The following is a 57671-nucleotide window of genomic DNA, read 5'->3' as shown; positions in this document are numbered from 1 at the left end:
AAGTCCGCCGCCAGGCCAGTCAACTGATTGAACTATTCGTCGCCTACCACCTGGGCCTGTCCTGGGAGGGCGGCATGTATAAAAAGGTATGAGTTGGAGCAGATCATGAATTTTCAAGATGTCATACTGAAATTGCAGGGCTTTTGGGCGAATTACGGCTGCGCCGTGGTCCAGGCCATGGACATCGAGTGCGGTGCCGGGACGTTCAATCCCTCCACGTTTTTCCGGGTCATCGGCCCCGAGCCGTGGAAGACCGCCTACGTCGAGCCTTCCCGCCGTCCCACCGACGGCCGCTACGGCGAGAACCCCAACCGGTTGCAGCATTATTACCAGTTCCAGGTCGTCCTGAAGCCGTCCCCGGACAATGTCCAGGATCTTTACCTGCAGTCCCTGTCGGCCATCGGCATCGACGCGGCGGCCCACGACATCCGTTTTGTGGAGGACGATTGGGAATCACCCACCCTGGGCGCCTGGGGCCTGGGCTGGGAAGTGTGGCTCAACGGCATGGAGGTCACCCAGTTCACCTACTTCCAGCAGGTGGGCGGTATCGACCTCAAACCCGTCAGCGTGGAGATCACCTACGGGCTGGAGCGCCTCTGCATGTATCTCCAGGAGAAGGAGTCGGTCTACGACCTCAAGTGGAACGACACGGTCACCTACGGCAACGTCTACCACCAGAATGAGGTGGAGATGTCCAAGTACAACTTTGAGTTGTCCAACGCGGATATGCTTTTCGACCTCTTCAACAAGTTCGAGGGCGAATGCCTGAAGCTGTGCGAGGCGGGGCTGCCCTGGCCCGCCTATGACTACTGCCTGAAGTGCTCCCATTCCTTCAACCTGTTGGACGCCCGGGGGGCCATCTCCATCACCGAACGCGCCACCTACATCGGCCGCGTGCGCAATCTGGCCTCCAAGATCGCGAGGCTCTACGCCGACCAGCGGGAAGAAATGGGCTATCCCCTGCTCAAGAAATAAACGATGCCCACGTCACGCATCAGACTATAGAAGAGAAGAACAATGGCCGAATTCATTCTGGAAATCGGAACCGAGGAAATGCCCGCCCGCTTCGTCCCCAAGCTGGCGGCCGAGCTCGAAGAGGCCTTTGCCAAGGGGCTGACCGAGTCCATGGTCGAGAACGGGGGGGTCAAATGCTACGCCACCCCGCGCCGTATCACCGCTCACGTGCCGTCCCTGGCCCTGACCCAATTGCAGGAGGAGGAGACCGTCACCGGGCCTCCGGTGCGCATCGCCTATGACGACGCGGGCAACCTGACCAAGGCGGGGCTGGGCTTCGCCAAGACCCAGGGAGTTCCCGAGAGCGCGTTGTTCAAGATGGAGACCGGCAAGGGCGAATACTTGGCGGCCAAGAAATTGGTCGGCGGCGGTAAAACCGTTGATATCCTGCCCGCCATCTGCATCAAGAGCATCGAGTCCCTGTCCTTCCCCAAGAAGATGCATTGGGGCGATTACGACTTCACCTTCGGCCGCCCCGTGCGTTGGCTCCTGGCCCTGCTCGATACGGACGTCGTCGAATTTCCCCTGGAGAATCTGACGTCGGGCCGCGAGACGCGCGGGCATCGCGTCATGGGTCCCGGACCGTTCAGCGTGGCCTCCACGGCCGACTATTTTTCCGTGGTCCGCGACCAGTGCAAGGTGGTCATTGACCCGGCCGAGCGCCGCGAGACCATTGTGAAAGAGGGCAACAGGCTGGCCGAAGCCCTCGGCGGCCGGATCGTCTGGAACGATGGGCTGCTGGACGAGGTGGCCAACCTGGTGGAATACCCCAGGCCGCTTATTGGCGACATCGACCCGCGCTACCTGGAATTGCCGCGCGAGGTCCTGTTGACCTCCATGCAGTCCCACCAGAAGTCTTTCGGCGTGGAGGATGCGGACGGCAAGCTGCTGCCGCATTTCCTGACCACCCTGAATCTGGAGCCCCTGGACGTGAGCCTGGTCAAGAAGGGGTGGGAGCGGGTGCTTAAGGCCCGCCTTGAGGACGCCCGCTTCTTCTGGGAGGCGGATTGCAAGGTGGAGTTCGACACCTGGCTTGAAAAGCTGGAGCATGTGGTCTTTCTTGGGCCGCTTGGCACCGTTGGCGACAAGTCCCGGCGTATAGAGACCCTGTGCGCCAAGCTGGCCGAGACCCTGGATGCGTCTCAGAACATCCTGCCCGGCGAGATTGAAAAGTACGCCCAGGCCGGTCGCCTGGCCAAGGCGGATCTGGTGTCCGAAATGGTCATCGAGTTCGATTCCCTGCAAGGCAAGATGGGCGGCATTTACGCCGAACGCGCCGGGTTGGGCGAGATCGTTTCCAAGGGCATCTACGAGCAGTATCTGCCCGCCGGGCCCGACACCCCGGTGCCGTCCTCCCTGTCCGGCGCTCTGGTCTCCATGGCCGACAAGGCCGACACCATGGCGGGCTGCTTCGGCCTGGGCAAGGTGCCCACCGGGGCCAACGACCCGTATGCTCTGCGTCGCTGCGCCCTGGGCATTGCCAGGATCATCATGGAGCACGATCTCTCCCTGGATCTGGAAGCTATGCTTCGGGCCGCCCAGGAGGCGTATTCCGGAGTGAAGTGGAAAGTGGAGCAGGGCGAGGCTTTGGGCAAGCTCATGGACTTCTTCGGCCAGCGGCTGCGCGCCCTGTTCACCGGCCAGGGTTTCGACACCCGCGTGGTGGACGCTGCCCTGGGGGCCGGGTTCAACGACATCCGCACGTTCAAGGCGCGGCTCACCGCCCTGGCCGAGTTCAGCCGGGGGGCCGACTTCGAGCGGAGCGTGCTGACCTTCAAGCGGGCCGCCAACATTATCCGCAAGCAGGGAGACGAGGCGGGTGAGCCGTTGACCGGCAACTATGACGCCGATTTGTTCGAGGATGAACATGAGACCGCTTTCGGGAACAAGCTCGGTGAAGTGGCCCCGCGTTTCGACGATCTCTGGGAGAACGGTGACTTCAAGGGCCTGTTTGGTCTACTCGGGGAACTGCGCCCGGCCGTGGACGGCTTTTTCGACAACGTCATGGTCATGTGCGACGCCCCGGACGTCCGGCTGAACCGGCTGAACCTGCTCAAGGGGCTGGTGGACCGGCTGGGTCGGCTGGCCGACTTTAACGCCTTGCAGGTATAGCCTGGGGCAGAAAAGTCTTGACATCAGGCGGGGAGTCCATATAAAAGGCACTCCCTTTGGGATGAATTGCAAAACAAACGCTTTTTAATGCGATAATAAATCGATCAGGAGAAATTACCTTGGCCAATCACAAGTCCGCCTTGAAGAGGCACCGTCAGAGCTTGAAGCGTCGCGCCCGCAACCGTGTTTCCAAGACCCGCATCAAGAACACCGTCAAGGCCGTTCGTCTCGCCCTCGAGGAAAACGACATCGCCAAGGCCCAGGAGGCCCTGAAGGAAGCCAGCTCCGTGCTGGACCGCGCCGCCCGCAAAAAGGTGATCCACGCGCGTCAGGCCCAGCGCCGCATTGCTCGGCTCCAGGCCGCGGTCAACAAGACTGCCTAAGGGCGCTTTGTTCTTACGCTGATTTCTTCAGCCCGCCGCACTTTGTGCGGCGGGCTTTTTGCGTTGTGCTTCGGTCCGCCTGTGGCTGGATCAGTGTACGTAATGCCGAGCAGCGTCTTGATGTACATAATCAATAATGGTAACGTCGCTCATATTTTACCCTATTCAAGGAGTTGATTATGAAGCGATTGTTCCTCTCGGTATTGATGGTCTTGCTGATTCTCGGCAGCGCCTTTGCAGGCGACGCCCCCTGCAAGCAGACCTATGGAGACGGCGGCACGGTCTACAAGCTGGCCACGGGATCGCCGGGTGAGTTGGGATTGCTCAAGGCCTTGGCCGACACTTTCAACGCCAAACACGGCACGACTATGTGCTGGGTCAAGGCGGGATCCGGCAAGTCCCTGAGCCTGCTCAAAAGCGGCGATGTGGATGCCTGCATGGTTCATGCGCCCGCCGCCGAGAAGCAGGCCGTGGCCGATGGATGGGCCGTGGATCGCACCCTGATCGGTTCCAACGAATTCTATATCGTCGGTCCCGCGAGCGACCCGGCGGGTATTTTCGGTGCCAGGGACGCGGCGGACGCCTATGGGCGCATTGCCAAGGCTGAGGCGCTTTTCCTGTCGCGCGGCGACAATTCCGGTACGCACAAGAAGGAACTGGCCATCTGGAAGAAGGCTGGTATCCGGCCCGAAGGCAAGTGGTACGTGACCACCAAGGACTTCATGATGGCCACCCTGAAGCGGGCCAACGCCGAGGGCGGGTACTTCATGACCGACAGCTCCACTTGGATCATGGGCAAAAAGGACGTACCCGGCCTGAAGGTCCTGTTCCGGGGGGACCCCATGCTGATCAACACCTACCACGCTTTGGCTTCGTCCCCCGGCGCGCCCAACCACGAGTTGGCCGTGGCGTTCATCAAGTTCCTGGCCTCGCCCGAAGGACAAGGGCTCATCGCGGACTATGGACGCAAGATCTATGGCGAGGGCATGTACAACGACGCGGCATACGCCCGACAATACGATCACTAGGACCGTCGAATGGGATGGAAACGGGGAGCCGGAAGGCTCCCCTTTCTTTTGGAATCGACTTTGACTCCCTAAAGAAGAAAATCAGTCGAAAGCCGCTTAGCGGCGCGATTCAGGTGAGTTCGCCTTCGCCGTGCAGGAACGTGGACTCTTGCGTCCTTTTTCCGCTGCGCAGCCTAGCGGCCCTCGTCGGCCAGCTCGCGCAGCCGGTCCGGGGCGAGGAGGGTGATTTCCCGGCCTCGGATTTCGATTAGTCCGTCGTCGGTGAACCGTTTGAATATACGCGACAAGGTTTCCTGAATGGTTCCGAGGTACAGGGCGATCTGTCCTTTCGGCAGGTCGAGCCGGAAGGTGTCCGAGTCCGTGGACGAGCGCAGGAGCAGGAGATAGGCGGCCACCCGGGCCGGGGTCTCCTTGAGGCTCAGGTCGTCGATCTTGTTGACCAGAATGCGCAGCCGTTGGGAAAGCATGGCCATCATCCGCATGGCCAGGTCCGGGTCGTCGCGCAGGATGTTGCGAAAGGCGTTGCGCGGGAAGAACAGGACTTCGCAGGGTTCCACGGCCTCGCACTGGGCCGGGAAGGTCGTGCCTTCGAAGACCGGCACCTCGCCCACGGCTTCGCCCGGACCGAATATATGCAGGATCTGCTCTTTGCCTGCCGGGGAAGTGCGGAAGACCTTGACCCGCCCTGTGACCGGCGAATAAAAGCCGTCGGCCGGGACGTCGGCCAGGAACAGGAGCTCGCCTTTGTCGTATCGCTTGACCACGGCGATGTCGGCCAGTTTGGCCAATTGGTCGTCGGGCAGCCCCTGGAAAAAGGTCACGCCGCGCACGGCGGCCGATTTATCCATCAAGGTGTTTTCTCCCTCTCTTTTTGTTGAATGAAGAATTTGACCTAAGTCATGGCTGAGGTCAAAAAAAATGTCCATGATGGTCCCATGGAAAACGGCATCATGAAATCATACCGCTTGATCCCGCCCGTGGCGACTCTTTTCCTGCTCGGAGCGCACGGCCTGCGTCAGGGCGATTTCGGCCTGCTCGCCTCCCTGGCGGTTCTGGCCGGGTTGCTCCTGGCTCGGCGCGCCTGGGCGCGCCCTGTGGCTGTGGCTGCGTTCCTTTGGGGCGGCATTATCTGGACGCAGACCGCGGTGGATCTCGTTCGTTTTCGCATGGCCTTGGATCTGCCCTGGGAGCGGCTGGCCTGGATCATGGGCGGGGGAATTCTTTTGGACGGTCTGGCCCTGGTGCTTCTGCTCGGCCGGGGGCTCGACGACTGGTTCGACCGCGAACGGACCTGGGCCCGGCCTCGCGCAGCCATGTTCCTGCTTACCGTTATCGGTCTGGCCGTGGCCCGGAGCAAGGTGGATTTCCCCATCTTGCTGGCGGACCGCTACCTGCCGGGCTGGGGCTGGCTCGAAATTTTCCTGCTTGGCTGCTACGCCCAGTGGATCGGCGTGCGCATGCGCACACCCAAGGGACACCGGACAGTTCGGCCGCGCATCTGGGCGCTGTTTTCGGCCGTGTTTTTTCTGCAACTGGGCCTGGGGATTCTGGGCATGGACCGTATGCTCATGACCGGCACCCTGCATCTGCCGGTCCCGGCCCTGATCGTCGCCGGTCCGGTCTTTCGCGGCGGCGGTTACTTCATGTTAGTCCTGTTCGGCGCCACTTTGCTTTTGGTCGGCCCGGCCTGGTGCAGCCATTTGTGCTACGTCGGGGCCTGGGACGATGTCCTGAGCCGGTCGGGCGGCCGTCCGGCACCGTCCAATACCCTGCGCGCCTTGAGCCTGTGGGGGAGGGGCGCGACCCTGCTTTTGGTTGTGGGCGTGGCCTGGGTCTTGCGTGTTGCGGGCATGCCGGGCGTGAGCGCGGTGTTCCTGGGGGCCGCCTTCGGGCTGGCCGGAGTGGGCGTTATGGTTTTTATCTCCCGCAGGCTGGGGAAGATGGTCCATTGCACCGCGTTTTGCCCCATGGGGCTGATCGGCAACTTTTTCGGACGCATCGCTCCCTGGCGCGTACGCATCGATACGGACTGCACCCGCTGCGGGGCATGCCTGACCGTGTGCCGATATAATGCCCTGGACGGGGACAGCCTGGCTCAGGGACGTCCCGCGTTATCCTGCACCTTGTGCGGCGACTGCGTGTCGGCCTGCGCGCACGGTCACATAGGTTATGTTTTTCCCGGCCTTTCCGGTGAGGCCGCCCGGACTGCGTTTATCGTCCTGGCGGTCAGCCTCCACGCCCTGTTTCTCGGTGTGGCCAGAATGTAGAACGACAATGAAAAAAAAGAGAGGATAGAGAAATGATACACGAGCGCAAGATGATCACCATCGACGAAGATTTGTGCAACGGCTGCGGCCAGTGCGTGCCTGCCTGCGCCGAAGGGGCGCTGGCCATCGTTGACGGCAAGGCCCGGCTGGTCAAGGAAATCTACTGCGACGGGTTGGGCGCATGCTTGGGCGACTGCCCCACGGGCGCGCTCAAGGTGGAAGTTCGCAAGGCCGCCGACTTCGACCCCGAGGCTGTGGTCGAACACCTCAAGGCCCAGGGCCGCGAGGTCCCGGACCACATGCCCGAGCCGGAATCCCTGCGCTTGGGCGCGGCCGGGCCGTCCTCCGAAGGGCCCAAGACGGGCGGCTGTCCCGGCGCGGCGCTCCAGGCCCTGACACCGTGCGGCCAGGCCAACGTGCCCACGGCCCAAGGTGTGGGCTCGGCACTGTCACACTGGCCCGTGCAACTCCGCCTGGTGCCGCCGAATGCGCCGTTTCTCAAGAATGCCGACTTGCTTTTGACCGCCGACTGCGTGCCCGTGGCCATGCCTGCCTACCATGGCGAATATGTCCCGGACCGGGTGGTCCTTATGGGCTGCCCAAAGTTCGATAATCAGATGGAATACGTGGAGAAGCTGGCTGCGATCATCGCGGAAAACGATCTTCGGTCCATCACGGTCATGGAGATGGAAGTGCCGTGCTGTTCCTCCATGAGCGCCATTCTGAACGAGGCGGTCAAGCGCGCGGGCGTGTCCGTGCCCACCGAGCGGGTAACCGTGAGCCGCACCGGCGCCGTGCTGCGGACCACCCAGCTTCATTTCGAAATATAAGGAGAAATACCATGAAGAAGATCGAACTGTTTGAGATTCACGGTTTCAAGGATTTGACCTTTTCCAATTATTTGGCCCACGAATCCGAGTTCATGAAGGTCATCAACTTCAACTTCAGGGCCGGGCAGGAACTGCCCATCCACTCCCATGACCTGGAAGGGGAGCTGACCTTGACCATACTGGAGGGCGAGGGGGAGTTTCTGGGCGCGGACGGCGCGACCATGCCGGCCCGTCCCGGCGACGTGCTTGTTTCGCAGATCGCCGAGCCCCACGGAGTGCGGGCCGTCACCGACATGCGCGTGCTGGTGCACATCGCCCCGCCCATCTGATTCCGAACCGCCATTCAAGGAAAAAGCAACGTATCATGAACATGGAAGAATACATCAAGGGTTTGCCTAAGGGGGCGGTCCGGGCGCGCAGGGACGGCACGTATACCGTGGTCCCGCGCATGCGCCTCGGGCAGATGGACGCGGAGTTGCTTGAGGCCGTCAGCCGCGCCGTGCGGGAAAACGGGCTGGCCGGAGTGCGGCTGGCCGCCAGCCAGCGGCTGATGATCGACAATGTGCCCGCGTCCGCGCTCCGGGCCGTAGTCACGGCCGTGGGGCTGGTGGGCGACGCCTATGCCCATAAGGTCCAGGGGTGTCAGGGGGCGGCCGGGTGCAAGCTCGGCCAACAGGATTCCCTGGCTGCGGCCGATCGGCTGGAGCGGATGCTGGTGGATTTCTCCCTGCCCGCCAAGCTCAAGACCGGCGTGTCCGGCTGCCCCATGTGCTGCGCCGAGTCCTTGGTCCGCGACGTCGGGCTGTTCGGCAGGAAGCACGGCTGGACCGTGTCTTTCGGCGGCAACGGCGGCAAGCGCGTGCGCGGGGGAGACATTCTGGCCGAGAACGTCTCCGAGGAAGAGGCCTTTTATATTATTCGCCGCGCCCTTGTCTTTTACGCCGAGCATGGCAAAGTGAAAGAGCGGACCGCCCGGTTCGTGGAACGTGTCGGGCTCGATGCGGTCAGGCTGGCCGTGTTCAGCGAGCCTCAAGCATAGGGCAAGGAGGTTTGCCATGGCGGATGAAACTCCCAAGGGGGCGATCCTGCAACGTGACAAGAAAACCTACGCCATCGTGCCGAGAACGCCGGTAGGGCTGGTCACGCCCGATGTGCTCGAAGCCATCGCCAGAGTGGGGCGCAAGTTCGAGATTCCGATCATCAAGATTACCTCGGGCCAGCGCATCGCTTTGGTCGGCTTGGAAAGGGAACAGGTGGATCAGGTCTGGGACGATCTCAAGATGGACATCGGACCGGCCGTGGGGCTGTGCGTGCACTACGTGCAGGCCTGTCCCGGCACTTCGGTGTGCAAATTCGGCGTACGCGACTCCCTCGGCCTCGGCTTGGCTTTGGAGGAGATGTTCGTGGGCGCGGAGCTGCCCGCCAAGCTCAAGGTCGGAGTCTCCGGCTGTCCCATGTGCTGCGCCGAGAGCTACGTGCGCGATGTGGGCCTCATCGGCAAGCCCAAGGGGTGGACCATGGTGGTCGGCGGCAACGCTTCGGGCAAGCCCCGCATCGCCGACGAGGTTGCCGAAAACCTGAGCCGCGAGGAGGCCGTTGAATTGGTCCGGCGGTTCCTGGAGTATTATCGCGAAAACGGCGGCAAGCGCATGCGATCCGCCAGGATGCTGCAAAAGGTCGGCATCGAGGCCGTCAAGGCCAGCATTCTTCCTTGACGCGGGGCAAGGGGCGGGCGGCTGCGGCATTTCGCAGCCGCCATTTTTGTTAACGGCCGAATATCATTGAATTGCGCTGGGTTCCGTACTGTTGCACTGGTGGGAAAACATGGGTAGAGATAGGGTGTTTTCACTCAATGAAGGAGCATCATTTGCGGGTCATCATCATAGGCGCCGGCGAGGTCGGCTATCATCTCGCGCAGCGGCTGGCGGTGGAGAACAAGGAAGTCGTGGTCGTGGACACCAGCGACGAAGCCCTGCGCAAGATCGCGGAGAGTTCTGACGTCCAGACCATCAAAGGCTCGGGCTCCAGCCCCAAGATCCTGGAGGAGGCGGGCATTACCGAGGCCGACATCTTCCTGGCCGTGACCGATTCCGACGAGATCAATCTCATCAGTTGCTACTATGCCAACCTGCTCAGCGACGGGGTGACCAAACTCGCCCGCATTCGCAGCGAGATGTATACGGATTACAAGCACCTGCTTACCGAGCGCGGAGCGAACATCACCAAGATCATCAATCCCGACGAAGAGGTGGTTAATTCGGTGCTTCGCCTCATGAGCGTGCCCGGCGCGGTGGAGATCAACGAGTTCGCGGGCGGCAAGATCCGGCTCATCGGCGTTCATCTGCCGGACCGCAGCCCGATCATGGGGAGCCCGCTCATCCGGCTGCGCGACAAGATCGGCGAGGACCTGGGGCTGGTCATCGCGGCCATCATGCGCAACGACAAACTGATCATCCCCAGTGGCCTGGACGTGCTCAAGCAGGGCGATCTGGTTTATTTCGTTTGCGACATCCGCGACCAGGAGGAAATTCTGGCGAGGCTCGGCATCGTCGATGACCCGGTCCGCAAGGTCCTGATCATCGGCGGCGGCAATATCGGCTTCCGCCTGGCCAAGGCCCTGGACAACAAATATTACCACACCCGGCTGCTCGAAAAACGTCAGAAGCGGTGCGAGTATCTGTCCGAGCACCTGGACCGGCCCATCGTGCTCATGGGCGACTCCACGGATCAGGAGATCCTGCGCGAGGAGAACATTCAGGACATGGACATGGTCATCGCCGTGACCGGCGACGAGGAAACCAACATCCTGTCCTGTTTGCTGGCCAAGTCCCTCGGAGCCCGGCGCACGGTAACGCGGGTCAACAATTTCGGCTATATGCCCCTCATCGAGCCCATCGGCATCGACTACGTGGTCTGCCCCCGGCTGTCCGCCATCAACTCCCTGCTGCACTACATCCGTCGGGGCAAGATTCTCTCCTCGGTGTCCATCAAGGGCGAAGAGGCCGAGGCGCTGGAGGCCGTGGCCCAGGAGGATTCCCCCATCGTGGGCAAGGCGGTCAAGGACCTTGGGTTTCCCAGGGGGAGCCTGGTTCTTTGCTTTCAGCGCGGCGACGAAGTCATCATTCCTCGGGGAGATTCCGTGGTTCGGCCCAACGACCGGCTCATCATCATTTCCACCCGCCAGAATATCCCCAAGGTGGAGCGTGTCCTGACCACCAAGGTGGAGCTTTTCTAAATGCGTTGGCGCTACGTCCTGCACGTCATCGGTGCACTGGTGGCTTGCGTGGGCCTGACCATGCTTTTCCCTCTGGCCTGGGGGCTGTATTACCACGACGGCACGGCCGCGCCCCTGGTCCTGTCCATGGGCATTACCGTGGCCGTGGGCGGAGCGGCCTTTCTGATCTTCCGCGACCGTTCACACAAGGCGTCCATCATGACCCACCGCGAGGGCATGGCCATCGTGGCATTGGGGTGGTTTGCGGCCGGAGCCTTCGGCGGCCTGCCGTTTCTGCTCGGCGGGACCTTCGAATCCGTGGTGGACTGCGTGTTCGAGTCGCTGTCCGGTTTCAGCACCACAGGCTCGTCCGTATTGGTCGATATCGAAGCCGTGCCGCGCGGGTTGCTCTTCTGGCGCAGCCTGACCCATTGGCTCGGCGGCATGGGCATTATCGTCCTGTCCCTGGCCATCCTGCCGTTTTTGGGCGTGGGCGGCATGCAGCTCTACAAGGCCGAGGTGCCGGGACCATCTCCGGACAAGCTCAAGCCGCGCATCAAGGATACGGCCATGACCCTGTGGAAGGTCTACCTCCTGTTCAGCGCGCTGGAAACCGTGCTGCTCATGTTCGGGGGAATGGACCTGTTCGACGCCCTGTGCCACACCTTCGGGACCATGGCCACGGGCGGCTTTTCCACGAGGAACGCCTCGGTGGCCGGGTTTGATTCCGCCTACATCGACTACGTCATCACCGTGTTCATGCTCATCGCGGGCGTGAATTTTTCCCTGCACTACCTGGTCCTCAAGTGGAAGCCGTCGGCCATGTTCAAGGATCCGGAATTTCGGGTTTTCGCAGGGATGGTCCTGGCCTTCGTGATTGTCCTGACCATCACCGTTTACGTGGCCGGGAATTATGACAATCTGGCCGACTCGGTGCGGTACACCTCGTTCCAGGTGGCCTCCATTCTGACCACCACCGGATTCGCCACGGCGGACTATGAATTGTGGCCGGGGCTGGCTCAGGCCATCCTGCTGTTCTGCATGTTCGTGGGCGGGTGCGCCGGGTCCACGGGCGGCGGCATGAAGGTCATGCGCATCATGCTGCTCTTCAAACAGTCGTATCAGGAACTTTTTCGGCTGATCCACCCGCGCTCCGTGTCCCATGTGAAGATGGGCCGTACCGTGGTCAAGGACGACGTCATCAGCGGCGTCTGGGGTTTCACCTTCCTGTGGGTGGGGCTGCTTGTCCTGGCCGCCTTTGTGGTTGCCTCGACGGGCGTGGACGTGGTCACATCCTTTGCCGCTTCACTGGCCTGCATCGGCAACATCGGTCCGGGTATTGGCGGGGTAGGGCCCACGAACAATTTCGCCTGGATGCCGGATACGGCCAAGTGGGTCCTGACCTTCTGCATGGTTTTGGGACGGCTGGAAATCTACACTGTCATCATCCTCTTCGTGCCGGAATTTTGGCGCAAGTAGCCCGCGACAGGACGCCCCGCACCGCGTATCCCGCATAACACGCCGTCCCTTCGATCGGCCACCGAACCGTTCGACGTTTATGCGCCGCAGACGGTCCGGCTCAGACTGAGTAGGGGCGGATGCCCTCGCCCACATCGTCGGTGCCGTCCCCGGAGAAGGCGGCTTCGAGCGTGGCAAAGCGATGCGATTTCGGGGCTCCCATGAGTGTCGGGAGGGGGGTGCCGAGTGCGGGGTGCCCTCATCCCGGTTCATTGTCCCGCCCCCAGAAATCGAATTGGCCGGACCGTTCGCGACATCCTACGAAGCGTGGGACAGTCCGGGCGTCTAGACTCTCTTCGCCATTCCAAAAAACAGGGCCGCTTGCAGAGGGCAAAACCGCACCAACGCCGTTTTCCGAAGGCCGTCGGTTCCCTCGCACACCGGCAAGGGGACATCTTTGCCGCAACGGGCCGGGAAAACGGCATGGTTGCGGGTCTGAGGGTGCCCCTTAAAAATCTAGAAATTATCTAGATTTTCTCAAGATTCGTTGCCCGGCAACGCTTCCAGAGCGGTTTTGGCATGGATAGAAGCAACGCCCGGCGAGTCTGTCCGTTGGCGGGAGCGGGCCATGGCAAGTAAGACGAGGGTGGCGAAAACAAGCAGAAATGGGCGGAAAAAGAGGGGGGAGCGGCGCATTTGGCTGACTGCGGCGAAGAGCTCCCGAGCCTACACCAAGAAAACGGGCCCGCGCCATTCAGGATGGCGCGGGCCCGTTTCTTGTCTTATGCGGCGTGTGTGCGGCCTAGTCGATGCGGTAGTGGCATCCCTTGGTCTCCTTGTTGCGCAGGGCGGCCAGGGTGATGATGTAGGCTGTCTGGGAGCCGTGGAAGAGGTCGATGATGGACTTGCTCAACTCGGTTTCACGGTAGAAGTCCTGAAGGTTCTTGGTCAGCTTGCGCAGGTCCACGAAGGCGCGGTTGAGGCGGTTGCTGGAACGGGCCACGCCCACGTAGTTCCACATGGTGTTGCGGATATTGGCCCAGTCCTGGGAGATCAGGGCCGGGTCCTCGTCGCGGATGCCGTGGGGCACCCAATCCGGGATGGAGTCCAGGAGCTTGCGGGACAGGCTCGAGCTTCGATGCAGACGCATGGCCATGTCGTGCCCCGCCGAGTGGCCCCAAAGCATGCCTTCGAGCAGTGATGTGCTGGCCAGCCGGTTGGCTCCGTGTACGCCTGTGCAACTGCATTCCCCGGCCGCGTACAGCTGTTCCAGGGTTGTCCGGCCCCGGGTGTCCACCAGGATGCCGCCGCAGAAATAGTGCGCGGTCGGGACCACAGGGACCGGGTCGGTGGCCATGCTCAGGCCCATCTTGCGGCATCGATCGGAAATGGTCGGGAAACGCGTGTCCACATCCTGCTTGATGTCGGAACAATCCAGGTACACGCAGTCGTCGTCCGTGTTGAGCATCTCGTCCATGATCGCCCGGGTGACGATGTCTCGGGGCGCCAGGTCGGCGCGCGGGTCGTAGCGGGGCATGAATCGTTCGCCGCGAGAATTGATCAGGACCGCGCCCTCGCCGCGCACGGCCTCGGATACCAGGAAACGGCGCTCGCCACGCTTGGTCCCGCCAAACAGGGCCGTGGGGTGGAATTGCACGTACTCGCAGTTCATCAGCCGGGCGCCCGCGCGGTGGGCCATGGCCAGCCCCGAGCCGATGGAGCCGGGGGTATTGGTCGTGTGCAGGTAGATTTGCCCGATGCCGCCGGTGGCCAGCATGGTATACTTGGACAGGATGGTCTCGACCTTGCCCACTTGGTCGTTGAAGACGTAGGCCCCCACGCACTGGTTGGAGAGGTTGTACTTGAAGTCCAGGTGCCGGGCGTGGTGCTGGGTGGTCAAAAGGTCGATGGCCGTGCGCTGGGTCAGCACGCGGATATTGGGGTGGGCGAGCACGGCGTCGGACAGCACGTCCATGATGTTCTTGCCCGTATGGTCATCGCAATAGAGGATGCGGGGCATGGAGTGCCCACCCTCTCGGGTCAGGTACCAGTCGCCGGGTTTGCGCTGATTGAAGGGAATCTTGTATCTTTCGAGAAAGAGTTCCTTCAGCACCTGCGGGCCCTTGGTGGCGATGAATCGCACGGCGCGGGCGTAGTTGTGCTTCCAGCCCGCGGTCAGGATATCCTTTTCCAGGATCTTGGGGTCGTCGTGTTCGTTGCGATAGACGATGCCCCCCTGGGCAAGGGATGTGTTGCCGGTTTTCAGGTCGGCCCCGGCAGTCAGGAGAATGACGTCGCGCCCCTGGTCGGCCAGGGTGAGGGCGGCTACGGAACCGGCGATGCCGGATCCAATGATCAACGCGTCGGATTGCAGGCGAAAGTGGTTCATGGGCAAAGGTGTAGCACCATGTCCGCTTAGGAGCAAACGGCAAGCATGCGGTCCAGAGCCTGCTTGGCGGGTTCCTTTACGGCATTGCTTACGGTGACGGGCACGGCTGTGTCGAGGGTTTGCAGGGTATGCGCCAGATTGTCGAGCGTGGTCTTGCCCATGTCTTCACATAGGGCGGTATGCAGCGGCCGGATGGTCTTGCAGCCCGCGTACTTGGCGGCCAGGCGCCTGACCAGATTTTCCTCGGTCCCGATGTACACCGTGGACCCCTCGGGAGCCTCTTCGGCGTATTTGATCAGGAAAGTGGTGGATCCATTGCCGTCCACGGCCCGGACGATGGCCGGATCGCACTCGGGATGGACCACGATCCTGGCCTCGGGTTCCGTTTCGCGGATTTTTCGCACGGCATCCAGGGGGAATTGCGCGTGGACCGGACAGTAGCCGGGCCAGAGAATGAGTTTCTTGCCTTCGGTGTCCTCGGAGGCGACGGCCAGGGCGGGATCGCCGTGGATGACGTCCCTGGGCAGGAGGAGGCGCTGCTCCTCGGAAATGCCGAGTACGTCGCCGGTGTTGTTGCCCAGGTGCTGGTCGGGCAGGAACAATACGGCATCGCCCTGGTTCAGGGCCCATTCGAGCATGATCTTGGCGTTGGCCGAAGTGCAGACGGAGCCGCCGTGGCCGCCGACCACGCCCTTCACGGCCGCCGAGGAATTGACGTAGGTCAGGGGCACGATTTTGCGCCCGCTTTCTTCGAGGATGGCCAGGGTCCTGCGCACGCGGTCCGCTTCGGCCATGTCGGCCATGGGGCAGGTGGCGGTGCTGTCCGGAATGTGGATCTTCTGGCCGGGACGGGCGAGGATGGCTGCGGATTCGGCCATGAAGAAGACGCCGCAGAAGACCACGTGTTCGGCGCTCAGACCGTTGATCTTGCGGGCCAGCTCCAGGGAGTCGCCACGGATATCCGTGCAGGCGATGACCTCGTCGGACTGGTAGTGGTGGCCGAGAATGGCCAGGGAGTCGCCTCGTTCGTCTTTGATGCGGGAAATGATTTCCTTGGCGTTTTCCACAGTGTTCCTCTTTAGCGCAACGGCATGAATTGCATGCTGAAGTCGGAGCTGGGCGCGGAGTGGGTCAGTTTGCCCACGGAGATGAAGTCCGGTCCGAGTTCGGCGATGTCGCGGATGGTTTCCAGGGAGACGTTGCCGCTGATTTCCGTCTCGATGGCGTCGGGGATCATGGCCAGCGCGCGTTTGGCGGTCTCGGCGTCCATATTGTCGAGCATGATCCGTTTGACGTTCAGTTTACTGGTCTCTTCCACGTCCTCCAGCGTCCTGCATTCCACCTCTATGGGCGGGCAGGGCGAGTGGACGGTCTGAAGCTGGCGCACGGCCTCGGTGATGGATCCGGCCCGGTCGATGTGGTTGTCCTTGAGCATGAGCATTTCGGACAGGGTCAGACGATGATTCTTGCCGCCTCCGGCCAGAACCGCATATTTCTCTGGAAAACGCAGTCCGGGCAGTGTCTTGCGCGTGTCGAGCAGGGTCGTCTTGGTGCCCTTGAGGGCGGCCGCGTACTGCGCGGTCAGATTGGCGATGCCGGACAGGTGGCAGAGGAAGTTCAGCATGACCCGTTCGGCCTTGAGGAGTTGGATGGCCGGACCCTGGATGGCCGCGACCATGGTCCCCTCGGACACGGTTTCGCCGTCGTCCACGTTGAGGTGCACCTGGCATTCCTGGCCGCCGAATTCAAGCACGAGCGGGATGATCGGCAGTCCGGCGACCACGGTTTGCTGTTTGGCCACGATCATGGCCTGGGCCATGTCGGATTCGGTGAACAGTCCCTGGCTGGTCAGGTCCGAGCCGTCCTCGGCCAGGGCTATGCGGATGGTGGCCAGGAGGAACATCCTGGCTTCGGCCTGGAAAAAATCGTCGAAAAGGTTGGTAGGCATGGTTTCTTCCATAATAGTTGCAGGGTGATCTTGGCAAGTAAGGCGCGCGGGTTCTTTCGTCAAGAGGGGCACTGGTTGATGAAATATTTCACATTAATATCACGGTGTCGAAGTCCGATTTCTTTGACCTGAGGCTCGATTTGAGCTAGGTATCCAGCGCATGAGCGTGAAAGAGGAATACACCCCTCGGACCGAGGAGGAACTGGACGGCGTGGCGGCCGTGGACTTCGAATCGCAGCATCCTGCGGATGCCGCCGAGACGATCGAAGGGCTGGATATTGCCGATCAGGTCAAGTTCATCAAGCAACTGCCCATCAAGGATGCGGCCGAATCCATCGCGGAGATGGATGACCTCGACCAGAAAGCGCTCATCAGCAGCCTGAACCGCGGCCTGGCCGCCCGCATCGTCGAGGAGATGGCTCCGGACGATGCCACCGACCTTCTGGACGGCTTGAGCGATGATCTGCAGAACGCCCTGCTCAGCCGCGTCCCCGCCGAGGATCGCGCGGAACTCAAGACCCTGCTGACCTTCGATCCGGATACCGCAGGCGGTGTCATGAACACCGAGGTGGTCATTCTCGACCAGGATCTGAATGCCGACGAAGCCGTGGTCAAAATCCGCGAGGAGGTCGAGGATAAGGAGATCCCGTACTACGCCTACCTGGTGGACAAGAAGGACCGCCTGGTGGGCGTTCTTTCTTTGCGCGACCTGCTGTTGGCCAAGCGCGGCGTCCCGCTGAAGGATCTGGTCAAGACCCAGAACCTCATCACCGTGGGCTATAATGTGGACAAGGAAGAGGTGGCCCACCTCATCGCCCACTACAATTTTCTGGCCCTGCCCGTGGTCGATTTCGGCAACCGGCTGCTCGGCGTGGTCACGGTCGATGACGTCATCGACATCATTCACGAAGAAGCCAGCGAGGACATGCAGGCCATGGTCGGCGCGGGTGCGGACGAGACCACGGACTCCCCGTGGCTATATTCCGTGCGCATGCGTCTGCCCTGGCTGATTCTCAACGTCATTTTTTCGGCCATCTCGGCCTGGGTGGTTCATCTTTTCGAAGGCAATATCACCCAGATGGCGGTGCTGGCCGTGCTTATGCCCGTGGTCGCCAATCAGGCGGGCAATACCGGTCAGCAGGCCCTGGCGGTCATGATCCGTCAATTGGCCATGGAGCGTTTCGACCGCAAGCGCGCCTGGCTGGCCGTGCTTCGCGAGCTGCGCATCGGATTCATGAACGGGATGATCATCTCGATCCTGGTCTTCTGCGTGGTTTTGCTGACCACACACAAGTTTTTGCTGGCCTCGGTCATGGGCGCCGCTTTGTGGGTGGACATGCTCCTTGGAGCATTGGCCGGCGGGTCCATCCCGTTGGTGCTCAAGGAGATGGGGCGCGATCCGGCCCAGGCGTCGAGCATCTTCCTGACGACCATCACGGACTCCATGGGCTTCCTGGTCCTCCTCGGCTTGGCCGGGCTAGTCTTGCTTCACTGACAACAAACCCCGTACCGGCAAGCCGGTGCGGGGTATTTTTTTCGTTCGCTTCATCCCGGGAGGTTGGCGTGCACAGGCTCGTCTGGATTTTGGTCATCCCCTTGTTCTTCGTCGGCGTGGCACAGGCCCAGGAAACCGGGCCTGAGTATTCCGTCGGGGTGAGCCGGTTCTCGGTGCCCTACGCTCCAACGGACAGTGATATTCTCGGGCTGATCTGGTATCCGACCGACGAAAAGGCCTCCGAAATCATGTTAGGACCTTTCCGGCTGCGAGTGGCCAAGGACTCCCGGATTATTCCGGGCAAACATCTCCTGGTTGTCATCTCCCACGGTTTCGGCGGCAGCCACATGGCCCATCGGGATACGGCAATGTACCTGGCCGAACGCGGATGTGTGGTCGTCTCTCTCTTGCATCCGAGGAACAACTACAAGGATGATGCGGATGGGCGGAGCCGGGCCAATTGGATCAATCGGCCGCATCATGTTTCCGCCGTGCTGGACTGGCTGCTGAATCAGTCGGAGTATGCCGCTTTCATCGATGCAAACCGGATCGGGGTCATCGGCCATTCCGCCGGCGGGTATACGGCCCTGGCGTTGGCCGGAGGCATCCCCGACCTCGGAGCCATCGGGCGGTACTGTGCGGAGCACAGCGAGGATGTGGCCTTCTGCGGCCCTGGAGAGGGTGCCCCGTCACAGCTGCGGGGCGGGCAGGGCGGCGCAGAAATTGACAACCTGCGGGATACCAGAGTGCGAGCCGTGGTCCTGTTGGCCCCCCAGGGGGTGATCTTTAACGGCGCGGGCTCGCTTTCCGGAGTCTCGGTGCCGGTGTTGCTCTTTCAGGCCGGGAAGGACGATGTCCTGCGGCATCCATATAATGCTGAGTTCATCAGGGAGAACCTGCCGTCCCCCCCACAGTTCGTCGTCGTCCCGGACGCAGGGCATTTTTCCTTTATCGCCCCGTTCCCCGAGGACCGGAAGGCGGCGGTTGGCGCACCAGCCAGTGATCCCGAAGGCTTTGATCGGGCTCGGTTTCACGAGCGGATGAACAAGGCCATTGCGGTGTTTCTCGACAGGTCCTTGCCTTCGGCCAGATAGCGGCAGGGCAGGCTGAAACGCGAAAAAGGCCGCTCCGGATATCCGGAGCGGCCTTTTCTGTTGACGATTCGGCGGGCCTAATCCAGGCCGAGAGAGGCGAGCAGGTCGTCCACGTCGTTCTGATTGGTCCCCTCGGAAGGTCCCTGGAGCTTGGACGTGGCCTGGGTGCGGGCCTCTTTGGACAGGGCCTCGAAATCTTTTTCCGGTTCGGCCTCGCGCTGGCGGATCATCAGGCCGGTGGAAAGCATGACCTCGCGGACGATTTGCTCGATCTGGCGGATGGAGTTGATGATCCGCTTTATGCGCTGTCCGGTCAAATCCTGGAAGCTCAGGGAAACCATGATGTTGGACAGGTCCGTGCCGAGCGTGTTGTTGATCTCCTTGAGCTTTTCACGATCCGTGCGGGTCACGCCGCCGGATTCGAATCCTTTGACGATGGTGGCCACGGACCCCTGGAGGTCCTGGAGTTTTTCGACGATGTCGATGATCTCCACGGCGGCTTTTTCCGTGGTCTTGAGCACGGCGTCCAGTTGGTCCGAAGTTTCGGAGAAAAGCTCCTCGGGGTCGATGTCGGAGGTGATGCACTTGATCTCGGTTCCGCCACGAGCCAATTTGACTTCCTGGTAGATCTTCTTGAGACCTCCCTGGAGATCTTCGTTGACCCTGCGGTAGAATTCGCCTTCCAGCAACGCCTTGGACAGGTTCCTGGCGATCTCCTTTTCTACGGCGGCCGCGATGGTGCCCTTGAGGGTGCCCACGAGCTCGTCGGAGACCTTGTCCATCAGTTCCCTAACCAATTCTTCATTGCTGGTCATGCACATACTCCGGGAAGACTACATTTTTGAATTGCGAATTTGTTCGCGCTGTTCCTTGAAAACGAACTGTACGATGGCCTCCATGTCCGATCCGCGCAGATCCACGAATTCGAAACGGTACAGGCCGGTGTCGGGTTCCTGATCCAGGATGCGTCCCTTGCTGCCGGCCAGGCGCAGGGGGGCTTGGCTGAGATAGATGATCAGCTCAAGCGGGTCGCCCGGTTGGAAATGATCCGAGGAACGGAATTTTACGCCGGCGGCGGAGATCTCCATGACCTCCACGGGGATGGAAAAATCTGTCCGGACCGAGTCCTGCCCGAGCATGGAGATGATCTGATCGAGTTTGCGGTCCATTTCCGCCAGAAAACCGGTCACTTCCTCGGGGAGCTTGCTCTTATTGAGGAAGTCCTCGCGGGTGACCGGCTGAGGCATGGCGTCGCCGGTGAAAAGCTGAGGCGAGTCCAGGGAATGCATGACGCGGGCCTGGGCCTTGAGCCGGACCTGTATGCGCGAGAAGGAGCGTTTCTCTTCACTCATGGGACCCCCTTGGGGTTTTTAGGGCCTGCCGTTTTCGTCCAGGTCGAGCGTCATACACTTGACCGGACAGACGCGGGTGCACATGCCGCAGGCCGAACATCTGTCCACGTCGAAAACGATTTTGAGGGTCTCGCGGTTCAGGGTCAGGGCGTCGGTGGGACACATGGCCGTGCAGACTCCGCAGTGGATGCAGGTGTCCTCGTCGCGGAATATCTTGTGCGCCACAGGGGTGATGCGCACGCCGTTTTCCTTGAGGTAGCCGATGCCCTTGTGAAACTCGCCCTCCCGGCCCGAGACTTCGAGGGTCATGGTTCCTTCGTGACGCGGGGAGATGTCCGCCTTGAGGATGTTGAAGCTCAGGTCGAACTTGCGCAGCAGGTTGCAGACCACGGGCCTGCCGGAGACCTCCGGGGGGAAGGAGAGATAGACGATTTTCCTGAGACCATTTTTGACTTCTTGCATGGGACTGTCCTGAGTGCCCTTTGTATGGCACGTTCGGCGCGACGGCCGCAATTATTTCATTTTATCCAGAGACCGTTTGGCCTGGGTAGCCTCTACGGACTTGGGGAATTTCTTGATGATTTCCGTAAAACGCATCTTGGCCAGCTCGGGTTTGCCCAGATGTTCCCAGGAATAGCCGGAGCGCAGCAGGGCGGCCTTGTACTTTGAGCTCTTCTGGTACTTTTCGATGACGTCCTCATAGAGGATGACGGCCCGGGCGTAGTCTTTGAGCATGTAATAGCACTGGCCCTGCCAGAAGACCGCGCTGGGCGTGAAGGCGTGGCCCTTGAACGTGTCGGTGAACTCGGCCCAGTAGGAGCGGGCGCGTTCAAAGTTGCCTTCCTTGTACAACGCGTAGGCCTTGTCGTAGAGAGCCTTGGCCGGATCGGTGTCCGCCTGCGCCTGGGGCGCGGCCTGGGTGGTCCCGGCGGTCTGGGCGGCGGCCGCATCTTCCGGCGCATCGGCCGGGGCCGTGGCCGACGCCGTTGCGGTTGCCGAGGTTGCGGCGGCCGTGGCGGCGTCGCGCTCCGTGCGGATTTTGGGCAGATCCACTTGAAGTTCATTTTCCATGGCGAACTCCACTTCGGACAACCGTTTGGCCAGGGCGTCCACGGTCACGGCGGAGTCGGTTCCGCCCACCTGGCGGTCCATGCGGATGTTCAGATTGTCCACCTCGCCGCGCATTTTGGCGAGTTCGGTGCGCAGGGACTGGATTTCGGCCCACATGTCAGCGGATTTTTCACGCAGAGGATCGTTGGATTTTTCGATCTCCGCCTTGAGCTGTTGCTTGGATTCGGCCAGTTCGGCCTCAAGCTGACGAATGCGGTTGAGGTCCTGCTGCCGGTCGGACTGCATGGCCTCCACATCGGTCCGGCTGGCGCAACCGGCCAGGGCGGACAGGCTTAGGAGAATCAGAAGAATTGTGAAAATACTGGCTTTTTTTATCTTCATTGCAAGCTCCCTCTTTTTCTGCCGAGGAAAAGATACGTCAGAGCGCCGAGAATGGGAATAAAAATGCAGATCTGCATCCACAGGCTTTTTTCCGTCGGGGATTCGAAGCTTCGCTTCCAGACGTCCAGGATGGACCAGGCGCTGAAGGCGAAACAGGCGCCGACGGCGATCAGCACGATGGCCCACTGGGTCGGGGTCAGGGCCGAGAAGTCTGCGAACATGGTGCGTTCTCCTTAGGAAAGGCGGGATGTCTTCCGGGCATTCCCGCGGTTGAGCAGCGTGGATACGATGATGCAGCCCGCGCCCACGGTCAGGGCGCTGTCGGCTACGTTGAAGGCGGGCCAGTGGTAGCTGCCCGCGTAAAAGTCCAGGAAGTCGATGACCGAGCCGAGCCAGATCCGGTCGATGGCATTGCCAACGGCTCCCCCCGCGATCATGCCCAGGCCGGAGAGCATCCAGCGGTCCCCGTCCCTGGTCAGTCTGACCATATAGGCGATGATCAGCACGGCGGCCACGGAGATGAGGATGAACAAGGGACGCTGCCAATCGATGTTCTCGTCGTCCAGAAAGCCCCAGGCCGCGCCCTTGTTCAGGACGTGAACCAGATTGAACAGGCCGGGGATGATCTCCCGGCCGGTCCACGGCTGCATCAGGTTGTGCACCAGGAGCTTCGTGATTTGATCGAGCGCCACGGTGCCCGCCGCCCAGGCTCCTGCCAACTTGTATCGGTTCATGGGCCTCTAACCCAGTTTCTTCAGGACCGCCGTGCAGCGCGGGCAGGCGTCGGGATAGGCCGGGTCTGTGCCCAGGTCCTCGGCGATGCGCCAGCACCGTTCGCACTTTTCGCCCGGTGCGGCGGCCACGGCCACCTTGAGATTCTCGATATCCTCGGCCACATAGGCGTCGGCCGGGGCATTCTCCGGCTTGTCCAGGACCAGCTTGGAGATGATGAAGAACTCGCGCGGGTCGATGGCTTCGGTGGAGACCAACTGGCGGATCTCGTCATCGGCGTAGAGAGTCACCTGGGCGTCCAGGGACTTGCCAATGACGCGGTCTTTGCGCTTGGGCTCGATGGCCTTGTTGACCTCGGACCGGATCAGGGCCAGCTTTTCCCATCGGGCGCGCTTGTCGGCGGAGAGTCCTGGCCGCTCGGGCTGGAATCGCAGGGCGAAGACCGTTTTGCTCTGGGGCAGGGCGTTTTTGATGGCCTCGGGCAGGTCTTGGAAGGCCTCCTCGGCGGTGAAGGACAGGACTGGGGCCATATCCTCAAGAAGCATCAGCAGAACCTGCCAGAGCACGGTTTGGGCCGAACGGCGCTTGAGGCCGTCCCGCTCCTCCACGTAAAGGCGGTCCTTGATGATGTCGAGGTAGAAGGCGGACAGATCGACCACGCAGAGATTGTGCAGGGTGTGGTAGACCTTGTGGAATTCGAACCGGCGGTATGCCGTGCGGATGGTATCGTGCTGGCGCACGACCATGTCGAGCGCGTAACGGTCCAGGAGGAGCATGTCGGCGGGATCCACCTTGTGGGCCGGGTCGAAGTCGCTCAGGTTGGACAGCAGATAGCGGCAAGTGTTGCGGATGCGGCGGTAAGCGTCCACCAGGCGGTTCAGGGTCTCGTCCGAGATGCGGATATCTTCCTGATAGTTGGAGGCCGAGACCCACATGCGCAGGATTTCCGCGCCGAATTTGTCGATGATTTCCTGGGGCGCGAGGACGTTGCCGATGGATTTGGACATCTTGCGGCCCTCGGCGTCAACCACGTAGCCGTGGGTCAGCACGGCCTTGTAGGGCGGCACGTCACGGGTGCCCACCGAGGCCAGCAGGGAGGAATGGAACCAGCCGCGATGCTGGTCCGAACCCTCCAGGTACAGGTCGGCCGGGAAGCGGGTTTCCTTGCGTTGCTCGACCACGGCGGCGTAGCTGGTGCCGGAGTCGAACCACACGTCCAGGATGTCGGTCTCGCGCCGCCAGTGGGTCCCGCCGCATTTGGGGCAGGTCAGTCCCTTGGGCACGATCTCTTCAAGCGGGGCCTCGAACCAGTAGTCGCAGCCGGTCTCGTGCTTGGCGTACTTGTCGCAGAGGTCGTAGACCCACTGGGCGTCGAACCAGGTTTCGTCGCAATCCTCGCAGATCAGCGCGGAGATGGGCACGCCCCAGTTGCGTTGGCGGGAGATGCACCAGTCGGGCCGATTCTCGACCATGCTGTAGATGCGTTCTTCGCCCCAGGAGGGGATCCACTCCACGTCATTGCGGATGGCTTTGAGCGCGCGCTTGCGCAGGTCGTTCTCGTCCATGCCGATGAACCATTGGGTGGTGGCCCGGAAGATGACCGGCTCCTTGCAGCGCCAACAGTGCGGGTAGGAGTGGGTGATTTTTTCCGAGGCCATCAGGTTGCCCAACTCGGTCAGTTTCTCGATGACCTTGGGGTTGGCCTCCCAAACGTTCAACCCGGCGAAAAATTCGACTTCCTTCAGAAATTCACCGCGATTGTTCATGGGCGAATAGATTTCCAGGCCGTACCGCAGGCCGGTCTCGAAGTCCTCGCGGCCGTGCCCCGGTGCGGTGTGGACGCAGCCGGTGCCGGTGTCCAGGGTGACGTAGTCCGCCAGGACCACCGCGGATTCGCGGTCGTAGATGGGGTGCTTGGCCTTCATGCCCTCGATATCGGCACCGCGGAAATTGGCCAGGGTCTCATAGGTTTCCCAGCCGAATTTGGCTGCGCAGGATTCGAGCAGGGCCTCGGCCAAGACATAGTAGTCGCCGCCCGTTTCGACCAGCACGTAGTCGAAGTCCGGGTGTACGGCCACGGCCATGTTGTCCGGGATGGTCCACGGGGTGGTGGTCCAGATGAGGATGTACAGCCGGGTGACGTCGATGTCGGCGACCTTCTTGAAATTCTCGTCGGCCATGGGGAAGCGGACGTAGATGGACGGGGAGGTGTGGTCCTCGTATTCCACCTCGGCCTCGGCCAGGGCGGTATGACAGTCGCAGCACCAGTAGATGGGCTTCTTGCCCCGGACCACGCCGCCGCGCTCCATGAACCGGCCCAGTTCCCGGGCGGTGGCCGCCTCGTATTCGGGCTTCATGGTCATGTACGGATCGTCCCAGACGCCGAACACGCCCAACCGTTTGAATTCCTTGCGCTGGGTGTCCAGCCACTTGGAGGCGTAGGAGCGGCAGATCTTGCGAATGGTCAGGGTGTCGAGTTCTTTGTTCTTCTTCTTCAGTTCCTGCTCGACCTTGTGTTCGATGGGCAGGCCGTGGCAATCCCAGCCGGGCACGTATTCGGATTTCTGGCCCTGGATGTTCCGGGACTTGACGATAATGTCCTTGAGGACCTTGTTCAGGGCCGTGCCCATGTGAATATGGCCGTTGGCATAGGGGGGGCCGTCGTGCAACACGTAACGGTCGTCGGCGTCTCCGGCGGCGACCATTTCATCGTAGGCCTTGATTTCCTCCCAGAACTTGAGCATTTCAGGCTCGCGCTGCTTGAGGTTTGCCTTCATGGGGAAGGTGGTCTGGGGCAGGAGCAAAGTTTTCTTGTAGTCGCTCATGGGTTTCAAGTCCTCCGGGAACCGTATATTTCTTTAGAGCATAGTGGCCGTTTTGGTGAGACGGCGTAGATTGGTATAAGCCGGACCGGAAGTCAAGCATTGCACGGGCCGGGCGGGGACTTGCACAATGTTTACACGGCTTGCGAAACGTGTTTTTGTTACAAGTGGACGACAAGGTCCGCCACGAGAAAAAAAGACTCAGGAGATATGATGGGAGTGAACAAACGAGAAGGCGATGCCGCCGAATCCCGGGACGGGTATGTCAAAAGGAGTTCGGCGATCATGCTGGTGATCCTGGGCGTACTGCTCGGGGCCTTCATCGGCAATGCCGTGACCATGCTCTATGTCGGGCAGCGGGAGCAGCGGATGAACGTGTCCGCTCAGGCCGTGCCCACCGAGTCGCCCGTGCCGCATACGGCCGATCCCGAAGCACTGGCCAGTTTGGAGAACGGGGCCGCCGCTGATCCGACCAATGCGGATCTGTGGATTCAACTGGGCAATTTTTGTTTTGACCACAACCTGCCCGCACGGGCGGTCAATGCCTATGAACGCGCCCTGGAACTGCGGCCCACCGAGGTCAACGTCTGGTCCGACCTGGGGGTCATGTACCGGCGGACCAAACAATTCCGGAAGGCGGTGGATGCATTGGGCCATGCCGCTGCCTTGGACCCGAAGCACATCACTTCGCGGTTCAACATGGGCATCGTCTACCTCCACGATCTGAACGATCCGGTTTCGGCCGCGAAGGTCTGGAAAGAGGTTCTGGCCATTAATCCGGAAGCCAAATCACCCACCGGGCAGAGTGTGGCGGTCATGGTCGGGGAACTAGAGAAATAGTTAAAGTCAAACATTAATAAAAAGGAGGCGTGGATGTCCATGCCTCCTTTTTTATTTGTTTTTTTCTATTTAAATTAGATACCGGAACCGTGCTCAAAGGATTGTTCCAGGGCCCGGGTCTGGACGATTCGCGCCCCGGCCGGGACGTCGCGGACGATCCAGACGTTGCCGCCGACGACCGCTTCCCGGCCGATGGTGATGCGTCCGAGGATGGTCGCCCCGGCGTAGATGATCACGTCGTCCTCCACGATGGGATGACGAGGCAGGCCCTTGATGAGCATTTCGTCATCGCCCTTGGGGAAGCTCTTGGCCCCCAGGGTCACGCCTTGGTACACGCGTACGTTGTCGCCGATGATACAGGTCTCGCCAATGACCGTGCCGGTGCCGTGGTCGATGAAGAAGGACTTGCCGATGGTCGCGCCCGGGTGGATGTCGATGCCCGTGTCCGAGTGGGCCATCTCGCCGATGATCCGGGGGATGATGTCCACGCCGAGCTTGTACAGCTCGTGGGCGATACGGTGGTTGGTCAGGGCCCGAATGGAGGGGTAGCAGAAGATGGTCTCCCCGTGGGTCTTGGCCGCGGGATCGCCCACGTAGGCCGCTTCCACGTCGGACAGGAGGTATTCCCGGATTTTGGGCAACTTGGTGATGAATCGCTTGGCGATGCCCTTGGCCCGTTTCTCGCAGTCGCTGCACCGATCCGTGGTGGTGGCGTCGCAGACGAAGCAATAGCCCCGGTTGATCTGGTCCGCGAGCTTGCGTTCCAGTTGGTCCAGGGTGGAGCCTATGTAATAGGGCATGGTGTCCGGGGTGATCTCGGACGGGCCGAAATAGCCGGGGAAGAGGACGCAACGCAGGTCCTCGACGATCCCGCGCAGGATTTCCACCGAGGGCATGGGCGCCTCGCTGGCCTTGCGGTGCGAACGAGGGCCTTTGTCTCCGGACTCCACGAGGAGCGCGACCACATCCGCCAACGTGTAGTCTTCACTGGTCATGGAATCTCCTTTAGCTGAAGAGTGGAGTGCTCAGGTACCGTTCACCGGTGTCGCAGACGATGAACACGATCATCTTGCCCGCGTTTTCCTTGCGGCGGGCCAGTTTGAGAGCCGCCGCGCAGTTGGCCCCGGACGAGATGCCGCAGAGGATGCCTTCCTCGCGCATGAGCCGCTTGGCGGTCTCCACGGCGTCGTCGTTGGTGATGCGGACGACCTCGTCGATGATCTCCGTGTTCAGAGCTTTGGGCACGAAGCCCGCGCCAATGCCCTGAATGGCGTGGGGACCGGGCTGGCCACCGGACAGGACCGGGGAAGCGTCGGGTTCCACGGCCACGGCCTTGACCCCGGGCTTCCTGTCCTTGAGGACTTCGGCCACGCCGGTCAAGGTGCCGCCGGTGCCCACACCGGCCACGAACAGGTCCACTTCGCCGTCGGTGTCCTCCCAGATTTCCAGCCCCGTGGTCCGGCGGTGGGCCTCGGGATTGGCCGGGTTGTCGAACTGCATGGGCATGAAGGCGTTGTCCGTCTCCTCGACGATCCGCCGCGCCCGCTCGATGGCCCCCTTCATGCCTTCGTCGGCCGGGGTCAGGATCAGTTCCGCGCCCAGGCCGCCGAGCAGTTTGCGCCGCTCCATGGACATGGATTCGGGCATGGTCAGGATGAGCTTGAGCCCCTTGACGGCGCAGACGAAGGCCAGGCCGATGCCGGTATTGCCGGAGGTGGGCTCCACCAGGACCGTGTTTTCGTCGATGGTCCCGTCCCTGAGGGCGGTCTCGACCATGTTCCAGGCGATGCGGTCCTTGACCGAGCCGCACGGGTTGTTGAATTCCAGTTTGGCGACCACCTCGGCTTTGAGCCCGGCGGTCAGCCGGTTCAGGCGGACCAAGGGGGTGCGCCCGATGAGGTCCGTCATGTTGTCGGCGATCTTCATGGCTACTCCGTAAAGCTTTTGGTGCAGGCCGGGGCCTGCTTTTCCGCCGAAAACGGCGAGAGCTTGCGCAGGTTTTCGATGATGGGCGGCAGGGTCTCAAGCACGAAGTCGATCTCCTCCTCGGTGTTGAACCGGCTCAGGGAGAATCGGATGGATCCGTGGGCAAAGGTGAAGGGTACGCCCATGGACAGGAGCACGTGGGACGGCTCAAGGCTGCCCGAAGTGCAGGCCGAGCCGGAGCTGGCCGCGATGCCCACCTGATCTATCATCAGCAGGATGGCTTCGCCCTCGACGTAGCCGAAGGAGATGTTCGTGGTGTTGGGCAGGCGGTGTTCCGGATCGCCGTTGAGCTTGGTGTCCGGCACGGACGCGAGCAGGCCGTTTTCCAACTTGTCGCGCAGCCGCTTCACTTCGGTGTTTTCCTCGGTCATGTGTTCACGGGCCAGCTCGCAGGCCTTGCCCAGGGCGATGATGCCCGTGGTGTTCTCGGTGCCCGCGCGGCGGCTGCGCTCCTGGTGCCCGCCGATGAGGAACGGGCGGAAGGGCAGGCGCTTGCGCACGAACAGGGCGCCCACGCCCTTGGGCGCGTGCAGCTTATGGCCGGACAGGGAGAGCATATCCACCGGAATCTTCGACAGGTCGATGTCCACCTTGCCCACGGCCTGAACCGCGTCGGTGTGGAAGATGACGTCGTGTTCCTTGGCGATCTTCGCCATTTCCTCGATGGGGTAGATGTTGCCGGTCTCGTTGTTGGCCCACATGACCGAAATGATGGCCGTGTCCGGGCGGATGGCCGCCTTGTATTCTTCGAGATCGAGACGACCGTATTCATCGGTGGAAAGGTAGGTGACTTCGTAACCGTCCTTTTTCTCCAGGTATTTGCACAGGCTCAGGATGGCCGGGTGCTCCACGGCGGTGGTGATGATGTGTCGCCGGTCGGGCCGGGCGTTCAGGGCCGATCGGATGGCCGTGTTGTCGGATTCGGACCCGCAGGAGGTGAAGATGATCTCCTCGGGCTCGCAGCCGAGCAGGGAGGCCACCGAGGCGCGGGCTTCCTTCAACGTCACCCCCACTTGGCCGCCGAAGCGGTGCATGGAGGAGGGGTTGCCGTACAATTCGGTGAAATAAGGCCGCATGGCCTCGAACACTGCCGGATCCACCTGGGTGGTGGCGTTGTTGTCGAGATAGATGGTTTTCATGTCTTACCCCTCCCGTACCTTCAGGCCGGGATCGACCTTTTCCCTGAGGGCGGTTTCCACCAGTCCTTCGAGGGTCGCCCGGCTGGACGGGCAGCCCGAGCACATGCCCAGGAAGCGGATCACCACGATGTCGCGGTCGATGTCCACCAGTTCGATGTTGCCGCCGTCCGCCTTGAGCTTGGGCCGGACATCCTCGTCGATGACCCGCTCGATGAGGTGCATGCGCTGGATGTTGGTCATGCCCTGGGCCGGGAAGGCGGGCTCCGCCGACGGCGCGGGGCAAACGCCCTCGCCGCGGGCCTCGGCCAGAAGCCGTTCGATGTCCGGGATGCATTTGCCGCAGCCCCCGCCGGCCTTGGTGAAGTTGGTCACGTCCTCCACGGTCTTGAGATCGTTTTCCTTGATGGCCTGGAGAATCTCCTCATCGAAGACGCCGAAGCATTCGCAGATGAGTTCGCCTTCATGGGAATGCTCCGCCTTGGACGGGGCTTCGCCGCGCATATTCTTGATGGCCTGTTCCAGGGCCTCCTGGCCCATGACGGAGCAGTGCATCTTCTCGCGCGGCAGGCCGCCCAGATATTGAGCGATGTCCTTGTTGGTAATTTTTTCCGCTTCCTCCACGGTCTTGCCGATGATCAGCTCGGTCAGGGCGGAACTGGACGCAATGGCGCTGGCGCAGCCGAAGGTCTGGAATTTGGCGTCGGTGATCCTGCCGTCGTCGCCGACCTTGATGTATAGGGTCAGGGCGTCGCCGCAGGCCAGGGAGCCCACTTCGCCGATCCCGTCCGCGTCCTCAATGGTGCCCGCGTTGCGGGGATTCAGGAAATGATCCTTAACTTTGTCGGTGTATTCCCACATATTATCTCCGGAAATAGCTGAGTTTATATGAACAGGTGTAACAAGTGTGATACGATAACATTTGTGTACAGTAAGTCTCTGCGTCGCGGCTGTAAAGGTTTGAGAGTCAATTAAAGGGACATGACTCCCGGGACTTGGGCCGCCTTTTCATAAACGGCCATGACCTCGTCGGCGGAACACATTGTCGAAGTTATTGTCACACTGGTATATTTCCCGGTCCTGGATTGCCGGTATTCCAGTTTTTCCGCAGCGAACACCTGCTTGAATCGGTCGAGGCTTTCGGCCGGGACGATGAACTTGTAGACATAGGGACATGGCCACTGGTGGTGTTCGTCAAGGGTTTGCTTGAATTGTTTCAATTTGTCGGACATAAGATTCTCCTATCTGTGTAGCGGAAAACAATCTGTGCAAGTGCTGTTTCCGGCATGTCGAACCGCGCCGAAGTATAACGCAAAGAGCCAACGATTCCAATAAAATGGTTTTTCAATCACACATTTTATAACATCATTTCGGAGAAGTCCGGGATATGATTCCCTCGGAAGAAGGGTGTATAAGCCGCTTCGTGTTGAATAAGGAATTGAAATGAATGAGAGAGTAGATGTTCTCGTGGTGGACGATGAACGGATCAACCTCAAATTGGTGGAGGGCATTCTGCGTGGGCAGGACCTCAATCTGTTGATGGCCACATCCGGGGCGGAGGCGCTCAAGATGCTCCCGGACCACGATTTCGCCGTGGCCTTGCTGGATGTGATGATGCCCGGCATGGACGGCTTTGAACTGGCTGAAAGACTGCGGAGTTCAGAAGCCTCCCGGAACATCCCGATCATCTTCATCACTGCCATCAGCAAGGAGCAGCGACACGTCTTCCGCGGCTACGAATTGGGCGCGGTGGACTATCTGTTCAAGCCGGTGGAGCCGGAGATCCTGCGCGGCAAGACCAACATATTCGCCGAAATGCACCGGAACAAGCGCTCCCTCATGGAGACCTCCCGGCGGCTTGAGACCACGGTGGCGGAACTCGAAGCCTCCCGCGCGGCCCTGGCCCAGTCCGAGCAGCGCTACCGGCTGGTCGCGGACTACAATTACGACTGGGAGAGCTGGATCGGCCCGGACGGTAGGCTTCGCTACATCTCGCCGTCCTGTGAACGGATCAGCGGGTATCCGCCCCAGCGGTTTCTCGACGATCCGGATCTGATGCAGCGCATCGTGCATCGCGAGGATCTGAATAAGTGGATCCAGTTCATGCGCGACGACACCGTGGGCGACGAGGAGAGCCTCGACTTCCGCATCAGCGATGTCAACGCCAAGACCAAATGGCTGAGTCTGGTCCGGCATTCCATTTTTTCCGACAATGGCGAGCCCCTGGGCCTTCGGCTGAGTATGCGCGACATTACCGGCCGCAAGCTTATTGAGAGCAAACTCAAGCACAGCGCCATCCATGATCCCCTGACCGGCCTGCCCAACCGGGCGCTCTTTCTGGAGCGGCTTAATCGGGCGGCCGAGCGGTGCTCGCGTACCGGCGAACATTTCGCGGTCCTCTTCATCAACATGGACCGTTTCCAGGCGGTCAACGACCACTACGGGCACAGCGTCGGCGACAAGCTCATGATCCGCCTCGGGGTCAAGCTTCAGCAAACGGTCCGCTCCATCGACACCGTGGCCCGGTTCGGCAGCGACGAATTCGGCGTGCTCCTTGAGGATATCCCCAGGCGGAGCGAGGTCCGAACCGTCATCCGCAAGGTCTTCGATTCCTTCAAGCAACCGGTGGACGTGGAGGGCATTCCCTTCTCCCTGTCCGCCAGCATCGGCTACGACATCGGATCCGACGCGGCTCTCGACGCCGAAGAGATCGTGCACAATGCCCAGGTGGCCATGAATGCGGCCAAGGAGGAGGGCAAGAATCGGATTACCGCCTATGATAAACGCATGCGCGAGGGGTTGATTAACGTCCTGGCCATGGAGAACGCCCTTAACCGCGCCCTGGAGGCCCGAGAGTTCTCGGCCCATTACCAGCCCATCGTCAACCTGGCCTACGGCAGCCTGTACGGGTTCGAGGCCCTGGCTCGCTGGAACCACCCCGAGCGAGGGGTGGTCGGTCCCGGAGAATTCATCCCCGTGGCCGAGGAGACCGGGCAGATCGTGGTCCTCGGTTCCCAGATCCTGGAAGAGGCATGCACGGCCATGCAGTCGTGGACCGTCAAGTATCCGGCGACGGAAAGTTTGACCATTGCCGTGAACATCTCGGCCAAGCAGTTCGCCGAGAGCACGTTGTCGGACGACGTGGAGCGCATCTTGAAACGGTCCGGGCTGCGGCCCGACAGGCTTAAGCTCGAAATCACCGAGACCGTGGTCATGCTTGATGCGATGAAGTCGGTCAATCAACTCAAGTCATTGAAGAGCCTCGGCATCCTGCTGTCCATCGACGACTTTGGCACCGGGTATTCATCCATGAGTTATTTGCAGCGGTTCCCGACGGACCAGCTCAAGATTGACCTGAGCTTCGTCCAGCGCATGGAATCCACCCCGGAGAACATCGAGATCATCCGGGCCATCGTGAATATGGCCCACTCCCTGCGGCTGCGGGTCGTGGCCGAGGGCATCGAGACGGAGCGGCAAAGGGACTTGCTTTATTCACTGCAATGCGATTACGGTCAGGGCTATCTGTATTCACGGCCGCTTCCTTTTGAAGAAGCTGAATATTTCGTCAATGATTTCAAATAATTTAACCTCATCTTCTTGTTTCAATCACTGGAGCTTTTCCCCATGAATCTCAGCGCACCGCAATTGCTCACCTGGATCGTCGGCGTGATTGTCGGCCTTCTCGGCATACTGATCCAGCTCGACGTCATGTCCATCCCGATCCTGGAAAACTTGATCCGGCCCTTTTGGCTCGTCTCCGCGGGGTTTGTCATTCTGGCCGTGTCCAACCTTTTTCGCAGCCTTTAGCGAGCGGATTTCATTCCGTCGTTAATGGGGCTTGACGAACCATCGTCAGGCCCTTGTTTTTTTTGCCGCGTGTGATGTACCGTGGAACGGTATTGCAAAGTTCCAGGATTTGCGTTGACGAGCGATTCGCAAAGGAGGGTTAGCGTCAATGGCTGATTTGAAACGATGGAGCCGCAACGAAATCACGCGCATGCGCAGCGACGTGGACCGGCTTTTCGATGATCTGTGCGCCGACTTCAATCTGCCGTCCATGTTTTGCCGCATGACGGGTGATCTCACTCTTGAAGAAGAGGGCGAGACTCTGGTGGTTCGGCTCGAATTGGGCAACATGGACCCGGACGATGTGCATGTCACGGTGATGGAACGACAGCTTTCCATCATCGCGGAGACCCGCGAGTCCGGCCCCGGACATCGAAGCACCCGCAGCTTCCATAAGGAACTTCGGCTTCCGTGCCGTATCGAGACCGACGCCGTCAGGGCCGAGTTCGATGACGGCGTGTTGGTGATCAGGTTGCCCAAATGTGCGACCCCGTCCGGACAACGAATCGCAATTTCCCGGAAATAACCTACGGAGACGGATTCATGACCAAGAAAAACACTACGTTCGAAGTGCCCGTCGAGAAGCTCAAGTGGACTCCGGGTCCCGATCAACTGCCTATGAACACGACGGATGATCTGGAGCCCCAGAAGGATATCATCGGCCAGAAGCGAGGCGTGGAGGCTTTCCGCTTCGGCATGGGCATGGGCAAGAAAGGATACAATATTTTCGTCACGGGCCAGCCTGGGCTGGGGCGGTTGTCCACGGTGCGCAAGCTCCTTGCCGAGATGGGCGATGGCCGCGCGACTCCCAACGACCTGTGTTACGTGAACAACTTCAAGCACCCGGAGGCGCCCATCATGCTTCGCTTCGAGCCGGGGCAGGGCGACCGTTTCAAGAAGGACATGCAGAAGTTCCTGGACGACATCAAACGCGAGGTTCCGCAGCTTTTCGAGAGCGAGGAATACATCGCCCGCAAGAACGAGATCGCCGAGGCCCATGAAAAAAAGGTCATGGGCTTCTACAAGGCCATTGAAGACCGGGTCAAGGACACCGGGCTGGTAGTGGTGCGCATGCAGATGGGCCCCATCCAGCGGCCCGACGTGGTCCCGTTGGTGGACGGTGAACCCAAGCGCATGATCGAGCTTGAGGAACTGGTGGACAAAGGCCGTTTTCCCCGCGACGAGTATGAGCGGCTGCGCGACAAGCGGCTGGAGCTCAAGGAGGAGATCGACCATATTGTCCAGGAGCTCAAGGAACTGCAAAAGGAGGTCGGCGAAAAGCACCGCGAGGTGGACCGGCTCATGTTTCTGGCCCAGGCCCAGGAGTTCCTCAAGCCGGTGCGCGAGGCCTATGCCGACGAAAGAATCTCCAAGTACCTGGATTCCGTGCTCGATAACATGGTCGAGGACCTGGACGCCATCAAGTCGCTGGGCGGCCCGGGCCAGCCCGGCCCGATTCCGGGCATGATGATGGCAGGCCCCTCGCCCGAAATCGTCTTCCAGCCGTACCAGGTCAACCTCCTGGTGGACAATGCGGATACCCAGGGGCCGCCGGTCATTGTGGAGTCCTATCCCACCTACCGCAATCTGTTCGGCTCCATCGAGCGGGTTATGGACCGCATGGGCGGCTGGCACACGGACTACACCAAGATCAAGGCGGGCTCCTTCGTCAAGGCCAATGGCGGCTACCTGGTCATCAACCTCATGGACGCCATCATGGAACCGGGGGTTTGGCAGACGCTGAAGCGGGCCTTGAAGACCGAGAAGATCGAGATCGAGACCTTCGATCCGTACTATTTCATCAGCGCCACGGGCCTCAAGCCCGAACCCATCGACATGGCCGTCAAGGTCGTGGTTCTCGGCAGCCCGTATCTTTACGCGCTGCTGCGCAACTATGACGAGGATGTGCCCAAGATATTCAAGGTCCGGGCCGACTACGAGTCGAGTATGGATGTGACCGACGACTCGGTGCTTCAGGTGGCCCGGTTCGTGCGAAGCGAGGTGGAGCGCGACGGGCTCAAGCCTTTCGACCGCAGCGGAGTGGCCGCCATCCTGGAGGAGGGCGTCCGTTGGGCGGGCCGTCAGGAGAAAATCACCACGGCCTTCCCCGGCTTGGGCGACCTCTTGAGCGAGGCCGACTATTTCGCGGGCCTGTCCGGAGCCGAGGTCGTCTCCGGCGAGCATGTCAAGGAGGCCATCGAGGCCAAGATATACCGCTCCAACCAGGTGGAGGAGCGCATCCAGGAGATGATCGACCGGGGCAGTTTGTTCGTGGACACGGACGGCGAGGTCGCGGGCCAGGTCAACGGCTTGGCCGTATATTCCCTGGGTGACTACATGTTCGGCAAGCCTTCAAGAATCACGGCGGTTACGTCGTTGGGCAAGGAAGGGATCATCAACATCGAGCGCGAAGCGGACATGTCCGGCCCCACGCACAACAAGGGCATGCTCATCCTGTCCGGCTTCCTGCGCAGCCGGTTCGCCCAGGACAAGCCCTTGTCCCTGGCGGCCAGCATCGCCTTCGAGCAATCCTACGGCGGCATCGACGGCGATTCGGCCTCGTCCACGGAGCTTTATGCCCTGTTGTCGAGCCTGTCCGGGGTGCCCATCCGCCAATATGTCGCGGTCACCGGCTCCGTGAACCAGTACGGAGAGGTCCAGCCCATCGGCGGGGTGAACCAGAAGATCGAGGGATTCTTCTTGTGCTGCAAGCATGCTGGCCTGAACGGCAAGCAGGGCGTCATGATTCCATACCCCAACGTCAAGGATCTGATGCTTCGCGACGAGGTCGTCGAGGCGGTCAAGGCGGGCAGGTTCCACATCTGGGCCGTGAAGACCATCGACGAAGGCATCGAGATCCTGACTGGCATGAAGGCGGGCGTGCGCAAAGCGGACGGCACCTATCCGGCCAAGACCATCAACAAGCTGGTGGACGACAAGCTGCGCGGCCTGGCCGACAAGCTGGCCGCCTTCGGCAAGGATAATGACGACAAGAAACCCGCCGCTGGAAAGGCGGCCAAAGGCAAGCCCGCCAAGAAATAGGGCTGCCCAATAACAACAACAAAGGGGTTGCGACGCGTCGCAACCCCTTTTCGAGGTATGCATGAATCTGTTGCGGTTGAATATTTGGCGGAAATGCATCCTGGTCGGTTTTATTGCCGCCGTGGTGCTCATGTTCTCCATCAACTGGGGGTATCATTTCAATGTCGGCCACGTGGTCAGGATGTTTGTCGGGGCCGCTGCCCTGTGGCTCGTCGTGGATCGGCTCTAGACCGGGGCGATTACGCTTCGGGCGGGAAGGTCTCGGCCACGATTCGGGCCGCCTCGTCCAGCCAGCCGCGCCGCTCCTCCAGGGTGGAAGTGCAGATGGTGCGGAATACGCGCCGGGTCACGTCCGTCACCCCACATAGGCCGAAGACGCAGTCTTTCCAGATGCGCTCCAGGGGGTCGCCGAAGATACTGTCCTCGCGTCCCCCCTCGGTGTTCGAGGTGTTGAAGACGATGGCCCGGTCCGCCTTGAGCAGGCCGGTGGGCACGCCCTCTTCACCGTCTTCTCCCACGAATTCGTAGGCCGTGCCGGGCCGCATGACTCGGTCCACCCAACCGGTCAGGACGGCTGGGGGCATGCCCCACCAATTGGGATGAACAACGATGATGCCGTCCGCCCGGGCCGCCTCTTCGCAATGGCGGGCCAGGGTTTCCGGAAGCACGGCTCCGCGCGGAATTTCCCCGGCGGGGAGCAGGGGATCGAAGCTCTCGGCGCAGAGGTCGTGGAAGATCGTCTCGTGGCCGTTGCCCTCAAGAGTCTTTTTCGCCTCAGCCGCCAGGGCGTGGTTGAAGCTGTCTGGATCGGGATGGGCCAGGATCAAGAGTATGCGCATGTTGAGCTCCTATTTTATTTCGGGGCACAATATGCGGCGGTGTGCGGGAAGGCAAGTTTCTTTGGAGAAAGTGCTTGACCTTTCGTTTTGGCAGGACTAACCAAAATCTGTAAGTACAAAAGGAACTTTCCATGTTGCGCGTTACCAATACCATCTCCATCATTCCCGCCAGCCTATCCGTGGCCAGCGTATGCGTCGTTGTGGACGTAGTAGTAGGTGGTGTTCATAGGGACGCGCCATAGCGGGATAGGTACACTCGAATTCCATAACCCCCGTCGGTGCGAACCGGTGGGGGTTTTTCTTTTATTCCCACCGGATGCGGGGCTCACAGGAGGTTCTAATGAAAATGTCAGGTGCGGAAGTCATCATCAAATTGCTGGAGCGGCAAGGTGTGCGGACCATTGCCGGCATCCCGGGCGGGGCGAATCTGCCGCTTTACGACGCCATGGGAAAGAACGACAACATCAAACACATTCTGACCCGGCATGAACAGGGTGCCGGGTTCATCGCCCAGGGGATGGCCCGGGTTTCGGGCAAGCCCGCGGTTTTCTTCGCCACCTCCGGGCCGGGCGCGACGAACACCCTGACCGCCATCGCCGATGCCAAGCTCGACTCCATTCCGATCATCTGCATCACCGGCCAGGTGCCCCTCTCGATGATCGGCACCGACGCCTTCCAGGAGGTGGACACCTACGGCCTGTCCGTGCCCATCACCAAGCACAATTTCCTGGTCCGGTCCGCCGAGGACCTGCTTCAAGTCATCCCGGACGCCTTCCGCATCGCGGCAAGCGGCCGTCCCGGGCCGGTGGTCATTGACGTGCCCAAGGATGTGCAGATGGCTGAAGTGGAGTTTGACGAATGGCCCGAGCCAGGCGTCCCGGATGTCACTCCCGAGCTGTTCCACGGCGAAATCGAGCACGCGGCGACCATGATCAACCGGGCCAAGCGGCCCATCCTCTATCTGGGGGGGGGCGTGATCCAGTCCGATTCCACGCGTCAGGCTGTGGCCATGGCCGAGAAGGGCTCCATTCCCGCGGTCATGACTCTCATGGGGTTGGGCTCCATTCCCACGGGCCACCCCCTCAACCTTGGCATGCTCGGCATGCACGCGGCGCGCTATACCAATCTGGCGCTGGAGGAATGCGACCTGCTCATCGCCGTGGGCGTGCGTTTCGACGACCGGGCCACGGGCAAGGTCTCGGAGTTCTGTCCCCAGGCCAAGATCATCCATATGGACATCGACCCGAGCGAGCTGGACAAAATCAAGACCGCCCACGCCACGGTCCGGGGCGACGTGGCCGATGTGTTCGAGGCGATCCTGCCGCATATCGAGCGCAAGGACCGGGCCGGGTGGAAGAGTCGTGTCGCGGCCCTGAAGATGGCGCACCCCATGCTTGTGCCCGGAGCGGACGATCCGACTTCGGCTTACGGCGTCATTCTCAAGGCCGCCGAACTGACCGGGGACCAGGCCATCGTCTGTACCGACGTGGGCCAGCACCAGATGCGTACCGCTCAAGTTTATCCCTTCACGCAGCCTCGGCACTGGTTGACTTCAGGCGGCTTGGGGACCATGGGCTTCGGCATGCCCGCCGCTCTGGGCGCGGCCCTGGCCGCCCCGGACAATCCGGTCTTGTGCTTTTCCGGCGACGGTTCCCTGATGATGAATATCCAAGATTTGGCCACGGCCGCCGAATACGACATCCCGATCAAGATTATCCTGACCAACAATAACGTGCTGGGGCTGGTCCGTCAGCAGCAGGACCTTTTCTACGGCAAGCGGTATGTGGCGTCTGGCTATTGCAAGTGCGTGGACTTCTTGAAAATTGCCGAAGGCTTTGGGATTAGGGCCTATGACCTGGGCAATTGCGAAGATCCGGAGGCGACTCTGGCCCAGGCCCTGGCCGAGCCCGGTCCGGCGCTCATCCACGTGCCCGTTGGTCCGGACGAGCCCGTCTATCCCATGGTGGCCCCAGGGGCGGCCAATTCCCAAATGATCGGAGGTGAGATTCATGTGTAAACAGACCGTCATCGAGTTGTCCGTGAACAACCACCCCGGCGTCATGTCCCACATTTGCGGCCTGTTCGCGCGCCGGGCCTACAATGTCGAAGGCATCGCCTGCATGCCGGTCAACGGGGGCGGAACCAGCAAGATATGGCTTCTGGTGAACGCGGACGACCGCCTGGACCAGATGATCAAGCAGGTGGACAAGCTGGAGGACGTGCTTATCGTCGAGCGCTACGACAGCGGTCACCCGGTCTTCGCCAAGATGGCCGAGTTCGTTCAATAAATCCCTTTTAAGGGGGCCTCCTTTCTCCATGGGCCGGCGCGCGCCGGCCCTTTTTTGTTCCCCGCGACATTTGGGCTGCGGGCGTCGTTTATCGACCCTAAAGATTCAGGCGGGGCTGCCGATAACGCATACGGTGCATTGCAACCACCGGGAGACGGCATGGCCCTGACCGACATCGAGAAAAGTTTTATCTACGACTACTCGTTGCAGTTGTTGCAGCAGGATATGCTGACCAATCAGTTGTTCGGCTCTTCGACCGTGGGCCGGAACCTGCGCAGCCTGGTCCTAGGGGAACCCGTCCGGGCGGCCACCTTTTCCAATCCCTTCGAAGAGGCTATCAGCGGCCAGTTGCGCGGCGACGCGGCCGCCGTACGCCAGGCCGCGAGCAACGTGGGCGAGGCGGCGGCCATGATGGGCGTGGCCCAGACCGACATGGCGACCATCACGGACGCCCTGAACGACATGGAAGACATGATCGACCGGATCAACTCCAACGAGTTGGACGGCACGAGCTCCGTGGTCCAGAGCGATTTCGACGCCCTGCGGGACAAGATCTCCGGGATCGTCTCCAATTCGGACTTCAACGGCATTGCGTTGCTCGACTCCTCCCAGTGGGGCACGGACCAGATCGACGCCAACGGCAACGTCTACATCCAGTCGAGCAAGAACGGCGGATTCAACATCACCTTCCATTCCGTGGACACGCCGTCCAGCGGCGTGGCCTGGACCGACCTGACCGGCGCGGACCTCGGGGATTCCGGCACCCGGGCCACCCAACTCGGCTACGTTCAGTCCTTGCAAAGCGAGATGTCCGCTATTCAGGACATGTACGAGGGCAAGGCGGACAGCCTCCAGTCCCAGCAAATCAGCCTCGAAAGCCAGGCACAGCTTCTGGACCAGGCCGCCCAGTTGCGCAAGCCTTCGGATCAGGACTATTCCCTGGAACAACTCCTGGCCGACCTCATCATTCGCGATACGGGCACCATACTCGACGGAACGGGTTGAGATTTCGTTGCGTTGGTTACAAAAAGCGTCATTCCGCGAGGGGCTGGCGCTTTTTGCCGTGCCAGCGTCCGCCCCGGGCGTGCTCTCCGGGATTGTCGCCGCCCGGCGAGAGGGTATTGCAACGGTTTCCGCTCAAAACCTGTGAGCTCGTGCCGGGGGAAGGGGGCAAGGTCTTAACGGGGCATCGGCGCGAACACGCCCCAACCTAGATATTCATGCGTATACGTTGCGTAGCGTTTCGGTTCCGAGGTCAGTTTGGGAAGCATGAGGAAGTCGGAGATCGAGTTGGCGAGACATCCCCTGGCGACAGCTTCCGTCGGCGGGAATCGACGCCAGTAGGGCTCGCCGATGAGGATGATTCCTCCGGTGCGCAGGCTCTGCGCCAAAAGCTCGATCGTGCCGGTCACTCCCCCCGGCGATCCAAGTGGTCCCGACGCATGCCGCTACATCGACCTTCTCGGCGGAGACGTTGAATATCCATGGTGAAAATTTTCCTGTGGTCACATGGCTATGCTCGGGTACGGCCGAGCTGAAACTTCATATTGGCTTTGCAACGCGGCATGGATGTTACTAATACATTTAATTTTATAAGATAATCGACGGCAGCTCACTGCCCTTTTGTCTTAACGGCTAACCGGGATGATATCCGAATTGGGTTTCGGGATTTCGGCGGAATGGGTCCAAAAAGAAAAAACCGCTGATCTTTTGATCAGCGGTTTTGATATATGGAGTTGCTGGCCGGGATTGAACCGCCCAGCAAGCGGGCCACTTCCGGGCGGATTCGTTCATGCCTATTTTGTTTTTCCGCCTATCCGGATGGATTCTTCTTCTTGAACATGCCGTAGATCATCACAAAGAACATGGGGATGAATATAAGGTCGATGAACGTGGCGGAAATCATACCGCCGCAGACCGCCGTGCCGATGGCGTTCATGGCTCCGGCGCCGGCTCCCGTGTTGATGGCCAAAGGCAGAACGCCGAAGAAGAAGGCCAGGGAGGTCATGATCACCGGCCGGAACCGGGTTTTGACCGCGCCCAGGGTCGCTTCGATGAGTCCTTCGCCATGTCCCATGCGTTCCTTGATGAACTGGATGATCAAAATGGCGTTCTTTGTCGAAAGGCCCAGCGTGGTCAGGAAGCCGATCTGGAAGTAGACGTCATTATGCAAACCGCGCAACGAGGTGGCCACGATGGCCCCTAACACGCCCAGCGGGAGCATCAGCAGGTTGACGAAAGGAATGGTCCAGCTTTCGTACAGGGCGGCCACGCAGAGGAAAATGACGAAGATGGAGACCGCATAGAGCATGGGGCCTTGGGAAGTGGCCATGCGTTCCTGATAGGACAGTCCCGTCCAGTCGTACCCGATTCCCTCCGGCAGTTTGCGAACGATTTCTTCCATGGCCTGCATGGCCTCGCCGGTGCTGTGGCCGGGCGCGGCCTCGCCCCAGATGTTGATGGACGGGAAGGCGTTATAGCGTTCGAGCTTCGGCGATCCCGTTGCCCACCGGCCAACGGCGAAGGAGGAAAAGGGAACCATTTTGCCCTTGTTGTTGCGGATATAAAGTCTCTCCAGGTCCGTCGGCAACATGCGGTAGGGAGAATCGGCCTGGGTGTAAACCTTCTTGACCCGTCCGGCCTGCACGAAGTCGTTGACGTAGAAACCGCCGAATGCGGCGGACAGGGTCGTGTGAATGGAGGAGATGGGCACGCCCAAGGCTCCCGCCTTTTCCCAATCCACATCGACGTAGTATTGCGGGGAGTCCTCAATGCCGTTGGGGCGGACCCGGGTCAGCCGGGGGTCCTGTGCGGCCATGCCCAGGAGCTGATTGCGTGCCGCTATGAGCTTCTGGTGCCCCAGGCCGCCCATGTCCAGCAGTTCAAAGTCGAATCCCGAAGCCATGCCGAGTTCCACAACTGGGGGCGGCGGAAAGGCGTAGACACTGGCCTCTTTGATCTGGGAAAAGAATCGCATTGCCCTGCCCGCGAGGCTGGGTACCGACAGAGAGGGATTGTCGCGTTCCTCCCAAGGCTTGAGCTTGACGAATCCGAAGGCCATGTTCTGTCCTTGACCTCCGAAGGAGACGCCGGGAACGGGCATGACCGACTTCACCGCGTCCTGCTCATGTTCCATGAAGTATTTTTCGACCGTGTTCATGACCGCTTCGGTCTGCTCCAGGGTGGAACCCGAGGGAAGCGTGGCCTGAATCAACAGGATTCCCTGATCTTCATCGGGAATGTAGGATGTGGACATGTGCGTGAACAGAAAGCCCACCGCCAACACGAGCAAGCCGTAGAATATCAGGTATCGGATCTTTTTGGAGAAGGAATGGTGGACGATTTCAATGTAGAGTCCTCTGATCCTGGTGAAGTTGCGTTCAAACCATCGGAAGAAGGGGCGCATGAAAAAGATCGCGTTGACTGCGGGGCCATGACCTTTCTCCACGGGTTTGAGAAAGGTCGCGCACAGCACCGGAGTGAGGATCAGGGCCACGAGCACCGAAAGGAGCATGGAGGCGATGATGGTGACGGAAAACTGCCGGTAGAGCACGCCTGTGGATCCCTGGAAAAAGGCCATGGGGCCGAAGACCGCCGAAAGCACCAGCCCAATACCGATCAGGGCGCTGGTGATTTCGTCCATGGATTTGGCCGTGGCCTCTCGGGGGGAAAGTCCTTCCTCCGTCATGATCCGCTCCACGTTCTCGACGACGACGATGGCGTCATCCACCAGTAGTCCGATGGCCAGGACCATGGCGAACATGGTCAGCATATTGATGGAGAAACCGAAGATTCCGAGCACGGCGAAGGTCCCCAACAGCACCACCGGCACGGCGATGGTCGGAATCAGAGTGGCCCGGATGCTTCCCATGAAGACGTACATGATGACAAAGACCAGCAGCACGGCCTCGAACAGGGTCTTGATCACTTCGTTAATGGCCACCACGGTGAAGGGCGTGGTGTCGTAGGGATAGACTACCTTCATCCCAGGGGGGAAATACCGGCTCATTTCCGCAAGTTTCGTCTTGATGGCGTCGGCCGTGTCCAGAGCGTTGGCCCCGGCGGCCTGGCGAATGGCCATGCCTGCCGAGGGCGCGCCGTTGAAGTTGGACGAGACGTCGTAGCGCTCTGTTCCCAATTCGGTGCGGGCGACATCCCTGATGCGGATGATAGAACCGTCCTGATTGGTGCGGATGGGGATGGAGGCGAATTCCTCCGGAGTCTGCAATAGATGCTGTACCACTATGGGAGCGTTGATACGCTGCCCTTTTTCGGCCGGGGTCCCGCCCAATTGCCCGGCTGACACCTCGACATTGTACGTCTTCAGGGCTGTGATGACGTCTTCCATGGTCAGGCTGTAGTTGGTGAGGCGGTCCGGGTTGACCCAGACGCGCATGGCGTACTGGGTGCCGAAGCTTTCCACTTCGCCCACTCCGGGCACCCTGGCCAGGACCTTTTCCAGGTTGGATTGGGCATAGTCCCGCAGGTCCTCGCTGTTCATGCTGCCGTCTTCTGAAATGAGGCCGACCACGATGAGGTAGTTCCGGGTGGATTTGCTGACCTTGATGCCGAAACGTTGCACCGAATCGGGCAGGCTGGCCGTCGCCAGTTGCAGTTTGTTCTGCACCTTGGTCCAGGCCAGGTCCGGGTCGGTGCCCGGGGCGAAGGTCAACTCGATCCGCGACTGGCCGGAAGAGGAACTCGTGCCGGTCAGGTAGAGCATGTTGTCCAGGCCGGTCATTTTCTGCTCGATGATCTGGGTGACCGTGTTCTCGACGGTTTCCGCCGAAGCACCGGTGTAAAAGGCTTCGATAGCAATGGAAGGCGGAGCGATGGGCGGGTATTGCGAGATCGGCATCAGGTAGATCATGAGCGCGCCCAGGGTCATCATGATGATGGCAATGACCCAGGCGAAGACAGGGCGATCAAGAAAGAATTTGGACAGCATCATTATTCTCCCGGATTCTGCTGTCGGGGCTGTGCGTCGGCAGACGGGTCTTTCGGCGAATCAAAGGGAGAGGCCGTAACCTCCATACCCGGGTGCAACCGTTGCAGTCCTTCGACTATCACTTGGTCTCCCGGGGCTAGGCCCGAGGTCACGAGCCATTTGTCGCCAATGGCTCGGTCCAGGACCAAGGGCCGTCGTTGGACCTTGCTTCCTTCATCGACGATCATGGCGAAGGGCGCGCCGCGGTGGTCGCGTGACACGCCTTGTTGCGGAACGAGGAGGGCTTGTTTTTCAACGCCTTCCTGTACCACCGCCTTGACGAACATGCCGGGCAGCAGCGTTTTGTCCGGGTTGGGGAAAATCGCCCGCAGGGTTACCGTGCCGGTGGTCTGATCCACCGTGACGTCGCTGAACTGCAATCTTCCTTCATGGGGATAAAGGGTGCCGTCTTCCAAGATAAGTTGGACCGGGGGTTGCTGCGAATTCGATTTCAATTGCCCCTTGCCGACATTGTTCCGGATACGCAGCAGCTCCGTGGTGGACTGGGGGACGTCCACATAAATGGGATCGAGTTGTTGGATGGAGGTCAGGGCGGTATTTTGATAGGCCGTGACAATGGCTCCGTCCGTGACGGAAGACTTGCCGATGCGGCCGGGAATGGGGGCGGTGATTTTGGTGTATCCCAAGTTGATGCGGGCGATTTCCAGGGATGCCTGTAACGACCTGATCCTGGCGTTGAGTTCATTCAGGGCGGAGGCGGCATCATCGTAATCCTGCTGGCTTACGGTTTTGGCCTTCAAAAGTTTTTCGTAGCGTTCTGCCTTGGAGCCTACGGACTGGAGTTGGGCCTGTGCCTGCTTGAGCCCCGCAAGCGCGTTGTTGTACTCTGCCTGGAAGGGGGCGGGGTCGATCAGATAGAGGACCTCTCCTTCCTTGACATCGGAACCTTCCGTGAACAGGCGCCGCTGAATCAGCCCGCTGAGGCGCGGGCGAATCTCCGCTATGCGAAAGGGAGTGGTGCGTCCGGAAAGCTCCATGGTCAGCGTGACTTCCTGCCTGTGCATTGTGACCGTGCTGACTTGGCGACGAGTTGATGCTGGCATTGTCGTATTCGCATCGCCGTTGCATCCAAAGAGCAAGAAACCGGCCAGCAATAGGGTTGAGAGTGGTTTGAACCGAGCCATATTGTTCATTATGCCGTATAGGGCCATTTTGCTTCCTTCCTGTAATAACGAACAGAGTCAAATGACATTCTACGTAACCGTAGTTTTGGCTGCGTGGTTGAATTTTGTACTTCGTTCCGGATTTGACGGTGATATCTTCTGATGGTCCGCAATTGTCAGAGTGGTCCAGTCCCGGGACAGGTTTCGTCCAAAGCTGTTTTTAGCCAAGCGATAGTTGCCAAAGACGTCTTACCGTTTACTCCTGTCGGGCCTGGCCTGCATTGGCTTAATTGGCTTTCTGACGAGACCGAATGCCAATTAAGCGACGTTGAGATTTTTATTTCTGCAATATGTATAGCTGCTATACGCATCTGTCAAGGAAACATCTTAATCTTGGTTGAAGACGATACAAAATAATTATAATGACATAAAATAATTACTTTTTATCTGTTTTACACGAGTGGCCAATGTAAACTCCTACTGAGAACAGCGGAGCTGTGATCAGGAACTGCTCGAGTGGGCGTCTGCCCATTGTGGGCCTTGCCCGCACCCGGCGGGGATAGGAATTAGGCCTAAAAATTGGGTCACAGTTTAAGGTGGACGTAAAAAGTCTGAAGGAGGGGGTCGATGTTTAATAACAGGAAAAAAATTTACTTCGTAATTCGAGTTCGATGTAGCCCGCGACGCCCTGACTGGCGAGCGCTTACTTTCCAACAAGAGCTGCCGCCCTGAAGGTGGACAACGGGACCGGAAAGGAAGATTTTTGAAAGTAGGGTAGAGGGGCGGAAAGAAGGTGTGGCTGATGTCCGTCGGGACCTCGGCATAAAGTACAAAAAAAGGAAATCGCCTCTCATTCGAGAGGCGATTTTTCCTATATGGAGCTGCTGGGCGGGATTGAACCGCCTACCGCGTCCTTACCCAAGGCGCGTTCTGACGATTGAAGCACAGCGGCGTTCCGGCTGTTTTTGATGAAATGACGGGTCGAGGCCTGGTCGGTTCGCCGGAGGGCTTTCATCATTTGGTCGGGGTAAAATCGGAACAGCCAAGGCGAAAGCCAACAACAATCGAGGTAAGTCGTTTGGTTGTGAGATGCATTTCGAAAGATCTGCATGGAGGGGGCAGGGTTATATTATAACAGTAATTGCTATTTAATTTGGGTATGTATATCCCAGAATCATTCCCAAGGGAGGGCGCATGAAGATAAGAGCCAAGTTCATTTTTTCGATCATTCTTCCAGTCGTTATTTCGGTGACAGTCATTTCTGTAATGGTTGCGATGCAAATCCGTGGGACCGTTTTGGAATCATTCAAAACATCCTCCCGGGGACAACTTCTGGTGATTGACGGTTTTGTCAATCAGTTGCTTAAGAGTCCTGCCGATATCACGAGGTATGTGGCTTCGATGCCGGCAGTCAAAAACGGACTGGGCGACTGGACGCGATTTTTCACATTGCCCGAGGGCAAGTATTTTGCCCTGCGGGATAATATGGGCATCATGGAGAGGGAAGCTTTCAATGCGTTCGACAGGCTCATGCGCAGTCACTCCGAATTTGCATACGTGTACGCTGGATTGAAGGATGGTGGGTACGCGGCCGCCCCCAATGAGGAGATCAGCAGTTCGTATGATCCGAGGAAGCGGCCATGGTATGAACAGGGAGTTGCTTCGAAAACGGATACGACGTTGCTGAAGGCGTACATCACGACGCTGGGGGTTCCCAACATCGGGATGGTGACCAAGATTAAGGACGATCAGGGTCAACTGTTAGGTGTCGCCGCAGTCGATATCTCCCTTGGGAAATTGAGTGAGATTGCGGCTAGCATCAAGATCGGGAAGACGGGCTATATCATGATCGTCCAAGACGACGGGACAATTTTGGCCGACCCGCGGGACAAAGAGCGGGTGTTCAAGAAAATGGGTGAACTTTCCGAGGCCTACGTAAAGTTGAATTCAACCTCGGAACTATTCGTGGAAGGACTTGATATAGACGGCGTGGACATGCTCGGCAGCGTCTATGTGTCCCCGGAGACCGGCTGGAAGTACATAGCCCTCATCCAGAATGATGAAATCGTTGCCTCTTCGACCGCAGCCATACGGAATACGGTCATCATCGGCGTCGTGATAGCCATCCTTTTTGGGTTGGTTGGGTGGAAGCTCGCCAACTCCATGGCCGCTCCCATCGTTCGATGCGGCGATGTCACCCGCATGGTCGCTCAGGGAGATCTGACGAATTCCATTGAGGCCAAGGGCAAGGACGAAGTGGCGCAGTTGGGGCAGGATCTGCAGAACATGGGAACCAAACTCCGGGAAATCGTCGGCGAAGTGCGCCAAGCCGTGGACAGTGTGGCCACGGGGGCCTCGGAGTTGTCCTCCACGGCCGAGAGCCTGGCCCAGGGCGCCACGGAGCAGGCGTCCAGTGTCGAGGAAGTCGCTTCCTCTATGGAGGAGATGCTTTCCAATATTAGTCAGAATGCAGAGAGTACAAAAGAAACCGAGCAGATAGCTCTTCGTTCTGCCGATGACGCCACGAGTGGCGGGAAGTCCGTAGCCCAGACTGTAAAGGCGATGAAAGAAATTGCGGATAAAATATCCATAGTGGAGGAAATAGCCCGTCAGACGAATTTGTTGGCATTGAATGCGGCCATTGAAGCCGCGCGCGCGGGGGAACACGGCAAGGGGTTCGCGGTCGTGGCGGCAGAGGTGCGAAAGCTGGCCGAACGATCGGGAATGGCGGCCGCCGAGATCAGCGAATTGTCTATTTCAAGCCTGAAGGTGGCTGAAGAGGCTGGTTCGATGCTGGAGAAAATGGTTCCTGACATCAAGCATACCGCCAATCTGATCCAGAAGATCACAATCGCCAACAACGAACAGCAGGCCGGGGCCGAGGGAATCAACAACGCAATCCACCAGTTGGATCAGGTCACTCAGCAGATAGCCGCAGCCTCGGAGGAAATGTCTTCGACGGCATCGGAACTTTCCGGCCAGGCCAATCTTCTGAAGGGAACGGTGGCGTTCTTCAAGCTTGGCGGTGCGGGGCAGACCGAGTATGCCCGGGCCGCCTTGCCCGCATCCGATTCGGAGCCCGAGGACGATGCGTTCGACAGGTATTAGGAAGACTAGTTCCGAAACAAAAATATAGCTGCCCCGTCCGTAAAAAAGGAACCGCCCTTCGAAGAGAAGGGCGGTTTTCTTTATCTCTGTGGAGCTGCTGGACGGGATTGGACCGTCTACCTCATTCTTACCAATGAAGCGCTCTACCGATCGAGTTATAGCGACGTTCCGGCGTATTTTCAGATCAAATAACAGGCGTATTTTTGTCGGCGATCCGTAACGCTTCAAGGAAGCAACTTGTCACATCATCGTCCGGTTACTTGGGTGATGCGAAAAATTAACATGCCACCTGTAGAATCTCCTGGACTATGTCCGGTGGTAGGAGTTCAAATAGACTATGTCTAGCACAACACAATAAAGAGGTCGTGAATATGTCCATTAAAACCAAGACCATTTCTGCCTTTATCATTGTTCTGCTGGTGTTGGGGGCGGCGCTGTTCTCTATTGTCGCAGCCAATACATACCAAGCCTCTATGGAGGCCAACAACGCTCTCCTGACGAAGCAGTTGGGGCTCGTGGATACCATCATCAGTCAATTCCTTGATGAAACCAGGATGAACATTACGGCGTTGGCTTCGGATTCCGTGGTTCTCAAAGCGGACCAAGTGACCACTACCTTCATGCGCACCTCGGCGCGGACCAAGGGAGCACCCAATCCCGACGATGCCGTGGGGCTTGCCATGGTCACGCCCTTCCAGCGGCTTCAAAAGACTCACCCCAGCTATGTGGAAATATATATGGGCAACGAGGCGGGCTGCTTCATCTCCTCTTTGACCGAAAGCACCGTACCGCCGGGTTACGATCCGCGTAAGCGCCCATGGTATCGGACGGCCGTGGCCGCAGGCGAAAAACCGTCCATGTCCAAGGCCTATATGTCCACCACCGGAGACGCCGTGGCCGGTATTATGCAGCCTGTCATCGTCAATGGTAAGGTAATCGCGGTGGTAGGGTTGGATATTTCGCTCAAGAAACTCTCTGATTTGGTCAAAAGCCTCAAGCTCGGCAGGACCGGATATGTCATGCTTATCCAGGATGACGGCGTGATTTTGGCCGACCCCTCGGACAACGAGCATAACTTCAAGAAAGTCGGTGAACTGGGTAAGAGTTATGAAACCCTCTTCAACCTGAACCAGGGGACTACGGAAGTGACCATTGGGGGGAAAGCGGTGCAGGCTGTTGTCCACACGTCCCCACAGACTGGGTGGAAAATCGTCGGCTTGATTCAGCAATCCGAAATCATGGCCCCCGTGTATAAGACCATTTGGCAGTTCTCCCTGACCATCGTCATCTGTCTCATAGCGGCTATCGCCATCATTTGGGTTTTCACCAACCGAGTCGTGGTGAATCCTCTGAGCACGGTGGTCAGGTTCTTGGGACATGTCGCGGAGGGCGACTATACGCGCTATGTGGATGAGGACCGCGCGGACGAGATAGGGGCCATCCAGTCCGCCCTCAACACCATGACCTCCCGGCTCACAGAGGTTATCTCCCAGGTCTTGGACGGAAGTGAACAGGTGGCATCGGGCAGCGAACTGCTCTCCAGCACCTCCCAGACCCTGTCGCAGGGCGCCACGGAGCAAGCGGCCTCTCTGGAAGAAGTCTCTTCGTCCATGGAGGCGATGGCCTCCAATATCCACGGCAATGCGACAAACGCCAACAAGACGAAGTCCATAGCCCAAAAGGCCTCCCAGGACGCCGAACATGGTGGCCGCGCCGTGGGCGAAACCGTCAAGGCCATGCGCCAGATCGCGGATAAGATCTCTATAATCGAGGAAATTGCCCGCCAGACCAATCTGTTGGCCTTGAATGCGGCCATTGAAGCGGCCCGGGCCGGTGAACACGGCAAGGGGTTCGCTGTAGTGGCCTCGGAAGTGCGCAAGCTGGCTGAACGCTCTGGACAGGCCGCAGCCGAGATTAGTGCGCTCTCTTCCTCCAGCGTCAAGGTAGCCGAGGAGGCCGGCAGCATGCTCGAACAGATCGTGCCGAACATCCAGGAGACCGCCGAGTTGATTCAGGAGATCTCCGAGGCCAGTGACGAACAGAACGCCGGAGCCATGCAGATCAACCAGGCCCTGCAGCAGTTGGACAACGTGGTGCAGCAAAACGCCGCGGCATCCGAAGAGATGGCCGCCACATCTTCGGACTTGGCCAGACAGGCCCAGATGCTCCAGCAAATCATCGCCTACTTCAAGGTGGACCTGGACAGGCACGCCGGAAGGGGGAAGGAAGGGTTCCTCCCTGGCAAGAGCGGTCGGCAAGAACGCAAGTCCCTGCCTGCATCGCAAACCGGGACAAAGGGCGCGGCCCCGGGGCTCGAAGGTCAGGAGCTGGAACAATTCTGACAAAAATAATTACTGGTTGACGTTTGTACCACATGCCCAACCGGAATATTATCCATTTGCCAAGGAAGAAAAGCCGGAGGGTAAACCCCTTCGGCTTTTCCGTGTCGGAGCACTGACAAGTGCGGGAGTGTCAGGGGAGGGAGGAGTGTAAAGCCCCCCCTGGGGCCAGCTAGTAGAAGAGACTTTCCGCCGATTTTGAGTGAGGGGCCAGAGGGCAGGGGGAGAGTCGGAAAGAATGTGTGGCCGGTGTCCATTGGGTCCTTGGCATATCTTACCAAGGATGCGCTCTACCTATTGAGCTACAGCAGCGTTCCGGCTGTTTTCGATGAAATGGCGGGTCGACTCTTGGTCGGCCCGCCGGGGTCTTTCATCGTTTGGTCGGGATGAGAGGATTTGAACCTCCGACCCCTTGAACCCCATGACCGAAATAGAGTCTGTATATGCTGAAATTATTTAGTAAATTTTTATGAGGATAACATATTTGGGCTAAAAAGGGGATTTTGTGCTGTCGGAGGTTATCCTCGTTACAGTTCATGCTTAAACGGCATTGAAAAATATGGATTACCTTGGAAGATGGAATTGTGATTCCATTCGCCCTCCATCTGCAGAAGGTATAAGCTTTCTTTCTACTGGTTGGCAGAGTTCTTCGCCTGTATATCGATATGCACTAGCGACATGCCGAAGCGAGTACTGAGGCGCTGGAAATGGGACATGGGAGTTCAAGTTCCAAAAAGTATCCTTGATCTCGACTCTGTCGTAGCCGATGGCCACTGAACGAGTAAAATGAACCCCGCTTGTTTTCTTCCCAAAAATGGATTTTTTTTTGAGAAAAGGGATAAGTCTACGTCCGAGAATCAAACTGAGGGCCCTTAATATTACATGTTTCAAGGGGGTGACGGTTTGCCAGGTCTGACTGGTCATTTCTCCTGTAATAGTTATGGCAATACCATTATCATTCACTTCTGATGCAATAGTGTAATCCCCATTTTGCCAGTGAGACACGGCAACATGGGTACCCAATTTGATTCGCCAACCAAAATCCGCTAAATTGGGACCACTTTTCCCATGGATCAATGTAATACCACCCTTTGCGGCTGCAACGTATACACTGGTCTTTGCATGTTCAATGAACAGATTACTATCAGAGTAGTATTTTCGGAATCCCGTGTCGCATGGTAGGGCCTCAGGATCAGTGAGCTTATCCAAATAGGGAATCGCTCTAAAATGTGATTGTCCGATGTAATGGCATAAGTACCTATCATCAGTTGCGTGGAGAAAATGTGAAGGTGAGTCAATTCCTTTATAAAGGCGATGGATCACTGCCGCAGCCGTTCTATTTGTTTCACCTAAACGAATTAGTCCGTATGGAACGATGTAATCGGTATTTCGTGAATTTGTCATTACAGGTAAAGATCCTCCCACTGAAATAAAGGAGGCGATGTACTCTGTAGCTTTATTCATGGCGTCCATGGCTCGCTTGTCGCCAGTCAGTTCATAATAATCCCACAGGCAGTCGATGGTGACACTTAGATATCCTAAATCGGGGCCGCCATATTCTTCAAACCATCCTTCCTTTGACTGCTTCGCGAATAAATTCCCAATTCGCGCTTCAAGCGTATTTGCGTCAACTTTGACTCCAGGTACTCGTGAAGCTAGTGCTAACCCTACCAAGCTGGCCATCTCCTGATTGGAAGCATCGGTTTCAGGGTGGGAAAGTAGCCAGTCACAACATTGTTGCATAGCTTTTTTTATCTTGATGTTGGGTTCGCAAAAGTCGCGGTTGCGCAACAATATGCCAATTGTCCAAAGGCTGAAGGCGGCAGGCGGAAAGCCTGATTCGAAGGGGTAGTACTCTTCAAAACCTCCACCACGTAATTGACGATTAGCCCAGAAGGTCAGTCCGCCATCAATCCATGTTTCCAACTGAGTTATCCTGTCTGGGCGCCCACTAAAAGGATTGCCTTCAAAAGAAACGTCCTTTAGCGCCTCAAGAATCAGAGCACCTTGCTGAAGAATAATGGATGAAAAGTCCCTCATTTTATAGTGCCAAAAATCACGATCAAAGCTGCCGAAAAGAGGGGCATCTGAGTCTCGTTCAAGCTGAGTCAACACTCTGGGGATCAACCTAGCCATTGTTGCGTTGTATGAAATACAAAGAGATGTCTTGGATGAACTCATGTCCTTTTTTTCCCCGTATTGTACTTGTAAAAGAAAGGAATACCAATCATTCCAGGTATAACAACTCGTAATAAAGAGAGCATGCCGATTCCAAGTAAGACTTCGAGTTCGATAAATGAACCAAAATACCATAGTAATGCGACATCTCGCGAGCCAATGCCGCCGATAGTCAGAGGCAAGGCTCCCGCCAATAGCGCCAATGACGAGCCAGCATAAACTGAATCGACAGGAATGGAGACTCCCAGCATCTCAAACATAAGAACAAACTGGAATATTTGAACTAGCCAAAGTACAATGGAACTGACCAAAAAGACGCTCCCTTTAAGCAAGTCGATCTTCATCTCGCTAAAGGATTGAAGATTCAAAGTAGGAAGCTTCTTTATTAACAAAAAGCTGACCAACCTTCCCAGATTTTTCTTGTAATATAAAATGAATACCAAGAATAATAAAGTAAGCGTTGTTGCCCCCAGCACCAGTCCTTTTGCAGAAATGATAAATGATAGCGACAAAGGGTGTTCAATAAGGAGGGCGACTTCTAGAATGATGAGAATGGCAGTGATATCAAGGATTTTTTCGAAGACTACAAGAAATACACTTAGAGGGCGATCGTCAGTCTCCAGCCAAAAACTGCGGAAAAATTCTCCCAGCTTGCCTGGTATGATGAGATTGGCGCTATAACTACCCAGGACATGTCCAAAGGCGGTGCTTGGTGAGATTCTCACACCGGCCAAACTCCTAGCCAACCACCACCAGCGCGCAGAGGCAAGAATCAATTGCGGAACCATGAGCAAAAGAAAGTAGCCAATGTACTTTGGTTTCGTTTGGCCAATCAATTTTACGAGACTGTCAATATCCAATCGGTTGTAAACGACAAAAATTAGTGCCGATGAAACGGCGATTGAGATTAGTTTCTTGAAGTTACTAGACACAGTCACTTTTGTAAGGCTCCAAGTTCTGAATATCCACGCCTATCTTCCAGCGTCTACGAAGACGTGAAAAACATGACAGGAGTTTAAAAGGAACCAACTGCTTAGGTATTACTTGATTAAACATTTTCGTGGTGAGTCTTAAAAACAGTCCATCACCGTACTTCTTGTGGATAAGATTATGAAAATGCATGCGTAATAAGTCCTGTTCGGTCATTGAATACAGAGCCACTTCATGATCATAAGATGCTTGTTCCATAGCCTCTTTCCCAAGCGCTGACCTCGCCATCAACAAGGTCATTCGAGGATGACTTTTAAGCCAAGCATCACCGGCTACCAAGTCCGCCCCTTCTCCCATGTATTTGGTACACCTTAGGCATCCAGGCCGGACGAACTGAAGGTTGAGTAGTTCGTAGCTTTCCTTGCCATAAGTAAATTTTTGCCCATCTCGAGTAATGAGCTGAAAGCCCCCTGGATAAGGTCCTCCACGATAGTTGATGGCAGTTACTTCTTCAGGGCGAACATTTAATTTTCTGAGCATGAAAAGTGTTGCTTCGTGGCTCATATTATATCCACAGAAAAAACTGAAGATGTACTTAATGTTATTTTGTTGTGCTTGTAACCTTCTGAGCAAGGGGACCATACAGGGCTGACAAACAATGGCACATCGTTCAGAATCTATTGCATCCACAGCCTTGCGTAGTGGTATCGCAGAAAGGTACGAATAGATCGAGCCTCCCATGGAAAAGATATCATCGGTTGTCGTTTGTTTCAGGTAGCGAGGAGTGATTGGGTCATCTTCATGAAAACCAGCAGAGATAACGGCGTCCACGCGTTTGGTCCTCAAAAGATGGGCAAGAATGGTACGCATCGCACCACCGGACGCACCAGTGGCGCGATAGGCTTCGTTTATAGCATGACCGACAGCGAGGGATTTATATCCTCCCAATAACACTGTCGGATCGTAATTCCGTAATTTGATATCTTTCCTTTTGGGAGCAGTGCTCCTCGGAAGGCGTTTAGTCATGCCTGTGACCCATGTCATGAGACAAAAGCCGTGTTCGTATATCCTCCAGCAGCCGCCTGTTAACAGAAAGGAGATCTCCCAAAATTCCAATGGCAAGAGAGAAGAAGGAGCCTATTATAAAAGTGAGTCCTAGAATCAGGCTTGGCACACGGGCGTGGCTGGGATCATTGAAAAATAAAAACAGCCAGCGGATATTGAGCATTAAGCCAACAGCAAAAAGAAACATGCCAATAATAGCAAAAAATTTAAGCGGTTTGTATGTTATGGAAATCCTAATTATCGTCAAAATCGATCGATATATGTATGAAGGAATCGAGTGCACTAGCCGAGATGGACGTAAGTCTTTGTTTACCCTCACAGGTACGGAAACAACTTTCATTCGTTTCATTCCCGCTTGGATAATCGTCTCTAGAGTGTAGGTGTATTCACTGAAAACGTTAAGTTGGAGAGCTGCGCTTCGGCTTATAGCTCTAAATCCGCTAGGAGCGTCGCCAACGTTTGTGTTGCTAGCCAATCGTACAACGGCTGAGCCGATTTTCTGGAAAATCTTTTTGAGTGGCGAAAAATGTTCAATCGAGTGGATTGGGCGTGTGCCTATGACGATCTCGGCTTCATCGTCGAGGATAGGGCGTACCAAATCGGGTATGCAAGATGCATCGTATTGATCATCTGCATCGGTATTTATGATAACATCAGCTCCTAGTGACAAGCTGGCTGTTATTCCGGTCATGAAGGCCCTGGCGAGTCCTAAATTTTGAGGATGAGAGATAATATGGTCAACCCCATTTGCCTTTGCAACGTTGACAGTATCATCAGTACTGCCGTCGTCGATAACTAACCATTCAACACAATCGAAGCCTGGAACTTCTTTTGGGAGTTTTGAAAGAGCAAGATCAAGTGTTCCAGCCTCATTCAAACATGGAATCTGTATAATGAGTTTCATATATAGCCCTCAAAATGAGTTGAATCGTGGTATGCGTAGAGTGCGATATTACCATCAGAATTGCTTTTAATAAGAGACATTCTTGCTTTGTTGTTTAGAGTGTTCTGCGTGGCAATCGAACTCACTGTTTTTGATGTATTGCTATGCAATATTAAGTAATCAGCATCTGTTCTCTTGCCTAAAATATAATTATAAAATACAGTATGATAAAATAAGTACACAGCAGGGGGAAGATCAAAAAAACGGCTTAAATAGGAAAATCTTTTTATAAAAGAGTAAGCAGCAAACACAGCAAAAATCGGAAATAGAACAAAATATAAACTTAAGAATATGTCTGCCCCCAGACGATGGGATGGAATACATAGTCCAATGGGGCCACGATCAAAGTATTTGCCAAATTAGGAGCTAACGAAAAATTTAAGTGTATATTTTTGACAGTCGTGAGCTTGGCAGAGGATAACAGTCGTTAATGCCAAGTAGGCTGTATAGAGGAACAGGTCCATGTTGACTTGCTGTGTAATCTAAATCTATAGTGGAAAGATAAACAACAAAAGAATAAAAGAAACGTTTTTTTATTTTGCTTGTTGACTAAATAATTCATCAGTTATCCTTAGGGAGATAGCAATTATTTCTTCACGGTTTAAAAAAACAATATCTATCTTTTGTTCAAAAGGCTATTTAATCGGTTCCATGCTAACCAATGCTTGTTTCCAGCTTAATGTACTTATTTGGCATATGTTAACAACTTAAGGCGGGCGGCTTTGTCGACTATCAAAAATGATGTAGACATTATTACACTTTCGAATATATGTATTCCAAAAATTTCTAGAAGTATTTATCCTAATAGAACTACACATGCAAGCGCCGAATCTGGGTGATTTTCTCGTTCATCTGTTTGACCACAGGCGGTCAAATACGGTGGAGGCATCCAGCAGGCTTTTCATGACGGCGCTGATGTAACCGGCGTTCATGGCCGTCGCCACAGCCGCAATCTTGGCCTTCGTCTTCTTGAGACGTTCCCAGAGCGGGAAGAGCGTTTCTACAGCTTTGGTAATCCCCCCCGAAAACTAGTTGTTCTGAAAAGTAGAATTTTCCACTAACCAGATCGGAGGAGATTCTACATGAAAAAATCACGGTACAGCGACGCGCAGATTCTGAATATTTTGAAGCAAGCCGAGAGCGGAATTCCGGTAGCTCAACTCTGCCGAGAACACGGCATGAGTAGCGCCACGTTTTACAAGTGGCGTTCCAAGTACGGCGGCATGGACGCCTCGTTGATTGCACGCATGAAGGAACTAGAGAAAGAAAACCAACTCCTCAAACGCATGTATGCCGAAGAAAAGATGAAGGCCGAAGTCGTTGCCGAGGCGCTTGCAAAAACTGGTAAGGCCATCTCGTCGTCGCGAGATGACCAAGAAAGCCGTGCAACGCACCGTCCTGAACATCCGACCGGCATGCGAGGCATTCAA

At 58.2% G+C, this 57671-nt stretch carries 48 protein-coding genes and 2 pseudogenes (1 of these 50 running past the window's edge); 26 read left to right on the top strand and 24 right to left on the bottom strand.

The features are described 5' to 3' along the window. The 5 genes from recO to J0909_RS08785 all read left to right on the top strand — a co-directional run. A protein-coding gene (recO, locus tag J0909_RS08805) for a DNA repair protein RecO (RefSeq protein ID WP_207262146.1) crosses the window boundary here: on the top strand, positions 1-92 show its final stretch. It extends 667 nt beyond the left edge of the window; only the last 92 of its 759 coding nucleotides appear in the window; the start codon falls outside the window, past its left edge; its stop codon occupies positions 90-92. 13 nt (positions 93-105) lie between these two features. Then, on the top strand, positions 106-975 hold the full coding sequence (gene glyQ, locus J0909_RS08800; protein WP_207262145.1) for a glycine--tRNA ligase subunit alpha: 870 nt from the start codon (positions 106-108) through the stop codon (positions 973-975). A gap of 42 nt (positions 976-1017) precedes the next feature. Then, entirely contained in the window at positions 1018-3126 is a 2109-nt protein-coding gene (gene glyS / locus J0909_RS08795; protein ID WP_207262144.1) for a glycine--tRNA ligase subunit beta, read from the top strand. Between the two features lie 119 nt (positions 3127-3245). Next, positions 3246-3509, top strand: coding sequence for a 30S ribosomal protein S20 (rpsT, locus tag J0909_RS08790; protein WP_207262143.1), 264 nt, complete (start codon positions 3246-3248; stop codon positions 3507-3509). Positions 3510-3688: 179 nt separating this feature from the next. Continuing rightward, positions 3689-4537, top strand: coding sequence for an ABC transporter substrate-binding protein (locus tag J0909_RS08785; protein WP_207262141.1), 849 nt, complete (start codon positions 3689-3691; stop codon positions 4535-4537). 173 nt (positions 4538-4710) lie between these two features. On the opposite strand, the gene J0909_RS08780 is transcribed toward J0909_RS08785, so the two are convergent. Then, positions 4711-5385 carry a Crp/Fnr family transcriptional regulator gene (locus tag J0909_RS08780; protein WP_207262139.1) on the bottom strand — a complete coding sequence of 225 codons (675 nt, stop codon included), beginning with the start codon at positions 5383-5385 and terminating at the stop codon, positions 4711-4713. A 102-nt stretch (positions 5386-5487) separates the two neighbouring features. Between J0909_RS08780 and J0909_RS08775 the strand changes: the two genes are divergently transcribed. The 7 genes from J0909_RS08775 (at position 5488) to J0909_RS08745 (ending at position 12327) form a co-directional block, all read left to right on the top strand. Further along, positions 5488-6804, top strand: coding sequence for a 4Fe-4S binding protein (locus tag J0909_RS08775; protein WP_286181914.1), 1317 nt, complete (start codon positions 5488-5490; stop codon positions 6802-6804). Positions 6805-6836: 32 nt separating this feature from the next. Next, positions 6837-7634, top strand: coding sequence for an ATP-binding protein (locus tag J0909_RS08770; RefSeq protein WP_207262136.1), 798 nt, complete (start codon positions 6837-6839; stop codon positions 7632-7634). Between the two features lie 11 nt (positions 7635-7645). Then, positions 7646-7963: a cupin domain-containing protein gene (locus tag J0909_RS08765; RefSeq protein WP_207262134.1), complete on the top strand. Its 318-nt coding sequence runs from the start codon at positions 7646-7648 to the stop codon at positions 7961-7963. A gap of 35 nt (positions 7964-7998) precedes the next feature. Further along, positions 7999-8673: a ferredoxin-like domain-containing protein gene (locus J0909_RS08760; RefSeq protein WP_207262132.1), complete on the top strand. Its 675-nt coding sequence runs from the start codon at positions 7999-8001 to the stop codon at positions 8671-8673. Positions 8674-8689: 16 nt separating this feature from the next. Continuing rightward, the gene (locus J0909_RS08755) at positions 8690-9349 is read left to right on the top strand and encodes a ferredoxin-like domain-containing protein (protein ID WP_207262130.1); all 660 of its coding nucleotides are present in this window, start codon (positions 8690-8692) and stop codon (positions 9347-9349) included. Between the two features lie 152 nt (positions 9350-9501). Next, positions 9502-10869: a Trk system potassium transporter TrkA gene (gene trkA, locus J0909_RS08750; protein ID WP_207262341.1), complete on the top strand. Its 1368-nt coding sequence runs from the start codon at positions 9502-9504 to the stop codon at positions 10867-10869. Then, positions 10870-12327 carry a TrkH family potassium uptake protein gene (locus tag J0909_RS08745; RefSeq protein WP_207262128.1) on the top strand — a complete coding sequence of 486 codons (1458 nt, stop codon included), beginning with the start codon at positions 10870-10872 and terminating at the stop codon, positions 12325-12327. A gap of 781 nt (positions 12328-13108) precedes the next feature. Here J0909_RS08745 and nadB read toward each other — a convergent pair. The 3 genes from nadB to nadC are packed head-to-tail and all read right to left on the bottom strand — an operon-like array spanning position 13109 to position 16643. Beyond that, entirely contained in the window at positions 13109-14695 is a 1587-nt protein-coding gene (gene nadB, locus J0909_RS08740; protein WP_207262126.1) for an L-aspartate oxidase, read from the bottom strand. 26 nt (positions 14696-14721) lie between these two features. After that, positions 14722-15762 (bottom strand): quinolinate synthase NadA, encoded by a 1041-nt coding sequence (gene nadA, locus J0909_RS08735; protein WP_207262124.1) that lies wholly within the window; start codon positions 15760-15762, stop codon positions 14722-14724. An 11-nt stretch (positions 15763-15773) separates the two neighbouring features. Beyond that, on the bottom strand, positions 15774-16643 hold the full coding sequence (gene nadC, locus J0909_RS08730) for a carboxylating nicotinate-nucleotide diphosphorylase (protein ID WP_207262122.1): 870 nt from the start codon (positions 16641-16643) through the stop codon (positions 15774-15776). A gap of 160 nt (positions 16644-16803) precedes the next feature. Between nadC and mgtE the strand changes: the two genes are divergently transcribed. Together mgtE and J0909_RS08720 are read left to right on the top strand one after the other, a co-directional pair. Further along, positions 16804-18138, top strand: coding sequence for a magnesium transporter (gene mgtE, locus J0909_RS08725; RefSeq protein WP_207262120.1), 1335 nt, complete (start codon positions 16804-16806; stop codon positions 18136-18138). Positions 18139-18206: 68 nt separating this feature from the next. Next, positions 18207-19232 (top strand): alpha/beta hydrolase family protein, encoded by a 1026-nt coding sequence (locus tag J0909_RS08720; RefSeq protein ID WP_207262118.1) that lies wholly within the window; start codon positions 18207-18209, stop codon positions 19230-19232. A 77-nt stretch (positions 19233-19309) separates the two neighbouring features. On the opposite strand, the gene J0909_RS08715 is transcribed toward J0909_RS08720, so the two are convergent. From J0909_RS08715 to ileS, 7 genes are read right to left on the bottom strand one after another with little or no spacing between them, the layout of a single operon-like run. After that, positions 19310-20047 (bottom strand): protein phosphatase CheZ, encoded by a 738-nt coding sequence (locus J0909_RS08715; protein WP_207262116.1) that lies wholly within the window; start codon positions 20045-20047, stop codon positions 19310-19312. An 18-nt stretch (positions 20048-20065) separates the two neighbouring features. Further along, complete coding sequence (locus J0909_RS08710; RefSeq protein ID WP_207262115.1) at positions 20066-20584, bottom strand: PilZ domain-containing protein; 519 nt, start codon at positions 20582-20584, stop codon at positions 20066-20068. Positions 20585-20602: 18 nt separating this feature from the next. Next, entirely contained in the window at positions 20603-21046 is a 444-nt protein-coding gene (locus J0909_RS08705; protein WP_207262112.1) for an NIL domain-containing protein, read from the bottom strand. 51 nt (positions 21047-21097) lie between these two features. Beyond that, positions 21098-22036 (bottom strand): tetratricopeptide repeat protein, encoded by a 939-nt coding sequence (locus J0909_RS08700; protein ID WP_207262110.1) that lies wholly within the window; start codon positions 22034-22036, stop codon positions 21098-21100. Further along, complete coding sequence (locus J0909_RS08695; RefSeq protein WP_207262108.1) at positions 22033-22257, bottom strand: PLD nuclease N-terminal domain-containing protein; 225 nt, start codon at positions 22255-22257, stop codon at positions 22033-22035. Before J0909_RS08695 ends, J0909_RS08700 begins: the two co-directional genes overlap by 4 nt. Positions 22258-22269: 12 nt before the next feature. Then, positions 22270-22770 (bottom strand): signal peptidase II, encoded by a 501-nt coding sequence (gene lspA / locus J0909_RS08690; RefSeq protein WP_207262106.1) that lies wholly within the window; start codon positions 22768-22770, stop codon positions 22270-22272. A 6-nt stretch (positions 22771-22776) separates the two neighbouring features. Beyond that, entirely contained in the window at positions 22777-25593 is a 2817-nt protein-coding gene (gene ileS / locus J0909_RS08685) for an isoleucine--tRNA ligase (RefSeq protein ID WP_207262105.1), read from the bottom strand. A gap of 210 nt (positions 25594-25803) precedes the next feature. On the opposite strand from ileS, the gene J0909_RS08680 reads away from it, so the two are divergent. Further along, entirely contained in the window at positions 25804-26430 is a 627-nt protein-coding gene (locus J0909_RS08680; protein ID WP_207262103.1) for a tetratricopeptide repeat protein, read from the top strand. Between the two features lie 74 nt (positions 26431-26504). Here the strand turns inward: J0909_RS08680 and epsC are convergent, their stop codons facing one another. The 5 genes from epsC to J0909_RS08655 all read right to left on the bottom strand — a co-directional run bounded on the left by epsC (position 26505) and on the right by J0909_RS08655 (position 30784). Continuing rightward, positions 26505-27425 (bottom strand): serine O-acetyltransferase EpsC, encoded by a 921-nt coding sequence (epsC, locus tag J0909_RS08675; RefSeq protein ID WP_207262102.1) that lies wholly within the window; start codon positions 27423-27425, stop codon positions 26505-26507. 10 nt (positions 27426-27435) lie between these two features. Then, on the bottom strand, positions 27436-28356 hold the full coding sequence (cysK, locus tag J0909_RS08670) for a cysteine synthase A (protein ID WP_207262101.1): 921 nt from the start codon (positions 28354-28356) through the stop codon (positions 27436-27438). A gap of 2 nt (positions 28357-28358) precedes the next feature. Next, a complete protein-coding gene (nifS, locus tag J0909_RS08665) occupies positions 28359-29555 on the bottom strand; it encodes a cysteine desulfurase NifS (protein ID WP_207262100.1) in 1197 nt (398 codons plus the stop codon). 3 nt (positions 29556-29558) lie between these two features. Beyond that, positions 29559-30413 carry a Fe-S cluster assembly protein NifU gene (nifU, locus tag J0909_RS08660; RefSeq protein WP_207262099.1) on the bottom strand — a complete coding sequence of 285 codons (855 nt, stop codon included), beginning with the start codon at positions 30411-30413 and terminating at the stop codon, positions 29559-29561. 110 nt (positions 30414-30523) lie between these two features. Further along, positions 30524-30784 carry a DUF493 domain-containing protein gene (locus tag J0909_RS08655; RefSeq protein ID WP_207262098.1) on the bottom strand — a complete coding sequence of 87 codons (261 nt, stop codon included), beginning with the start codon at positions 30782-30784 and terminating at the stop codon, positions 30524-30526. A 211-nt stretch (positions 30785-30995) separates the two neighbouring features. Here J0909_RS08655 and J0909_RS08650 point away from each other — a divergent pair, with 211 nt between their 5' ends. The 5 genes from J0909_RS08650 (at position 30996) to J0909_RS08630 (ending at position 36669) form a co-directional block, all read left to right on the top strand. Beyond that, positions 30996-33134: a putative bifunctional diguanylate cyclase/phosphodiesterase gene (locus tag J0909_RS08650; protein ID WP_207262097.1), complete on the top strand. Its 2139-nt coding sequence runs from the start codon at positions 30996-30998 to the stop codon at positions 33132-33134. Between the two features lie 42 nt (positions 33135-33176). Next, entirely contained in the window at positions 33177-33359 is a 183-nt protein-coding gene (locus J0909_RS08645) for a hypothetical protein (protein WP_207262095.1), read from the top strand. Between the two features lie 148 nt (positions 33360-33507). Next, entirely contained in the window at positions 33508-33924 is a 417-nt protein-coding gene (locus J0909_RS08640; protein WP_207262094.1) for an Hsp20/alpha crystallin family protein, read from the top strand. Between the two features lie 17 nt (positions 33925-33941). Next, complete coding sequence (locus tag J0909_RS08635) at positions 33942-36440, top strand: Lon protease family protein (RefSeq protein ID WP_207262093.1); 2499 nt, start codon at positions 33942-33944, stop codon at positions 36438-36440. A gap of 61 nt (positions 36441-36501) precedes the next feature. Beyond that, entirely contained in the window at positions 36502-36669 is a 168-nt protein-coding gene (locus tag J0909_RS08630; RefSeq protein WP_207262092.1) for a hypothetical protein, read from the top strand. 10 nt (positions 36670-36679) lie between these two features. On the opposite strand, the gene J0909_RS08625 is transcribed toward J0909_RS08630, so the two are convergent. Continuing rightward, positions 36680-37279, bottom strand: a complete 600-nt coding sequence (locus J0909_RS08625; RefSeq protein WP_207262091.1) for an NAD(P)H-dependent oxidoreductase — start codon at positions 37277-37279, stop codon at positions 36680-36682. Between the two features lie 340 nt (positions 37280-37619). On the opposite strand from J0909_RS08625, the gene ilvB reads away from it, so the two are divergent. The 3 genes from ilvB (at position 37620) to J0909_RS08610 (ending at position 40572) form a co-directional block, all read left to right on the top strand. Further along, the gene (gene ilvB, locus J0909_RS08620) at positions 37620-39296 is read left to right on the top strand and encodes an acetolactate synthase large subunit (RefSeq protein ID WP_207262090.1); all 1677 of its coding nucleotides are present in this window, start codon (positions 37620-37622) and stop codon (positions 39294-39296) included. After that, the gene (gene ilvN / locus J0909_RS08615; RefSeq protein ID WP_207262089.1) at positions 39289-39567 is read left to right on the top strand and encodes an acetolactate synthase small subunit; all 279 of its coding nucleotides are present in this window, start codon (positions 39289-39291) and stop codon (positions 39565-39567) included. Before ilvB ends, ilvN begins: the two co-directional genes overlap by 8 nt. 159 nt (positions 39568-39726) lie before the next feature. Beyond that, positions 39727-40572 (top strand): flagellin, encoded by an 846-nt coding sequence (locus J0909_RS08610; protein ID WP_207262088.1) that lies wholly within the window; start codon positions 39727-39729, stop codon positions 40570-40572. A gap of 173 nt (positions 40573-40745) precedes the next feature. On the opposite strand, the pseudogene J0909_RS08605 reads toward J0909_RS08610, so the two are convergent. The 3 genes and pseudogenes from J0909_RS08605 to J0909_RS08595 form a co-directional block, all read right to left on the bottom strand. Beyond that, positions 40746-41040, bottom strand: a pseudogene (locus J0909_RS08605) (SAM-dependent methyltransferase); the annotation flags it as partial. 340 nt (positions 41041-41380) lie between these two features. Beyond that, positions 41381-44515, bottom strand: a complete 3135-nt coding sequence (locus J0909_RS08600) for an efflux RND transporter permease subunit (RefSeq protein WP_502757439.1) — start codon at positions 44513-44515, stop codon at positions 41381-41383. Positions 44516-44517: 2 nt separating this feature from the next. Continuing rightward, on the bottom strand, positions 44518-45726 hold the full coding sequence (locus J0909_RS08595; RefSeq protein ID WP_286181912.1) for an efflux RND transporter periplasmic adaptor subunit: 1209 nt from the start codon (positions 45724-45726) through the stop codon (positions 44518-44520). A gap of 1146 nt (positions 45727-46872) precedes the next feature. Between J0909_RS08595 and J0909_RS18385 the strand changes: the two genes are divergently transcribed. Together J0909_RS18385 and J0909_RS08585 are read left to right on the top strand one after the other, a co-directional pair. Next, entirely contained in the window at positions 46873-48786 is a 1914-nt protein-coding gene (locus J0909_RS18385; RefSeq protein ID WP_286181911.1) for a methyl-accepting chemotaxis protein, read from the top strand. Between the two features lie 371 nt (positions 48787-49157). Then, a complete protein-coding gene (locus tag J0909_RS08585; protein ID WP_207262087.1) occupies positions 49158-51128 on the top strand; it encodes a methyl-accepting chemotaxis protein in 1971 nt (656 codons plus the stop codon). A gap of 561 nt (positions 51129-51689) precedes the next feature. On the opposite strand, the gene J0909_RS08580 is transcribed toward J0909_RS08585, so the two are convergent. Genes J0909_RS08580 through J0909_RS08565 form a run of 4 tightly spaced genes read right to left on the bottom strand, consistent with a single transcriptional unit; the run spans position 51690 to position 56202 of the window. Next, positions 51690-53306 carry a hypothetical protein gene (locus J0909_RS08580; protein WP_207262086.1) on the bottom strand — a complete coding sequence of 539 codons (1617 nt, stop codon included), beginning with the start codon at positions 53304-53306 and terminating at the stop codon, positions 51690-51692. Beyond that, positions 53303-54235, bottom strand: coding sequence for a lysylphosphatidylglycerol synthase transmembrane domain-containing protein (locus tag J0909_RS08575; protein ID WP_207262085.1), 933 nt, complete (start codon positions 54233-54235; stop codon positions 53303-53305). Before J0909_RS08575 ends, J0909_RS08580 begins: the two co-directional genes overlap by 4 nt. Beyond that, positions 54228-55259, bottom strand: coding sequence for a Coenzyme F420 hydrogenase/dehydrogenase, beta subunit C-terminal domain (locus J0909_RS08570; protein WP_207262083.1), 1032 nt, complete (start codon positions 55257-55259; stop codon positions 54228-54230). Before J0909_RS08570 ends, J0909_RS08575 begins: the two co-directional genes overlap by 8 nt. Beyond that, the gene (locus J0909_RS08565) at positions 55252-56202 is read right to left on the bottom strand and encodes a glycosyltransferase family 2 protein (RefSeq protein WP_207262082.1); all 951 of its coding nucleotides are present in this window, start codon (positions 56200-56202) and stop codon (positions 55252-55254) included. Before J0909_RS08565 ends, J0909_RS08570 begins: the two co-directional genes overlap by 8 nt. A 1121-nt stretch (positions 56203-57323) precedes the next feature. Here J0909_RS08565 and tnpA point away from each other — a divergent pair. After that, positions 57324-57671 (top strand): annotated as a pseudogene (tnpA, locus tag J0909_RS08560) (IS66 family insertion sequence element accessory protein TnpA); the annotation flags it as partial.

This window comes from Desulfovibrio sp. Huiquan2017 (genome assembly GCF_017351175.1).
Taxonomy (GTDB): domain Bacteria; phylum Desulfobacterota; class Desulfovibrionia; order Desulfovibrionales; family Desulfovibrionaceae; genus Pseudodesulfovibrio.
The sequence above is the reverse complement of the archived record's forward strand: the minus strand, read 5'-3'. Positions and strand labels throughout refer to the sequence as shown.

What these genes read in the sequence shown, in the direction of transcription:
- J0909_RS08705 (WP_207262112.1), bottom strand. Translation starts at nt 21,046, where the DNA reads ATGCAAGAAGTCAAAAATGGTCTCAGGAAAATCGTCTATCTCTCCTTC.
- cysK (WP_207262101.1), bottom strand. Translation starts at nt 28,356, where the DNA reads ATGAAGATCGCCGACAACATGACGGACCTCATCGGGCGCACCCCCTTG.
- nifS (WP_207262100.1), bottom strand. Translation starts at nt 29,555, where the DNA reads ATGAAAACCATCTATCTCGACAACAACGCCACCACCCAGGTGGATCCG.
- J0909_RS08700 (WP_207262110.1), bottom strand. Translation starts at nt 22,036, where the DNA reads ATGAAGATAAAAAAAGCCAGTATTTTCACAATTCTTCTGATTCTCCTA.
- J0909_RS08715 (WP_207262116.1), bottom strand. Translation starts at nt 20,047, where the DNA reads ATGACCAGCAATGAAGAATTGGTTAGGGAACTGATGGACAAGGTCTCC.
- ileS (WP_207262105.1), bottom strand. Translation starts at nt 25,593, where the DNA reads ATGAGCGACTACAAGAAAACTTTGCTCCTGCCCCAGACCACCTTCCCC.
- J0909_RS08570 (WP_207262083.1), bottom strand. Translation starts at nt 55,259, where the DNA reads ATGACTAAACGCCTTCCGAGGAGCACTGCTCCCAAAAGGAAAGATATC.
- nadC (WP_207262122.1), bottom strand. Translation starts at nt 16,643, where the DNA reads ATGCCTACCAACCTTTTCGACGATTTTTTCCAGGCCGAAGCCAGGATG.
- J0909_RS08595 (WP_286181912.1), bottom strand. Translation starts at nt 45,726, where the DNA reads ATGGCCCTATACGGCATAATGAACAATATGGCTCGGTTCAAACCACTC.
- glyQ (WP_207262145.1), top strand. Translation starts at nt 106, where the DNA reads ATGAATTTTCAAGATGTCATACTGAAATTGCAGGGCTTTTGGGCGAAT.
- ilvN (WP_207262089.1), top strand. Translation starts at nt 39,289, where the DNA reads ATGTGTAAACAGACCGTCATCGAGTTGTCCGTGAACAACCACCCCGGC.
- mgtE (WP_207262120.1), top strand. Translation starts at nt 16,804, where the DNA reads ATGAGCGTGAAAGAGGAATACACCCCTCGGACCGAGGAGGAACTGGAC.
- J0909_RS08635 (WP_207262093.1), top strand. Translation starts at nt 33,942, where the DNA reads ATGACCAAGAAAAACACTACGTTCGAAGTGCCCGTCGAGAAGCTCAAG.
- J0909_RS08600 (WP_502757439.1), bottom strand. Translation starts at nt 44,515, where the DNA reads ATGCTGTCCAAATTCTTTCTTGATCGCCCTGTCTTCGCCTGGGTCATT.
- J0909_RS18385 (WP_286181911.1), top strand. Translation starts at nt 46,873, where the DNA reads ATGAAGATAAGAGCCAAGTTCATTTTTTCGATCATTCTTCCAGTCGTT.
- J0909_RS08650 (WP_207262097.1), top strand. Translation starts at nt 30,996, where the DNA reads ATGAATGAGAGAGTAGATGTTCTCGTGGTGGACGATGAACGGATCAAC.
- J0909_RS08630 (WP_207262092.1), top strand. Translation starts at nt 36,502, where the DNA reads ATGAATCTGTTGCGGTTGAATATTTGGCGGAAATGCATCCTGGTCGGT.
- J0909_RS08580 (WP_207262086.1), bottom strand. Translation starts at nt 53,306, where the DNA reads ATGAGTTCATCCAAGACATCTCTTTGTATTTCATACAACGCAACAATG.
- J0909_RS08645 (WP_207262095.1), top strand. Translation starts at nt 33,177, where the DNA reads ATGAATCTCAGCGCACCGCAATTGCTCACCTGGATCGTCGGCGTGATT.
- J0909_RS08655 (WP_207262098.1), bottom strand. Translation starts at nt 30,784, where the DNA reads ATGTCCGACAAATTGAAACAATTCAAGCAAACCCTTGACGAACACCAC.
- J0909_RS08770 (WP_207262136.1), top strand. Translation starts at nt 6,837, where the DNA reads ATGATACACGAGCGCAAGATGATCACCATCGACGAAGATTTGTGCAAC.
- J0909_RS08785 (WP_207262141.1), top strand. Translation starts at nt 3,689, where the DNA reads ATGAAGCGATTGTTCCTCTCGGTATTGATGGTCTTGCTGATTCTCGGC.
- glyS (WP_207262144.1), top strand. Translation starts at nt 1,018, where the DNA reads ATGGCCGAATTCATTCTGGAAATCGGAACCGAGGAAATGCCCGCCCGC.
- J0909_RS08610 (WP_207262088.1), top strand. Translation starts at nt 39,727, where the DNA reads ATGGCCCTGACCGACATCGAGAAAAGTTTTATCTACGACTACTCGTTG.
- J0909_RS08625 (WP_207262091.1), bottom strand. Translation starts at nt 37,279, where the DNA reads ATGCGCATACTCTTGATCCTGGCCCATCCCGATCCAGACAGCTTCAAC.
- J0909_RS08640 (WP_207262094.1), top strand. Translation starts at nt 33,508, where the DNA reads ATGGCTGATTTGAAACGATGGAGCCGCAACGAAATCACGCGCATGCGC.
- ilvB (WP_207262090.1), top strand. Translation starts at nt 37,620, where the DNA reads ATGAAAATGTCAGGTGCGGAAGTCATCATCAAATTGCTGGAGCGGCAA.
- J0909_RS08765 (WP_207262134.1), top strand. Translation starts at nt 7,646, where the DNA reads ATGAAGAAGATCGAACTGTTTGAGATTCACGGTTTCAAGGATTTGACC.
- J0909_RS08755 (WP_207262130.1), top strand. Translation starts at nt 8,690, where the DNA reads ATGGCGGATGAAACTCCCAAGGGGGCGATCCTGCAACGTGACAAGAAA.
- lspA (WP_207262106.1), bottom strand. Translation starts at nt 22,770, where the DNA reads ATGAACCGATACAAGTTGGCAGGAGCCTGGGCGGCGGGCACCGTGGCG.
- nadB (WP_207262126.1), bottom strand. Translation starts at nt 14,695, where the DNA reads ATGAACCACTTTCGCCTGCAATCCGACGCGTTGATCATTGGATCCGGC.
- J0909_RS08710 (WP_207262115.1), bottom strand. Translation starts at nt 20,584, where the DNA reads ATGAGTGAAGAGAAACGCTCCTTCTCGCGCATACAGGTCCGGCTCAAG.
- J0909_RS08695 (WP_207262108.1), bottom strand. Translation starts at nt 22,257, where the DNA reads ATGTTCGCAGACTTCTCGGCCCTGACCCCGACCCAGTGGGCCATCGTG.
- nifU (WP_207262099.1), bottom strand. Translation starts at nt 30,413, where the DNA reads ATGTGGGAATACACCGACAAAGTTAAGGATCATTTCCTGAATCCCCGC.
- J0909_RS08760 (WP_207262132.1), top strand. Translation starts at nt 7,999, where the DNA reads ATGAACATGGAAGAATACATCAAGGGTTTGCCTAAGGGGGCGGTCCGG.
- J0909_RS08775 (WP_286181914.1), top strand. Translation starts at nt 5,488, where the DNA reads ATGAAATCATACCGCTTGATCCCGCCCGTGGCGACTCTTTTCCTGCTC.
- epsC (WP_207262102.1), bottom strand. Translation starts at nt 27,425, where the DNA reads ATGACCAGTGAAGACTACACGTTGGCGGATGTGGTCGCGCTCCTCGTG.
- J0909_RS08780 (WP_207262139.1), bottom strand. Translation starts at nt 5,385, where the DNA reads ATGGATAAATCGGCCGCCGTGCGCGGCGTGACCTTTTTCCAGGGGCTG.
- J0909_RS08585 (WP_207262087.1), top strand. Translation starts at nt 49,158, where the DNA reads ATGTCCATTAAAACCAAGACCATTTCTGCCTTTATCATTGTTCTGCTG.
- J0909_RS08745 (WP_207262128.1), top strand. Translation starts at nt 10,870, where the DNA reads ATGCGTTGGCGCTACGTCCTGCACGTCATCGGTGCACTGGTGGCTTGC.
- J0909_RS08680 (WP_207262103.1), top strand. Translation starts at nt 25,804, where the DNA reads ATGGGAGTGAACAAACGAGAAGGCGATGCCGCCGAATCCCGGGACGGG.
- J0909_RS08565 (WP_207262082.1), bottom strand. Translation starts at nt 56,202, where the DNA reads ATGAAACTCATTATACAGATTCCATGTTTGAATGAGGCTGGAACACTT.